This is a genomic window from Aurantimicrobium sp. INA4 (genome assembly GCF_027924525.1).
Taxonomy (GTDB): domain Bacteria; phylum Actinomycetota; class Actinomycetes; order Actinomycetales; family Microbacteriaceae; genus Aurantimicrobium.
Genome location: NZ_AP027040.1, coordinates 860,715 through 918,385 on the forward strand (window position 1 = coordinate 860,715; position 57,671 = coordinate 918,385).

A 57,671-nucleotide genomic window follows, 5' to 3' on the forward strand; every position below is an offset into this window, starting at 1 on the left:
AATTTCTACCTCAAGATTGGGAACGAACTCTGCATCAGCAGAGTCGTAGTCTATGTTCGCAGCCTGTAGTGCTTCACGCACCGCAACGAGATCTTGGGGCTCCGAGATGATTTCAAATGACCCGTTGTGGCTAGATACATCCTCGGCACCGGCATCGAGCACTGCAGCAAGGATTGTGTCTTCATCAACACCAGCCTGCGCTGAAACTCTGATCACGCCTTTGCGGCTGAAGTTATAGGCAACAGATCCGGGATCTGCCATGTTGCCGCCATTACGGCTCATGGCAGTGCGAACCTCTGCTGCGGCGCGGTTTTTGTTATCTGTCAAACATTCAATGAGGAGGGCGACCCCGTTGGGTCCGTAGCCTTCATACATGATGGTGGTGTACTCGACTGAGTCACCGGTCAGGCCTGCACCTCGCTTGATAGCGCGATCAATGTTGTCGTTAGGAACGCTAGTTTTTTTAGCTTTCTGAACTGCATCAACAAGGGTTGGGTTTCCAGAAAGATCAGCGCCACCAAGTTTTGCTGCAACTTCAATGTTTTTGATGAGCTTTGCAAACGACTTAGCGCGGCGCGCATCAATAACAGCTTTTTTGTGCTTGGTGGTGGCCCACTTGGAATGTCCAGACATGCCTTAAATCTTAGCTTTCTTCTTTTCAACGTATTGAGCTACGCGCCCAAGGAAATATTCATGAACACGTGGATCGCCATTGACTTCTGGATGGAAAGAAATTCCTAACAAATTATCCTGTTCGACGGCAACGATTCTCCCATCATGAAGTTGAGAAATGACTCGAACTCCCTCTCCAACTCGTTCAACAATTGGAGCTCGAATAAACGTGGCAGGAATGAGTTCTTCCGAAACCCCTGGCATGGGCAAATCAACCTCAAAGGAATCAATTTGGGTCCCAAAAGCATTCCGGCGCACATCAACATGAAGTCCACCCAAAGATTCTTGCTCAACGATGGCATCAACAACGTTGTCTGCCATCATGATCAATCCCGCACAGGTTCCAAAAACAGGCATTCCATCAGCAATGGCAGAACGAAGTGGCTGTTGCATCCCAAATTGTCGAACCAACTTGTCCATAACACTTGATTCCCCGCCAGGAATAACGAGGGCATCTACAGTTGCAAGTTCCTCCGGACGACGAACTTTGATGACCTGGGCTCCCAATGTAGAAAGCACCTGCATATGCTCACGAACATCGCCCTGGAAGGCTAGAACTCCTATTCGGAGATGTGAATATTTACCAGCCACGTTCAGCGAGGCGGTGTGGAGCAGGAATGTCTGCAACATTGATGCCGACCATAGCTTCACCCAGTCCGCGTGAGGTTTCCACGATCACCTTGGGGTCATCGAAGAAAGCCGCAGCCTTGACAATCGCCTTTGCGCGTGCAGCTGGGTCTCCAGACTTGAAAATGCCAGAGCCTACGAAAACACCATCAGCACCGAGCTGGAGCATCATTGCCGCATCTGCGGGAGTAGCGACACCGCCAGCAGTGAAAAGTGGAACTGGAAGCTTTCCAGTTGAAGCAACCTCAACGACGAGGTCATATGGAGCCTGAAGTTCCTTCGCAGCAACATAGAGTTCATCTTTAGCCAAAGATGAAAGCCAGCGGAGTTCAGCATTGATTTTGCGAATGTGCTTGGTTGCTTCGGAAACGTCACCGGTACCAGCTTCACCCTTGGACCGAATCATTGCAGCACCTTCGTTTACGCGACGAAGCGCTTCTCCTAAGTTGGTGGCACCACAAACAAAGGGAACTTCAAAGGCCCACTTGTCAATGTGATTGACATAGTCGGCTGGACTGAGTACCTCTGACTCGTCAATGAAGTCAACATTCAGTTCTGCAAGTACTTGCGCCTCAACAAAGTGGCCAATGCGAGCTTTAGCCATCACAGGGATGCTCACTGCTGCCTGGATGCCTTCGATCAAGTCGGGGTCGCTCATGCGAGCTACGCCACCCTGTGCGCGAATGTCTGCTGGAACTCGCTCGAGAGCCATTACAGCAATAGCTCCGGCATCTTCGGCGATGCGAGCCTGTTCAGCGGTGACAACGTCCATGATGACGCCACCCTTGAGCTGTTCTGCAAGACCACGCTTGACGCGGTTGCTACCAGTAAGTGGAGTGTTGTTCTTTTCAGTCATTTTTCGCTTCTCTTGAATTGAGGATCTGTTAGAAGTTTAGTTCTGTTCACGCCAAGCTTTTGCTACCGCTAATCGGACATCTCCGAGAAGTGCTGTGATTGCTTTGCTCTTGGCAATGATGGGGAAGAAATTTGAGTCTGTAGCCCATCGTGGCACTACGTGTTGGTGGAGATGATCTGCAATGCCGGCTCCAGCAACGCGGCCTTGGTTCATGCCGATGTTGTAACCGTCATTGCGAGCAACTTTTTTCAAAACTCGCATTGCTTCCTGAGTCAGACTAGCGATTTCTGCGGTTTCTTCAACAGAGGCTTCGTCATACATTGCAACGTGACGATAGGGGCAAACAAGCAGGTGTCCACTGTTATAAGGGTATAAATTCAGCAAAACAAAGGCGTGTTTGCCTCGATGAACAATAAGTGCCTCTTCATCAGACATTTCCGGTGCAAGGCAAAACGGACAGTCATCTCGAGAGGGCTGTTGACCGTTTTCGATATACGCCAAACGATGTGGCGTCCACAACCGTTGAAATTCGTCGGGTACAGCACCAAAAGTAGAAGCTGATCGAAGGTCCACTCCCTCAAACTCATCTGCTTCGTAGTGGTTCATAGGTCTTCGGAGCTCATTACCTGACGGTGGTCTCGAACTGCAGCTACAAGAAGATCGACTGCTTGAGCCACGGGGATTGCGTTGCGCTGGCTACCGTCACGGAAACGGAAACTCACTGCACCATTGGCCCTGTCTTCTTCGCCAGCAATGATCTGCACGGGAATTTTCTGAGCGGCAGCATTACGAATCTTCTTTTGCATGCGGTCATCGCTTGCATCAAGTTGGACGCGAAGCCCCTCTGCTTTGAGCTGGTCTAGAACACCAGAGAGGTACTCTTCATACTCTTCAGCTACAGCAATACCTATAGCTTGAACAGGCGCCAACCAAAGCGGGAAAGCGCCCGCATAGTGCTCAGTGAGTACGCCAAAGAACCGTTCAATTGATCCAAACAATGCTCGGTGAATCATGACTGGACGGTGACGGTTACCGTCTGAACCGGTGTATTCCAGATCAAAACGCTCAGGCAGGTTGAAGTCGAGTTGAATTGTTGACATTTGCCATGTGCGACCAATGGCATCACGGGCCTGAACAGAAATCTTAGGGCCATAGAAAGCAGCGCCCCCTGGATCAGGAACCAGCGTCAAACCGGAGTCTTCAGCAACCTGTCGCAGCGTCTCTGTCGCTTCTTCCCAGATAGCGTCGTCTCCAACGTACTTCTTGGGATCTTTGGTGGAAAGCTCGAGATAGAAATCATCCAACCCATAGTCACGCAACAGCGAAAGAACGAAGTTCAAAACGTTGGTGAGCTCTTCCTTCATGTTCTGACGGGTGGTGAAAATGTGAGCATCATCTTGCGTCATGCCACGAACACGTGTGAGACCGTGAACTACGCCTGACTTTTCGTAGCGGTAGACAGAACCGAACTCAAAAAGTCGAAGAGGGAGTTCTCGATAACTCTTCGAGCGTGACTTAAAGATCAGAATGTGGAATGGACAGTTCATTGGTTTGAGGTAGTAATCAACGCCTTGGCGTGTGATTTCACCTGCCTCATTGCGGATTTCGTCCAATTTCATCGGAGGAAACATTCCATCCGCATACCAATCCAAGTGCCCGCTGGTTTCGAACAGGTTCGACTTGGTGATGTGTGGTGAATAGACAAACTCGTAACCGCCCTCTTCGTGGCGACGACGGGAGTAGTCCTCCATAGTCCGGCGAATCACTCCACCCTTGGGGTGAAATACAGGTAACCCCGAACCAATCTCATCAGGGAAGCTAAACAAATCAAGTTCAGTTCCGAGGCGTCGGTGATCACGCTTTGCAGCTTCTTCGAGACGTTCTTGATATGCACGAAGGTCTGCTTTAGATGGCCATGCGGTGCCATAGATCCGCTGGAGTTGAGGGTTGTTTTCTGAACCGCGCCAATAAGCCGCTGCCAACCGGGTCAGAGCAAAACCATCACCAATCATGCGGGTGTTTGGAACGTGTGGCCCACGGCACAAATCCTTCCACACGGTCTCTCCCGTGGATGGATCAACGTTGTCGTAAATGGTTAGTTCATTCCCACCAACTTCAACGCTCTCGTTGTCGTCACCTGTATTGCCACCCTTGAGGCCAATAAGTTCGAGTTTGTATGGCTCTGTGGCAAGCTCTTCACGAGCTTCTTCTTCGGTGACAACACGACGCATAAATCGCTGTCCTGCGCGAACAATGCGTGACATGGCCTTTTCCAGGGCTTTCATGTCTTCAGGGGTGAACGCTTCTTCAACATCAAAGTCGTAATAGAAACCGTCTGTGACGGGAGGTCCAATACCGAGCTTGGCTTCTGGGTTGACGTTCTGAACAGCCTGCGCAAGGACGTGTGCGGCAGAGTGTCGAAGAATATTGAGGCCGTCGGCAGAATCAACAGCTATTGGTTCGACAACGTCTCCAGGTTGCAAAACATGAGCCAGGTCGCGCAGTTCCCCGTTGACGCGCATCGCGACAATACTTCGATCCGTGAAAAGCGCGAAGCCATCACTGGAAGCTTGAACGGTTAGTGAACCGGAAACGTCAGACACGAAGTGAACTCCTCAAAAAGCTATCTCTACTAACAGCCTAGCCAAAAGAAAAACCCCCGGAAATCCGAGGGTTTTCAGTGAGCGATACTGGGATCGAACCAGCGACCTCTTCCGTGTCAGGGAAGCGCGCTACCGCTGCGCCAATCGCTCAAAGCCATGTCCGAAAACGTGGTTTTGGAGGTGGATACCGGATTCGAACCGGTGTGGACGGCTTTGCAGGCCGCTGCCTATCCTCTCGGCCAATCCACCGTAGGTGGTTACCCACGCTAACAATGAGTCGGCCGTAGGACTGACCACACTCGAGCGGATGACGAGATTCGAACTCGCGACCCTAACCTTGGCAAGGTTATGCGCTACCACTGCGCCACATCCGCGTTGCACTCTAATGAGTACCTTGGAACTTTATCGAGAACTCAGCGTGAACGCAAAACCTGACACGCATTTTTTTAGTAGTCGTAACTCTCTTCTCCGTGCATGACAAGGTCAATACCTGCAAGCTCGTCCTCATTCTTGACTCGGAATCCCATTGTCTTATCAATAACCCAGCCGATTGCAAACGAGAGGGTAAAGGAATAGATCAGAACACTAAAAGCTGCGATGGCTTGCTTCCCCAGTTGGTCGAAAGAACCTGAGTAAATCAGCCCCACTTCAGTGGCAAAGAATCCAAGGAACAATGTTCCAATCAAGCCACCAACGAGGTGGATACCAACAACATCTAGCGAGTCATCGAAGCCAAAAGTGAATTTGAGCTCAACCGCAAGTGCACACAAGACACCAGTGAGTACTCCAAGAACGAGTGCCCAGCTTGGAGTGAGGTAGGCACACGAGGGAGTAATCGCAACGAGGCCCGCAACAGCGCCCGAGGCCGCACCGACAGAGGTAGCTTTGCCATCTTTAATGCGTTCGACAATAAGCCATCCGATAATGCCCGCGGCTCCTGCTGCCATGGTGTTAATCAACGCAATGGCAGCAACTCCATCTGCGGCAATTGCAGAGCCAGCATTGAAACCAAACCAGCCAAACCACAGCAAACCTGCACCTAGGAGGACAAAAGGTACGTTGTGCGGTTTATGAACGCCCTTTGCGAATCCAATTCGTTTCCCGAGCACTAGAGCAAGTGCCAGCGCAGCAGCACCGGAGTTGATTTCGACTGCTGTTCCACCAGCGAAGTCAAGTGCGCCAACGTTGTAGACCAACCATCCCCCACTGGTAATTTCTCCGTCTTCAACAGTGAAATTAAAGATCCAGGAGGCTACTGGGAAGTAGACAATGGTTGCCCACACGCCAGCAAAGACCATCCATGCACCAAACTTTGCACGGTCTGCGATAGCCCCAGAAATGAGCGCAACGGTAATCATGGCAAACGTGGCTTGGAAAGCGGCAAAGACGAGAGGAGGAACTGTTGCCCCGTCTGGAACTTCAATGAGATTTTCTAATCCCATGTGGGCTAAGTCGATGTTGAATACACCGGGGATTCCGTAGGTTGCAGGTCCACCTAGAGCGGGGAATGCGATGGCATAGCCATAGATAATCCACAAAACGCCAACAATAGCCATCGAGCCAAAACTGAGCATCATCATGCTGATGACGCTCTTGGCGCGAACAAGACCGCCATAGAAGAATGCCAATGCTGGTGTCATCATCAACACCAAAGCGGTGCAAACAATGAGAAAAGCGGTATTACCTGTATCCATGAGAACCTCCAGAGGAGATTCTTTGGCATACGCGTTTCAGAAATGAAGCGTTTATGTTTCGAACAGATTAATCGTGTCTAGGCCCTGTAGGAATCTACAGGGCCTAGCACTCAAGGTGATGGGACTAACTCAAGGTTTATGCTTCCTGGAGTGCGTATCCCTCTTCACCGTGGACAATAGTGTCGATACCGGCAAGCTCGTCCTCGTTCTTGATCCGGAAGCCCATGGTCTTCTCGATGATTGTTCCGATGATGTAGCTGAGAACAAACGAGAAGATCATTACGGTAAAGGCGGCAATGGCCTGCTTTCCGAGTTGTTCAAATGAACCAGAGAAGAAGAAACCAACTTCGGTTGCAAAGAATCCAAGGAACAAGGTTCCGATCAAGCCACCAACGAGGTGGATACCAACAACATCTAGCGAGTCATCGAATCCAAAGGTGAACTTGAGCTCAATCGCTAGGGCACAGACAGCGCCCGCGATGAGACCCAACAGAATTGCCCACATTGGTGTCAGGTTTGCACATGCAGGAGTAATCGCGACCAAACCTGCAACGGCACCAGAAGCAGCGCCAACTGAGGTGGCTTTGCCCTCCTTGATCCGCTCTATAAGCAACCATCCCAGTACAGCTGCGGCTGGTGCTGCAATGGTGTTGATGAACGCCAAGGAAGCGACTCCATCAGCTGCGAGTTCTGATCCTGCATTGAAACCAAACCAGCCAAACCAAAGCAATCCTGCACCGAGAAGAACAAGGGGAACGTTGTGCGGCTTGGCAACGCCCTTCGCGAAACCAATCCTCTTGCCTAAAACAAGAGCCAGTGCAAGAGCTGCTGCACCCGCGTTGATGTGAACAGCCGTGCCACCTGCAAAGTCAATAGCACCTAGGTTGTATGCGATCCAACCTCCGTCAACAATCTTTCCGTCCACGATGGTGAAGTTGAATACCCAGGAAGCTACTGGGAAGTAAACGATGGTTGCCCAAATGCCTGCGAATACAAGCCAAGCGCCAAACTTTGCTCGGTCAGCGATTGAACCGCTAATCAGCGCAACAGTAATAATTGCAAAAGTGGCTTGGAATGCAGCGAAGGCCAAGGGTGGGAATGCTGCGCCCTCGGGAGTTTCTAATAGGCCTTCAAGACCGATATATGCGGTATCGATACCAATGATTCCGTCTATGCCATAAAACGTAGATGAGCCTTCATTGGCGAATGCGATGGAGTATCCGTAGATAACCCATAAGACACCAATCAGCGCAAGAGAGCCAAAGCTCAACATCATCATGCTGACGACACTCTTTGCTTTGACGAGACCGCCATAGAAGAACGCCAGGGCGGGAGTCATTAGGAGCACCAGTGCTGCGCTGATGAGCACGAAGGCGGTGTTACCTTGATCCATTTCAACCTCTTTCACGAATGGTGACGGATAGTTCACCGTCTCTATTCATGAGTGTGTATGAGGTTCGTTACCGCTTGTGTTCTTCGAGGTGACGTAAGTGTTACAAATATCGAGGTTGTGTTTCAAACAGATTTCTGAGCTAGAAATTGGTCAAAGCAATCAGGCGTGAAACGCAACGGAGATACTTCTTTCGATATCCACCGTTGACCATGTCCCCACCAAAGACATTGGAAATGGGTGTGCCTGAAGCAATGATGGGGATTTGAGCGTCATACACGCGGTCGATAAATGCGACCAAACGAAGAGCATCGGTCTGCCCCATGATGACGTGAACATCTTCAAGGACTATGGCGTCTATGTTGTCCAGAAGGCGAACGTAGACGGAAGGGTGCACAGTTGCAAGGTGTGCCAACAGAGCATCAAAACGGTCGACAGTAACGGTGGCACCTGCTGCGCGTTGTTCCGAAACGTAAGTCGCTATGTCTTGAGGTGAGGTAACTCGCGAAACACCCTCAGCAGCACGTTGGCGATAGTCAGTACCGTCAATGCGAATAGTCCTGAAGTTCGAGGCTAGAGCTTGAATTTCTCTGAGAAAGTCTGCAGCGGCAAAACGACCCTCACCCAAGGCGGCAGGAGGAGTATTGCTTGTTGCGGCTACTCGAGTGCCTCCTGCTACGAGTTCACCCAGCATACGAGTCATCATCATGGTGTCGCCAGGATCATCGAGCTCGAACTCGTCTATACAAATCAAACTGGCACCCTTGAGTGCTTCAACCGCTTTGACATAGCCCAGTGCACCGACAAGCGAGGTGTATTGCAGAAAGGTTCCGAAATACTTCTTTCCAGAAGCAGCATTCCATGCCGCCGCGAGCAAGTGGGTTTTGCCGACACCAAAACCGCCATCAAGGTAAACCCCGGGAGGCTGTTCCTCTGTTTTCTTGTTTCGACTAAACAGTTTGGCCTGCTTGAGAACTGCAGTGTTTCTGCCTGCAAATTCTTCAAGAATGGTACGTGCTTCTTCTTGAGAGGGATACTCAGGGTTGGGAATGTAGTTGTCGAAACGAGCCTGAGTGAATTGTGGAGGAGGAACCAGGCTATTGACGATTGCACCTGCATCAAGTGTCGGGTGAAGTTCGACGAGGGACTGCACAGAAGTCATGTTCCTGAAATATTCCTCAACATAAGCACAATATTAGGGGTGTGGGGTTGGCACATAAGGAATCTCTACGTAGTCTCGAAGGTGCAGCACAAGCCTATTGCGTATCCAGAGCAATGCTTGGTGTCATGAAATCAAACCTAAGTGAAAAGTGGAGCCATGAGCGTACCTATTGATTCGTCTGAAAAGTTTGCAGAATACGCACATCCTGAGGCCATTGTGAGCACTCAATGGTTAGAGGAAAACCTCGACAACCCTCAACTTGTCGTCGTTGAATCCGATGAAGATGTTCTGCTGTACGAAATTGGTCATATTCCTGGTGCAGTAAAAATTGACTGGCACACTGACCTCAATGACCCCGTACTTCGTGACTATGTCCAGGGCCCACAATTCGCTGAATTACTCAGTTCTAAAGGAATCTCTCGAGACACAACCGTGGTGATCTATGGTGACAAAAGTAACTGGTGGGCTGCTTATGCCCTCTGGGTTTTCAAACTATTTGGACACGAAGACGTTCGCCTGCTTGACGGAGGTCGTGACAAGTGGATCGCCGAAGGTCGTGAACTAACAAAAGAACAGCCAACAATTACTCCGAGTTCATATCCGGTAGTCGAGCGCAACGATGCTCCAATCCGCGCCTATCTTGCAGACACCCTTGCCCACATTGGTAAGCCAATGATTGATGTGCGAAGCCCTGAAGAATACTCCGGCGAACGCACCCACATGCCTGCTTACCCCGAAGAAGGGGCACTTCGTGGCGGTCACATTCCTGGTGCGGCCAGTGTCCCATGGGCTAAGGCAGCTAATGAAGACGCTACGTTCAAATCTCGCAAGGAACTCGAACAGCTTTACCTGGTCGAGGCAGGGCTCAAGCCTGGAGACGACGTCATTGCATACTGCCGGATTGGCGAGCGTTCCAGTCACACATGGTTCGTGCTGAACTATCTCCTTGGCTTCACCGGAGTTCGCAATTACGACGGATCGTGGACTGAATGGGGCTCGGCCGTTCGCGTGCCCATCGTCAAGGGCACAGAACCCGGAGTTTTAGTCCGCTAATTACTCAAGTGCAGAGGGATTAACTCTGCATAACTGAGAAGATGGAAGCATCATGACTGAACTTCCACAGGTACTCGCCCAAACTCAAGAAGATTTCCTCGACCTTGGCGACAAGGACAAGATTCAACTGCTCATTGAGTTTGCAGAGGAACTCCCTGATTTACCTCCTGAATATCAGGATCATCCTGAGCTTCTTGAAAAAGTCGAGGAATGTCAGTCGCCTGTTTACATTTTCGTTGACGTTCAAGATGGGCGCGTTGCCGTGCACGCAACAGCGCCAGAACAAGCACCTACCACTCGAGGGTTTGCCAGCATTCTGGTGCAAGGTTTGACAGGCCTCACAGTACAAGAAGCTTTGGACATACCCGATGATTTCCCCAGCACACTGGGTCTCAACGCGCTCATTTCCCCACTTCGTGTGCGCGGGATGACAGGAATGTTGTGGCGCATGAAACGCCAAATTCGAGAGAAATCAATCTAAGTACATGGTCGAAAGTTCCTCACTGACAGACCCACAACTTGCAGAAATCTATGAGTGGCCCCCGACTCTGACTTTTCGTCTCAACATGCTTATCGGTTCTGACGGCACTACGGCAGGTGAAGATGGAACTTCATTCAGCCTGACTTCAGAAGAGGACCGGAGGATTCTGCGCATCATTCGCCACGATGCTGATGTAGTTGTTCTGGGCGCTGAATCTGTCCGAAAGGAGGGATGGTACTTTCCACCTCACGGTCGCCTGATTGTGCTGAGTAAATCAGGTGTTCTTCCTCTCGAGACTTGTCCACATCCTGACAGATTGTTTATTGCACCGAGTCTGAACTCTGCACTTCATAATCTTCGAGAGAACGAACACAAAATCCTTTGTGAGGGCGGCCTGACCACCGCAAAACTTGTGCAACAACACGTGAGCTTTGATGAGATCGCTTTGACATTCCAAGACAAAGAATCAACAGCTCCCGACTTCATTGATTTCACTGAGTATCAACTTCACTCGGAACTCACTGAGAAAACCTCAGAAATGACTTTCCGTTTTTGGCGGCGAGCCGCTAAGCCGCACTAATTCAGGAACTTTAGGGTCATATATGTGACCACAGACCAGAATGCTCCTGAAGAATTTCAACGCGCAGTAAAGAGCATTTCTGCCGTCGCATTTCGGCAAGAACTCACAGTTCGAGTCATTGATTCCCCATCGGGGGTTGCTCCTTACAGTTATGCTCTCGCAGCAGATGTTCTCATTGCCGAGCATGAACACGAATCCCAACATGGCACAGGACGATTTATCCTCCTTTATGACCCAGAGGAACCCGAATCTTGGGGCGGCGCTTTCCGCGTCGTTGCCTATGCCCAAGCTCCTCTAGAAGCCGACATCGGACTAGACCCATTCTTAGCAAACGTCGCATGGTCATGGTTGGTGGATGCCCTGGCAACGCGCAAAGCCGAATTCTTCAACCCATCTGGCACAGCTACTCGAATCCTTTCGACAGGGTTTGGCGAGCTGGAAGATGCCGGTGATGGAGCGCAAATAGAACTTCGAGCATCGTGGTCTCCTGCCTCTTCAGAAATGGGAGATCAAGCAGATGCCTGGGGTGAACTTCTCTGCATGCTTGCCGGCTTACCGCCCACAGCAGAAGCTGTCAGTTTGACTGCACGCCGCAGGGAGCGTGGTTAGGGTTCACGTCATCGCCTCACCTGAAGAATTTCTCGCCTCGTGCGATGTGATTTCTCAAGGAACTGGACCAATCGCCATCGATGCAGAACGTGCGTCAGGCTTCACCTATTCACAGCGTGCTTATCTCATCCAAGTTCATCGACGCGAAGCAGGAACTTTTTTATTTGACCCTCCAGCAATTGGTGACATGTCAGAGCTCTTTCGACAAAATCACAACGAAGAATGGGTTCTCCACGCAGCTAGTCAGGATCTAACGTGTTTGCGAGAAGTCGGAATTGCTCCGCAGCGTATTTTTGATACTGAACTTTCTGCACGCTTGTTGGGTTTAGAACGGGTGGGGCTCGGCTCCGTTGTAGAAGAATTGCTCGGTGTCCATTTAGCAAAAGAACACAGTGCAGCAGATTGGTCCACCAGGCCACTACCCGAGCCATGGTTAACGTATGCCGCTCAGGATGTTGAATTACTTGTCGATCTCAGAGATGAAATCGAAAAGCTATTGGTTGAGTCCAACAAACTCAGTTGGGCGCGCGAAGAGTTTCAAGCAACACTTGATAAACCTGAAAAAGTAATCAGCACTGAACCGTGGAGAAAAATTTCAGGTCTTCACACCCTGCGCTCCCCCAGGCAACTTGCTGTTGCACGGGCGCTGTGGAATGCGCGGGATGCGGTTGCTCAGACGAAAGACATCTCACCCGGTCGCCTCATTCCAGATAGCTCGATTGTGGCTGCAAGCAAGCGAACTTTTTCTACCAAGGGTGAACTTGCAGCGTGCAAAGAATTCAATGGGCGGGCAAGCCGCAGCATGATTGACGTGTGGTGGGAGGCAGTAAGCGCCGGCATTGCTGAAGAAAACCTTCCTGTAATGCGGATCCCTTCTGACACCATTCCCCCTCCACGCGCGTGGGCGGATAAACGTCCCGATGCTTTAGGACGACTAAATGCGGCAAAAGAAAAACTGAGCACCCGAGCTGTGGAACTCAGCATGCCCACTGAAAACCTCCTCACTCCAAGTATTTTGCGCGAACTAGCGTGGGCACCACCTTCCACAATTACTGTCGTCAGCGTGAGTGCTCAATTGAAAAAATTGGGCGCACGGCCCTGGCAGATTGCTGAAACCTGTGCACTGATTTCTAATGCTTTTGTGGAAGCTGACCAAAAACTTAACCTCGAACCCCAAGAATCTTCGTAGGGACTCACAGCAGGGTTTCACAGCTGAATCCCACGAATTAGCATCAAGATAGCAATGAGGCATCGAGAGGACATCATGACCGCCGGAAAACGTGTTGTATTTGTCGACGGAGTTCGCACTCCGTTTGGTCGCGCAGGCGAAAAAGGTATCTTTTGGCAGACTCGTGCCGATGATCTCATCGTGAAAGCAATGATGGGTCTGCTTGAGCGTAATCCGCTGCTTCCAACCGAAGAAATAGATGATGTTGCGATTGCCGCTACCACTCAGCAAGGCGACCAGGGTCTCACTCTCGGAAGAACTGCAGGAATCTTGGCAGGACTTCCTCGTCACGTTCCCGGGTTTGCCATTGACCGTATGTGTGCGGGTGCAATGACGGCAGTCACAACAACAGCAGGCGGAATCGCTATGGGTTCCTATGACGTAGTTCTTGCCGGTGGCGTCGAACACATGGGGCGGCATCCCATGGGATTCAATGCCGATCCGAATCCTCGCTTTTTGGCTGAAAAACTTGTCAGTGCTGACGCCTTGAACATGGGTGCAACTGCAGAACGCCTTCATGACAGATTCCCCCATCTCACTAAAGAACGTGCTGATGCTTACGCATTACGTTCTCAACAAAAAGTAGCGGCAGCCTATGCCGCTGGATTTATCCAACAAGATTTGATTCCCATCTCAGCAAAAACTGCAGAGGGATGGACACTGGCTACGGTAGACGAAGCTCCCCGTCCAGAAACAACAATGGAGGGACTTGCTGGCCTCAAGACACCATTTAGACCGCATGGTCGTGTCACTGCAGGAAATGCTAGTGGCCTCAACGATGGTGCAACTATCTGCCTTCTAGCAAGTGAGGAAGCAGCAGAACGCTATAACCTCGGCATCAAAATGTCGATGGTTTCTTTTGCATTTGCTGGTGTTGAACCAGAAGTAATGGGAATTGGCCCCGTTCCTTCCACAGAAAAAGCCCTACGCAAAGCAGGTCTTACAATTGACCAAATTGGCCTGTTTGAAGTGAATGAAGCCTTCGCAGTTCAAGTATTGGCGTTTCTTGATCATTTTGGCATCTCTGATGATGACCCTCGGGTCAACGAATATGGTGGCGCCATTGCGTTAGGTCACCCGTTGGCTAGCAGTGGTGTTCGCCTGATGATTCAATTGGCACATCAATTCGAACGCCACCCTGATGTCAGATATGGCATGACCACAATGTGTATTGGCCTTGGACAGGGTGGAACAGTTATTTGGGAAAACCCACACTGGAATGGTGCAAAGTAATGACGAACTACGACAGCATTGATTTTTCTGACCTGATTGCTCTGAGCACTGAAGAGGTTGTAACTCACAGCTTCTCTCGGGACATCACTCTTTCCAGCGGCAAAGTTATCGCATTGGTGACTCTTGATAATGGAATGGACTACAAGCGTCCGAACACTCTTGGCCCTCAGGGGCTACTCGAGCTAGATCGTCTTTTAGTTTCGCTTAGTGATCGCGCCGCTGCTGGAGAAATCAACGCTGTTGCTGTGACCGGCAAAGAATTCATCCTGGCAGCTGGGGCTGATCTCAGCAGAGTCAGTGATGTGCCCAGTAAAGAGATGGCCGTTAAGCTCGCGCAACTAGGCCACAGAGCCCTTGGTCGCTTAGGCGAACTAGGAGTGCCCTCTTTCGTCTTCATCAATGGCTTAGCTCTTGGTGGAGGCCTTGAAGTGGCACTCAACGCCACATACCGCACTGTCGATGCAACGGTGAGTGCAATTGCGTTGCCTGAAGTATTTCTCGGCTTAATTCCCGGGTGGGGCGGCGCTTATCTTCTGCCGAATTTGATCGGTATTGAGAATGCACTCAAAGTCATCATCGAAAACCCACTAAAGAACAACCGAATGCTCAAAGCTGCCGATGCTTTCGAGCTAGGAATTGCTGACGCCATGTTTGGTTCAGCACGATTTTTAGAAGAGTCCTTGCAGTGGGCAGATTCTGTGCTTAACGGTCATGAGGTTCACCGCCCACACCAACCTGGCAAAGTTGAACGTCTTGCTAAATGGAACTTGGCAGTTAACATCGCGCGAAAGAGTGTGGAAGAAAAGCTGGGGACCGTCGCCACAGCACCTTATGTTGCTCTTGACCTTCTTGAACAGGCACGAAAAGTTGACAAAGAAGCAGCCTTCGCCCGGGAAGACGAAGCAATTGCGTCACTTATTGTTGGTGACCAGTTCCAAGCATCAATGTACGCATTCGATTTGGTTCAAAAACGAGCGAAAAAGCCTGCGGGAGCACCCGACCCCAAGCTTGCTCGTCCGGTAGGTAAAGTTGGCGTCATCGGGGCTGGATTGATGGCACGACAGTTTGCGCTTCTATTCGTCCGCAAGCTCAAAGTGCCCGTGGTACTCACTGACATCAACCAAACCAAACTCGACGAAGCTCTTTCGTACATCCATGCGGAAATTCAGTCAATGCATGACAAAGGTCGCATCTCATCAGATGAGAACAAGCGACTGCAAGCGCTTGTGAGCGGAACGACTAGTCCTGCTGCTTTTTCTGACGCAGATTGGATCATTGAAGCAGTCTTTGAAGAGCTCACAGTCAAACAAGATGTTTTTGCGAATATCGAGCAGTACATAACTGAGGACGCCATTCTCGCTACCAATACATCAAGCTTGTCTGTCAACGAGATCGGTGCGAAATTGAAACACCCTGAACGGTTGGTAGGCTTCCACTTTTTCAACCCTGTTGCGGTAATGCCTTTGGTTGAGGTTGTGAATTCACCTCAGACCAACGAGGTATCACTGGCTACTGCCATGGAAACAGCGAAGAAACTGGGTAAGACAGCGGTCATCACAACAGACTCCCCCGGTTTCGTTGTTAATCGCTTACTTGCACGACTACTGGGTGAAGCCATGCATGCAGTGGATACGGGAACATCTTTCAAGACAGTCGATGATTCAGTCGCCTCCTTCGGTATGCCTATGGCACCATTTGAACTTCTTGACCTCGTTGGTCTCAAGGTAGGTGCACATGTTCTAGACACCCACCATGCAGCTTTCCCAGATCGCTTTTTCCGAAGCGACAACCTTCACAAGCTTGCCGAACATGGTTCCATCATTGTTCGAGGTCGCACGGGCAAAATCACGGGCTATGACCGTGGAGCTGAAGCTATTGTCAAGGGGGGAACTTCACCCATGACTGCGGATCAGATTCGACTACGTATCGAGGATGGTCTGGCTGACGAAATTCACCGCATGTTGGAAGAAAAGGTTGTTACTGCAGCCCAAGACATTGATTTGTGCATGATTATGGGCGCAGGATGGCCATTCCAGATGGGTGGAGCAACACCCTTCCTGGACCGTATTGGGGCTAGTCAGCGCGTCTTTGGTGGAACCTTCCACAATCCCTTGATTGCTGGACCAAAAAACTAAACGTTTTTGTTCTGGAAGGTTTCAGAAACAGCGCCCTCATCAGGTAACGGACGAGCAACAGGAATCTTACTGCCGAGAACCTGAGCGACAACATCTCGTGCGATGTCTTGTGCGGTGAGGCCTGCATCGGCCAAAATTTCATTCCTGCTCGCGTGATCGAGGAATTCATCTGGCAATCCCAGCTCGTCAACCGCGGTATCAACGCCTGCACTGCGTAAATCTTGCCTGATGCGCGTTCCGATTCCTCCGACACGGACACCATCTTCAAGGGAAATCACCAATCGGTGATCGCGAGCCATGTCGATGATGCTTTCTGGAACAGGAACGATCCAACGTGGGTCGACCACTGTTGCGCCAATACCTTGCTGCGCAAGACGATCAGCGACGTCAAGACCTAGTTGAGCAAAAGCACCAATGGCAACAATGAGGACATCTTTGTGAGCCGCCTCTCGCAGGACATCAACACCGTCAGGGCGGCGACGAACAGCTTCTATGTCGTGAGCAACAGATCCTTTAGGGAATCTGATGACAGTAGGACCATCATCAATAGAAATCGCTTCAGCGAGCTCTTCACGCAGGCGGGTGGCATCGCGAGGAGCAGCGAGGCGGATGTGAGGAACAACTTGAAGTATGGACAGATCCCATACTCCGTGGTGGCTGGGTCCATCAGGACCGGTGACACCGGCCCGGTCAAGAACAAATGTCACTCCTGCTTTATGCAAGGCAACATCCATCAACACCTGGTCGAATGCCCGATTAATGAAAGTTGCATAAACGGCAACGACTGGATGCATTCCACCAAAAGCTAGTCCCGCTGCTGAAGCAACAGCATGCTGTTCAGCAATGCCGACATCAATTACACGGTCGGGGAAACGCTCGAGGAGCTTGTGGAGGCCCGTGGGACGCAACATCGCTGCAGTGATGCCAACAATGCTTTCATTCTTTTCAGCAAGTGAAACGAGTTCATCACCGAAAACATCAGTCCACCCAACAGTCGTGGAGGTCGAAATGGATTTTCCAGTCGCAGGGTCAATTTGCCCTACTGCGTGGAATTGATCATCGACATCTTTTTGAGCAGGTTCGTAGCCCTTACCTTTTTGAGTAATTGCATGAACAATAACGGGTGCCCCGTAATTCTTAGCTTGTGTGAGAGCAGATTCCATTGCTTTGACATCATGGCCGTTCACAGGCCCAAGATACTTGATGTCGAGATTCGCGTAGAGGTCTTGATTGTTTGTAAACCGGGAAAGGAATCCGTGAACGCCACCGCGCACACCACGGTAGAACGCACGAGCGTACGGACCCATTCTGGCAAACATACGACTGCTGGTGAAATGAAGATTACGATAACTCTTTCTGGTTCGAACCTTGTCTAGGTATCGAGCCATTCCTCCAATAGTGGGGGCGTAACTGCGGCCATTATCGTTCACAATAATGACGAGATTGCGAGCATTGTCATGGCTGATGTTATTGAGTGCTTCCCAGGTCATTCCTCCTGTGAGGGCACCATCACCAACAACAGCGACAACATGACGATCATCTTGACCCGTCATACTAAACGCTCGTGAAATTCCGTCTGCCCAAGACAAAGAACTTGAAGCGTGTGAGCTTTCAACGATGTCATGAACAGATTCAGAGCGCTGGGGATATCCAGCAATACCGCCCTTTTCGCGCAACTTGGAAAAGTCCTGACGACCTGTCAGAAGTTTGTGTACGTATGATTGGTGACCCGTGTCGAAAACTATGGAGTCTCTGGGTGAGTCAAAGACACGGTGAATAGCAATGGTGAGCTCAACCACGCCAAGGTTAGGCCCGAGGTGCCCGCCTGAGCGGGCAACCTCTCGGACCAAAAACTCTCTAATTTCGGCGGAGAGTTGAACGAGTTCCTCTTGGCTCAGTCGGTCGAGGTCCCGGGGACCATGAACTGTTTCAAGAATTGCCATGACTCGAGTCTATGAGGAAACGAACCAGTTTGTGCTGAGAATTCGTCGACTAAGCGACGAGCGAACGCAACACGTACTGAAGGATTCCACCATTACGGTAGTAATCCGCTTCACCAGGGGTGTCGATGCGAACCACAGCGTCAAATTCGATGGTTTCCTTACCCGCAGGTGAGTTTTCCGAAGGAGCGGCAGTCACACGGACAGTCTTAGGAGTAACGCCCTTGTTGAGTTCCTCAACACCACTGATTGAAACAATTTCGGTTCCGTCAAGGCCCAAAGACTGCCAGCTTTGCCCGGCAGGGAACTGCAAGGGAAGTACACCCATACCGATGAGGTTTGAACGGTGAATACGCTCAAAACTCTCCGTAATGACGGCCTTCACTCCCAGAAGTGCGGTTCCCTTAGCTGCCCAGTCACGAGAAGAACCAGAACCGTATTCCTTGCCACCGAAGATGACCAGAGGGGTCCCAGCAGCTTGGTAGTTGGCGCTTGCGTCATAGATGAAGGACTGAGGGCCGCCCGCCTGTGTGAAGTCACGAGTGTAACCACCCTCAACACCATCAAGGAGCTGATTCTTTAGACGGATGTTCGCGAAGGTTCCACGAATCATCACTTCGTGGTTACCACGACGAGATCCGTAGGAGTTGTAGTCAGCACGAGACACACCGTGTTGGTCGAGGTAGACAGCAGCTGGAGTGCCAGCCTTAATGTTTCCAGCAGGCGAAATGTGGTCAGTGGTAACCGAGTCACCCAAGGTTGCCAAAACGCGTGCGCCAGCAATATCGGTAACTGGAGAAGTTTCCTTCTTCATGCCCTCGAAGTATGGGGGCTTACGAACGTAGGTTGACTTGGCATCCCACTCAAAGGTTGCACCCGTTGGTGTGGGCAGGTTGCGCCAGCGCTCATCACCATTGAATACGGAGGAATATTCGTGGTCAAACATGGCGGTGTCGATGGACTCGCCAATAACCTTCTCTACTTCAGCGGTGTCAGGCCAGATGTCCTTGAGGTAGACAGGATTGCCGTCAGAACCAGTTCCGAGAGCGTCCTTTTCGAAGTCAAAGTCCATTGATCCAGCAAGTGCATAAGCAATGACCAGAGGAGGGCTTGCCAGGTAGTTCATCTTTACGTCGGGGCTAATACGGCCCTCGAAGTTACGGTTACCCGAGAGAACAGCAGTCACAGCGAGGTCGTTGTGGTTGATAGCTGCAGAGATTTCATCCTTGAGGGGACCAGAGTTTCCGATACACGTCATGCAGCCGTAACCGACAGGGTAGAAACCGAGCTCGTCGAGATACGGAGTAACGCCGGCTTTTTCGTAGTAGTCGGTGACAACCTTGGACCCTGGAGACAAGGTGGTCTTCACCCAAGGCTTGGTCTTAAGGCCCTTCTTCACCGCGTTGCGTGCAAGAAGACCAGCAGCGAGCATGACAGAAGGGTTGGAGGTGTTAGTGCAGGAAGTGATAGCTGCGATGGTGACGGCACCATTCTTCAGCTCGAACTCTTCTCCCCCATCAACAGTGACTTTTACGGCGTCCCCGTGAGTGTAGTTCTTGACGTCCTCAGCGAACTGGCTCTGAGCCTTGGAGAGCTCAATGCGGTCCTGTGGGCGCTTGGGGCCAGAGATCGAAGGAACAACTGTTGAGAGGTCGAGTTCCATGTATTCAGAGAAGTTTGGCTCGTTGCTGGGGTCAAACCAGAGGCCCTGGGCCTTGGAGTACGCCTCAACGAGGGCAACCTGCTCTTCAGAGCGACCAGTTAGTCGCAGGTAGTCCAAAGTGACGTCGTCAACGGGGAACATTGCTGCGGTAGAACCGAACTCAGGACTCATGTTTCCGATGGTGGCTCGGTTGGCTAGAGGAACTGAGGAAACACCAGGTCCATAGAATTCAACAAATTTGCCAACAACACCTTTCTTGCGAAGCATTTCGGTGATGGTCAGCACCACGTCGGTAGCTGTTACGCCAGTGGGGATGGAACCTGAAAGCTTGAAACCTACAACCTTGGGAATGAGCATAGAGACGGGCTGACCAAGCATTGCCGCCTCGGCCTCAATACCACCGACACCCCAGCCAAGGACGCCCAAGCCATTGACCATGGTGGTGTGTGAGTCTGTACCCACGCAGGTGTCGGGGTATGCCTGGAGAACACCAGCAACTTCACGAGCCATGGTGACACGAGCTAAGTATTCGATGTTGACCTGGTGAACAATGCCTGTTCCTGGGGGGACAACTTTGAAGTCATCGAAAGCGGTCTGGCCCCAGCGCAGGAATTGATAACGTTCTCCGTTGCGTTCGTATTCGATTTCTACGTTCTTCTCGAGAGCATCAGCAGTGCCGTAGAGGTCTGCAATGACAGAGTGGTCAATGACCAATTCGGCAGGAGCTAGTGGGTTGATCTTGGTGGGGTCGCCACCGAGTTCGGTTACAGCCTCTCGCATGGTTGCAAGGTCAACGACACAAGGAACACCTGTAAAGTCCTGCATGATCACGCGTGCAGGGGTGAATTGAATTTCGGTGTCAGGCTCAGCGGAGGGAACCCAGCTCCCCAATGCCTTAATTTGCTCTGCAGTTACATTCGCACCATCTTCGGTGCGTAGAAGGTTTTCGAGCAGAACCTTGAGGCTGTAGGGCAACTTGTCATGACCCTGTACGGAGTCGAGGCGGAAAATCTCGTATGACTTTCCAGAGACCTCAAGTTTGCTCTTGGCTCCAAAACTGTTTACTGCCGACACGTGCTGCTCCTCCGTTGGGCGTTTGACGCAAGTGAAAATGATGTGTTGCTTGACCTGAAACAAAAGTCTCTTGATATCAAGATATATCTTATCCTGACATTTTGTCACTACGTTCTATGAACTTGAGGTTTATTCCTGGTAGAGCGATCGAACAATGAGCCATGTCAGGGCGAGAACAGGGACATAGAGCGGTAGCCCTAGAAGCAATTTTGCAGTCGCCAAACCTTCAACGTTGCCAGAAAGGTAGAGCGGATACTGAACGATAAGCCGAAGTGCGAACATGCCAAACCAAATGGCGGTAACTCCGCTGTAGACACGCAGATGATGTTTGTTCTTCCTCCAGGCAAATCCTTCGCCACGAATCAAACCAACTGCGACACCGATAATCGGCCATGTAGCAAGTATCGAAACCAAAAACACTACTGAATATGCCGCATTAGTGATGAGGCCGGGCACGAAATTATCTTCAGGTCTATTGGTTAGTAAAGCTAATGCAGCAGAAAGAACTACACCGGCCAAACCAACCAGAGCCTGTGTTGCTGCTTGTCTTCGAATCAAGCGATAAGCAGTGAATAGCACTGAGATTGCAACAGAGATTCCGATTGCAAGCCAAGGATCGCGAGTTATCGCTAAAACCACGACAAAGATGAGACCGGGAACAACTGTTTCAATAATTCCTAGCCATCCGCCCATAGCAGTCCACAGTGGATGTTTGCCCTCTCCAGCCCCTTCAGGATTCAGAGCAAGTGAAGATAGGCCTGATTTACTCGCCATAGTTAGGCGCCTGTAGGCGTAGCACCAGCGGCCTGCTCAGGAACACGAAGCGGCAATAGTTCACGAGGCGGAACAGGCTGTTGCCCTCGAACTACAACAATGTCCCGGAAGAGTTCAATCATTGTTGCCCGCTTGTCGGCTTCCACAGCAGCAGGGCCGGCAATAACTCCACGTAGGAACCAGCGAGGCCCGTCTACACCGATGAAACACACATCTTGGAAGACCTGTTTGCCCTCAACCATTGCAGGGACGCGTGTCAACAAATCTGGCCCAATTTCGGTAAGCCCCTCAGTCACCGAACCACCCTGAGCTGCAATCTGTTCAGAAAGTTGGTGACGTACTTCGTGCCACAAACCGCCAGAGCGTGTGGAGGCAAAAACCTGAACTTGAAGGGTTGAGCCTTGGAAATCCAAAGCAACCGCAATCACTCGACCAGTTCCTTCTTCAACTTCAAGACGGAGATTCAATCCCTCACGAGGGATGAGCTTGAGAGAACCAAGATCAACATATGGGCGAACGCCACTTACTTCAGATTCATCAAAAGGACCCAGCGTGCTTCGATCTGACGGAGCACTTTTTGCTTCAGAAATTGATTCACTCATTTGCCTTGTTCCGTTCTGTGGGCAATTCCAGTAGATCCAAAACCAGACTCGCCCCGTTCACTTGCAGGAAGTTTGTCGACTGGAATAAATCGCGCTTGAACCACTGGCATCACAATCATCTGGGCAATGCGATCACCCTTATTTATCGTAAATGGCTCGCGGAGGTCAGTGTTCAGCAACGTTACTTTGAGCTCGCCACGGTACCCGGCATCAACTGTTCCTGGTGAATTAACTACGGTAATGCCGTGTTTTGAAGCCAATCCTGAACGAGGAACTACGAACGCTACATAACCTGCTGGGAGTGCAATAGAGACTCCAGTTGCGACAGTTGCACGCTCACCAGGTTGCAGAACTACTTCTTCTGAAGAAGATAAATCAGCACCGGCATCTCCGGGATGTGAATAAGTGGGGATTGTCTCAGCCGTAATGAGAACTTCAATTGTTTGGTCCACGTGTCGAGGTTAGCCGAGATTTAGTGGTCGAATAGATGTATGACTACGTTTCGTGAAGTTTTACGACCATCTGCGTGGATGTATTTTGCTGCCACATTCATGATTCCCACCGTGATTTTGGTGTGCGCGCCATTCAACCTCACCCTGGGCGTCATCCTGTCGGTGGTCATCTATCTCGCCATTGTCATCCCAATGTTCGCTCTGTCTCCGGTTATCGAGTTGACCGATAAGGAGCTGAGAGTTGGTAAAGCTCACATTTCTCGCGAATTTATTGGCAGAGTGAGTGCATACTCCGGCAACTATGCCATTGCAGCGCGTGGCCCTGAACTTGATGCCCGTGCCTGGATTTTTTTGCGTGGATGGATCAATCCTGTAGTCCGTGTTGACATTAACGACCCCGCAGACCCAACACCGTATTGGCTGTTTTCTACGCGAAAGCCAGAAGAGCTAGTTGCGGCACTTCGTGCAGGTCGCCAATAGTTAAACACATAATGGCCGGCGTTAACACCGGCCATTATGTTGAAGTTTAGAAGGCGCATTCCTTGCAAACAGGGCCTAATTTTTCTTCGTGATCTACCTGTGATCGGTGCTTGACGAGGAAACAGCTCACGCAAGTGAATTCGTCGTCTTGTGGCGGCAAGACCACAACATCTAACTCGAGGTCTGAGAGGTCAGCGCCCGCGAGCTCAAAACCACCTGGGTTATCAGCATCTTCACCGTCAACAGCCCCCGAGAGTTTGTCGGGCACGCGCTCCTTGAGCGCTTCAATGGACTCGGTGTCGTCATTGTCTGTTTTGCGAGGTGCGTCGTAATCAGTAGCCATCTTTATGTTCCAAATCGTCACGTCACCGACTCAAAAATACGCCGGCGCGGACAGTTTGCCCGATTGTGGCCAGAAATACAAAATCTTCTTAGGCGTGTTGTCCCTTGCATGGCCAATTAGGTCGGCACGCGCGGAAGTTAAGGAGAAGAAATACATTTTCATGGAATTCTCTACACATACACTTTTGCCCTAGGAGCTTGCAAATATGCGTGAACTGAAAGTCATCGATGTCGATGGTGCAGATCTCATCCTTGCTGACCAGGAGGGTGAGGAGTTCCGGGCAAGTGTGGACGAAACTTCATTACGTCGCTTACGACACTCTCGAATCGTCGATGAAGGTCCCCGAGTCTCCCCCAAAGACATTCAGGCGCACCTTCGTGCGGGATTGTCCAATGAGGAAATTTCAGCCCTTACTGGAGCCAGCCTTGATTTGATTCAACGTTTTGAATCACCCGTGTTGGCTGAACGAGAATTCATTATTTCTTCTGCACTTGCCGTCCCTACCCAGGACACGGTTTCTACAGATACAGGCAATCTCAGCTCCGCTTTTGGATCCGTCATCACTCAACGTCTCCTCAGCCTGGGAGCGACGTCAGAGCGTTGGGCCACCTGGAAAGAAGAGTCTGGAAACTGGACTATCAAGCTGGAATTCGCCTCTAATGGCATCGAACACGATGCTCGGTGGTCTTTTGATTCCAAAAAACGGACACTTAGTCCCATCAACAGTGACGCATCGACCCTTTCTCAAAAAGGCGATCTCTCCAGCGGCTTAATTCCGAAACTCCGTGCAGTAGCAGTCGATACCGCTGCACTCGAGGCCACTCAACCATTGACTGAAACAGTCGAAGGACCAGTCTCAGAAATCGGAGCACCGACTACTCAAGATGACGCATCAACACAGTCACGCGAACACAGCCCCACTGCTGATCTCCTAGAAGCCCTTCGCAAGCGCCGCAACGAACGTGAATCAACACCTGCCTGGCTCAAAGACGAAGTCTCTGCAAGCACGGACTCTCATGAAAGCATTCCGCAAGAAGACACAATCATTTCCGGAGTTACCGTCGAATTGGATTCGACGTTGACCTTCACTGAACCTTTTGATGTTTCCACTCCTGAGGTGGAACCCACGCAGGCAAACGATTCAAAACCTGTCAACAAAACCGGCCGGCCAACAATGCCCTCCTGGGATGACATTGTTTTTGGCACGCGGTCTGACGACGACCCTGCCTAGTTTCGTGAAAAACCTGCAAGTTTGATGGCAGGAACGTGCATCTCGATGACCGAAACTCCCCCGTGTTGGCCAACCATAGACCTTCCCTTCAACGTGGTATCTCTGGCGTCATAAAACACAACATTTTTGTTTGACAAAAGAAAAACGTCTCCGGCTCGACCGGCAACTTCTGTATTCAGTTCAGGAAATAGCCCTGATTCGACAAGCTGTTCTTGTGTAAGCACCGAGGCAATCCCGTCAAAATCTTTCTGCCACTCAGCAATGAAGTCTTTTTTATCACTGGGTGATACCGAATCAAGGAAATAGAGCTGAGGACAACGAGGTTCACCGCCAATGGAAGCAATGCGCTCAAAAAACGAAGAACTATTTCCGAGAAGGAAATGTTTGGATTGGGGAATGTCAATCACTCCATGATCTGCTGTAACAAACAGACCAATATCGTCAGGTAGGTGTGCGGAAAGAGCTGCTATAGCTGCATCGACGTCTTCAAGAACAGTGGCCCACTCTGGAGAATCCACACCCTTTTTATGAGAAATCTCATCCAGCTCAGAAATGTAGACGACACCCAACTGGGGCGAAGTTGCACGAATCAGAGCTGACGACTGTGCCATACGATCATCAAGTGAATTTGCCCCCACATAACTGGCTCCTCGATAAATGACGCTCGTTAAGGTGGAATCAGCAAATCGTGAGTGCCCAACCACGAATGAAGTGCACCCCTGTTTGGCGACATCAACAAACAATGGTTCAGCTTTAAGCCAGTGTTGTGGATTCTCAATCGCTTTAAGGCCTGAGAGCTGATTAATCAGATCGCCTGTTTCGGGATCCCTGATTTGATAACCAAGCATCCCATGAACGCCGGGGAGCACTCCGGTAGTGAAAGACGTCAGAGCCGCGGCAGTTGTACTAGGAAAAACTGTTTCTAACGGATCCGATTCCAGCGTTGCCTGCGCAAGAAATCTTGCATGACCACGGGCATTACGAAGATTGTGAAAACCTAAACCGTCAATCACAACGACGATTGCTGAGCGAACAGAAGGTAAATCTAGTGCGTTCTCGTAACCACTAAGTCCCATGCTAGAAAAGCAACTTGGCAAAACTTCGGCAAGGCTCAGCAGGCCAGAATTGCGCGTCGGTAACATGTTTGACATCGAGGTCAGTCTGCCATAGTTCACCATCCCGACGCAGAAAATCCTCTCCAGAACAACGGAAGTATTGAGTATGGCACCCCACTCCCAACAGCACGATTCTGTTGAGCGCATTGAAGACATTGATGTCTCAACGGAGATGCGGGATTCCTTCCTTGAATATGCCTATTCCGTTATCTATTCGCGAGCATTGCCCGATGCTCGGGACGGGCTGAAACCAGTACAACGTCGAATCCTATTCATGATGAATGAGATGGGACTCCGACCTGACAAAGGTCACGTGAAATCAGCGCGTGTAGTTGGTGAAGTTATGGGGAAGCTTCACCCGCATGGTGACGCATCCATTTACGATGCCCTCGTGCGCTTGGCACAAGACTTTTCTTTACGTCTCCCGCTGATTGATGGTCATGGAAACTTTGGGTCTCTCGACGACGGTCCAGCAGCGGCGCGTTATACAGAGGCTCGACTGGCTCCCTCTGCTTTAGCAATGACCGCCAATATGGATGAAAACGTAGTGGATTTTGTCCCCAACTATGACAATCAATTTCAACAACCTGATGTCCTCCCCGCCGCGTATCCGAATCTTCTCGTTAACGGCGCCAGTGGTATTGCAGTGGGTATGGCCACCAATATGGCGCCCCATAACCTCATCGAGGTTATTGAAGCGTCAATTCACCTTCTGAGGAACCCCCAGGCAACTTTGGATGAATTGATGGCATTTGTTCCAGGGCCAGATCTTCCCTCCGGCGGAATCATCATGGGCCTGGACGGCATTCGTGAGGCTTACGAAACTGGTCGAGGAAGTTTCAAGACCCGCGCCAAAGTAACCATTGGGAGTGTTTCCGCACGAAAAATGGGTATCACCGTGACCGAATTGCCCTATTTGGTTGGGCCAGAAAAAGTCATCGACAAAATCAAAGATGGTGTGACGAGTAAGAAACTCAATGGAATTTCAAACGTCATTGACCTCACTGATCGTCACCACGGACTCAAACTTGTCATTGAAATAAAGACTGGCTTTGACCCCGAGGCTGTTCTGGAGCAGCTCTATCGCTACACCCCGCTTGAAGATTCGTTCAGCATCAACAACGTTGCCCTCGTGGACGGTGGACCCCAAACTTTGGGACTGCGGGAGATGCTGTCGGTCTATGTTTCCCATAGGAAATCCGTTGTCGAACGTCGTTCACAATTCCGTCTCGCCAAGCGTCAAGACAGGCTTCATCTTGTTGATGGTTTGCTCATTGCGATTATGGATATCGATGAGGTAATTCAACTTATTCGTCAAAGCGATGACACCGATCAGGCACGTCAGCGCCTCATTGAGGTATTCGAGCTGTCCGTGGCTCAAGCTGATTACATTCTTGAACTACGTCTGCGCCGTCTGACCAAATTCTCGCGCGTGGAGTTAGAAGCTGAAGCAGATGCGCTTCGTAAAGAGATTGCTGCCCTCGAAGAAATTCTTTCTTCTGAAAAACGACTAATTGACGTTGTTGTGACTGAGCTGTCAGAAACAGCCAAGACTTTGGGCACACCGCGTAGGACGGTGTTATCAACATCCACAATTGCACCTGCAACTACGAGTGCGCGTGCAGCTTCACGTGAGCCCGAGGCACTCCAGTTGGAAGACACCCCTTGTCGAGTATTACTTTCCAGCACAGGCAAGCTCGTTCGTGTAGACCTTTCAGATGCAGATGAGCGCATTACTCAAGGAACACATCGCACAGCTAACGATGGAATCCGATCTGATGTGATTTCTTCTCGTCGAGGAATAATTGGTGCGGTTACAAACACTGGTCGACTTCTCCAGTTCTCCCCTGTCTCTCTCCCTGGGGTTCCAGCATCCAGCGTTTCATTAGCTGCCGCTGTCAACAGCTCCGATTACATCGAGCTTGAATCCCAAGAACATATCGTCGGGTTAGTCCCCCTGGGGACAACAGACGTCTTCGCCCTCGGCACGAGCGAGGGTGTAGTCAAGCGCATTCAAGGTGAAGCATTCCCTGCAAAGTCGGGAAACTCCATCATTGCTTTGAAAGACTCTGATCAAGTTGTGGGAATTTGCACAGCCTCAGATTCTTCGGAACTAGTTTTTGTCACCTCTGACGCTCAACTCTTACGCTTTAGCGCTGAGAACGTTCGCCCGCAGGGAGCCACTGCAGGCGGTATGGCAGGTATTCGAGTATCTGACAATGCCCGAGTGATTTACTTCACAACAGTAGAAGCAGAGGATGCACGTGTGGTTACTGTCTCAACATCCTCCAACACTCTGTTAGGAACTGATGCAGGGCGAGCTAAAACCTCACTGTTGGCAGATTTTCCTGCAAAAGGTCGTGGCACCGGTGGTGTCCGGGCTCAAACATTCCTCAAGGGTGAAGATGCTCTTGCAATTGCGTGGGTTGGTATAGGAACTCCGCGAGCAAACTCTCTGGATGGAATGCCTCGTGAGTTGCCTGGAGATATTTCTAAGCGTGATGCTTCGGGTGCTCTGCTCGAAGCAGATATTGCATTTATTGGGTCAGCAGTCAGCGACTAACTAGACGTCTATTCGGTCACGAGAAAGGCCGGAAGATCCTTCGATAATGAAATCTCGTCGTGGGCCAACATCGTTTCCCATCAACAGTTCAAATACCGTATCTGCCATTGCCGCATCCTCAACACCCACTCTACGTAGTGTTCTGGCAGAACGATCCATGGTTGTTGTAGCAAGTTGATCTGCGTCCATTTCACCCAAGCCTTTATAGCGCTGGATGGGTTCCTGATAACGTTTCCCGGCCTTTGCCAGACCGGCCAAAACTGATTGCAACTCTGTTTCCGAGTATGTGTATATCGTCTCATTCGGCTTCGTTCCCGGGTTGATCACGACAACTCTGTGAAGTGGAGGAACAGCAGCGAAAACGCGACCGGCTTCGATCAGAGGCCTCATGTAACGGAAAAACAGGGTTAGTAGAAGAGTTCGAATATGAGCACCATCCACGTCAGCGTCAGACATCAAAATGATCTTGCCATAGCGTGCCGAATCTAAATCAAAGCTGCGGCCAGAACCGGCGCCAATAACCTGAATGATGGAGGCGCATTCAGTGTTGTTGAGCATGTCTGATACAGAAGCCTTTTGAACGTTCAGGATCTTTCCACGAATGGGCAATAAAGCTTGATACTCACTATTGCGTGCAAGTTTTGCAGTCCCCAAAGCAGAGTCACCCTCAACAATGAACAGCTCTGATTGCTCAACATCATTACTGCGGCAATCAACCAGCTTTGCAGGAAGGCTCGATGTTTCCAGCGCATTCTTACGTCGCTGAGTTTCCTTGTGAGTGCGAGCCGAAATGCGACTCTTCATCTCAGAAACAATCTTTTCTAATAAGAGCGCGGATTGAGTCTTGTCGTCACGTTTGGACGACGTAAGGCGTGCAGCAAGCTGTTTGTTTACAACAGAGGAAACAATGGCTTTGACGGCTGGTGTCCCCAAAACTTCCTTCGTTTGACCTTCAAACTGTGGTTCGGGAAGGCGAACGGTGACTACTGCTGTCAATCCAGCAAGGACATCATCTTTTTCAACCTTGTCATTACCTGCTTTGAGCTTGCGAGCGTTTGCTTCTACTTGGGAACGGATCACCTTCAGAAGTGCTTGCTCAAAACCTTGCTGATGAGTTCCGCCCTTAGGAGTGGAAATAATGTTTACAAAAGTCTGAAGTTCGGTTTCGTAACCTGTGCCCCAGCGAAGAGCAATATCAACACCACAGGTGCGCTCGACCTCTGAAAGAGCCATGTTTCCATCTGGTCCCAGTACCGGGACGGTTTCAGTGAACTGTCCTTCTCCAGTCAACCTCCAGATGTCGGTGACTGCACTATCTGGGGCGAGGTATTCAACAAATTCGCTGATACCACCGTTGTAAGAAAAACGAGACTCGAGTACTTCAGGGCCACGCTCATCAACGATGTGCATCTCGAGACCCGGCACCAAGAAGGCTGTTTGTCGAGCGCGGGCTTCCAAGTCTTCAGTTTGGAACGTGGCACCTGGAGTAAAGATTTGGCGATCAGCCCAGTATCGAACACGGGTACCTGTCACGCCCTTAGCCACCTTGCCCTTGACGGTGAGAGAACTACCCTCCTCAAAAGGTGTGAAGGGATTTGAGGGTGAGATTCCTGTGCTGTCATCAAAGATGCCCGGTTCTCCTCGGCGGAAAGACATGCTCCATGTCTTGCCATCGCGGTCAACTTCGACGTCCAATCGTTCGGAGAGTGCGTTGACAACTGAGGCTCCAACACCATGTAGACCACCAGATGCTGCATAGGACCCCGAACCAAATTTTCCACCTGCGTGGAGTTTGGTAAAGACAACTTCAACACCGGTGAGGCCTGTTTTCGGCTCAACATCGACAGGAATTCCACGCGCCTTGTCGCGAACCTCAACACTGGAATCAGGGTGAAGTTGAATTTCGATGGACTTACCAAAGCCGCCTAAAGCCTCGTCAACTGAGTTGTCGATAATTTCCCATAAACAGTGCATTAACCCACGAGAGTCGGTTGTACCGATGTACATTCCGGGACGCTTACGAACCGCTTCCAATCCTTCAAGCACGGATAAATGGCGAGCAGAATACTCAGATGAACTCACGCGACTCCTCAATAACAATGTGACGCATTTGAACAGTAGTTTGCAGTCTGCCAATTTTCTTGATGCCACGACGAGCATTGCTATACGCGGTCAGCGAAATGCCCTCTAATCCCAGCGATTTTTCCAGAACTTCATGGTTATATGTGCTTAGTACTTCAATAAGGAGGAGCCACCATGACCACAGCAACGACTGAACCCAGTGAAGTTGCTTCCGAGCTAACCAGTCTTGACCGCTGTGACAGCTGTGGCGCACAGGCATATGTTCGCGCAACCATGCCCGCTGGTGGAGTTCTCTTGTTTTGCGCACATCATGCAACCAAGCACCGTGAGAAGCTCACCGGTTTGGGAGCGCAATGGCACGATGAAACTGCCAAACTACACGCGTCCAATGACCGCTCAATCTAAGACAAATTAACAGCAAAATGGCCCGGATTTTCCGGGCCATTTTTGTCAAGCGATTTACTCGAGGTAGTCGCGAAGGGACTGCGAACGAGAAGGGTGGCGAAGTTTTGCCATCGTCTTTGATTCGATCTGGCGGATACGCTCACGAGTAACCCCAAAAGTGTCACCGATTTGATCGAGGGTTTTTGGAATACCATCACCGAGACCAAAGCGCATACGAATAACGCCTGCTTCACGCTCAGAGAGCGAATCAAGTAGAGATTCAAGCTGCTTTTGGAGCATGGTAAATCCAACAGCATCCGCCGGAACAACAGCTTCGGTGTCTTCAATTAGGTCACCGAACTCACTGTCTCCATCTTCACCCAGTGGTGTGTGAAGCGAGATGGGCTCACGGCCGTACTTCTGAACTTCGACAACCTTCTCAGGGGTCATATCTAATTCGCGCGAGAGTTCTTCAGGAGTTGGTTCGCGACCAAGATCTTGAAGCATCTGACGCTGAACACGAGCAAGCTTGTTGATGACTTCAACCATGTGGACAGGGATACGAATGGTTCGTGCCTGGTCCGCCATAGCGCGAGTAATTGCTTGACGAATCCACCACGTTGCATACGTGGAGAACTTGAAACCCTTGGTGTAGTCGAACTTTTCAACTGCACGAATCAGGCCCAGGTTTCCCTCTTGAATGAGGTCTAGGAATTGCATTCCGCGACCGGTGTAACGCTTTGCAAGGGAAACAACAAGACGGAGGTTCGCACCCAACAAGTGACTCTTTGCGCGCTGTCCGTCGCGTGCAACCCAGCGAAGTTCACGTTCCAGCTGCTTAGGCAAGTTCTTCTTCGTTGCGAGGCGGTCTTCAGCAAATAAGCCAGCTTCAATGCGCAAAGCAAGTTCTACCTCTTCGACGGCGTTAAGAAGAGGAACTTTACCGATTTGCTTGAGGTAGTCCTTGACTGGGTCAGCCGTAGCACCGGTGATGGCTGTTGAAATTACTGGAATGTCATCGTCATCGTCTGCCATGGACAAAACGATCGCACCAGTTGGCAGAGGTTCTTTGATTACTGCAGGACGGTTAGGCTTTTCTTCGTCGTCTTCGAGTGCGTCATCTTCCACGACTTCAACAACCACTGCTTCGATAACCACGTCGTCGTCAAGATCTTCAACGTCGACTTCGTCTTCAGCATCCTCGTCAGCAGCTTTAACTTTACCGCGGCCCTTCTTGGGTGCGATTACAGCTGGAGCTGCTTCCTCGGAAAGAAGAGCGTTTGCCATTTTCTCAAGCTCAGCTTTGGTCGGCTTCTTTGCTTTTGCGGCAGTCTTGGAATCTTCTACCGACTGAGCCTTTGCAGACTTGGTTGCGATTTTCGGGGCAGAATCCTGAGGTGCTGATTTCGCTACCGGGGGTTTGGCTACCGTTTTCTTTGCAGGAGTTTTGGCTACTGCAGTAGCGGTCTTTGCGGTTGACTTTGAAGCAGCTTTGGGTTCTGCCTTGGCAACGGGCTTTGCAGCAGCCTTAGCGGCTGGTGCTTTAGCAGGAGTTTTAGCTGAAGTTGCTTTGGGGGCATCTTTCGCGGGTGCTTTAGCAGGAGCTTTAGCAGGCGCTTTAGCAGCGGTTTCCTTTGCGGTAGCTTTCACTGGTGCTTTAGGAGTGGAAGCTTTAGCAGCGGGTGCTTTCGCAGTGGGTGCTTTTACAGATGCCTTAGCAGGAGTCTTGGTCGGTGTTGCAGGAGCTGTTTTCTTTGCGGCAGGAGCCTTCACTGATGCAGTACTTTCTGGGGCAGGCTCGACAACAGCGTTCTTGGACTTTCCAAATAACGACGCAATCAGCGACTTTGGTTTGGGGTTTGTCTTATCTGTTGCCATGAGCAGTGCTCTCCTGTTCGGGGGCATAACTTGGACCCTTGTCAAGTCCCTCGGAGAGGGGATGACTGGGTCCTGTATTTATTATCGCATGTCTCCAGGCTCTTCCGAACCACGTCGATAAGCCAAGAATTCCTCAAGTTCTGCAGCAATCTCATCCGCAGTCGGTAATTCACCCTCAACGTCTGTCAGTGGAGAGCGAACACCATTTTCTTTCATGTAGGAGTCGTACCGTTGTTCCAGAGTGTGAACTAGTTTGCTCAGTTCTTCATTGGTCTCAACTTGTTCATCAATCTTTGAGATGAATTCGCGGCCTTCTTCTCGCAATTGGTCTGTGGGAAAAATGAGTCCCGTTGACGAACTCACGCTCTCTAGTGCGGTCAAAGCGGCAGAAGGAAACTCTGTGTCGGCGAGGTAATGAGGAATAAGTAACACAAAGCCGACAACCTCTTGGTCAGACTCTTGGAGTCTGTATTCGACTAAATGCATTGCATTTGCTGGAACTTGGGTGTGTGGCTTCCAAACTGAATATTGATCAATCAGGTCTCCGCGGTTACCACTCACAGTTGTTCCAATTGGTCGGGTGTGAGGAACAGGCATAGGAATCGCGTGCACCCATGTGGTGTGGGAGATGTTAAATCGTTCGACAAAAGCCAAAACCTGGCGGCTAAACGCTTCCCATTTAAAGTCCGGTTCATAACCAGCAAGCAAGATAAATGGACGATTGATTTCATCATTTACTAGATAGAAGGCAAGTCGTGGCGGTTCGAAGCCAGTGAGATGGTCTTGGTCAAAGTAAATTGTGGGGCGCCTGGCGCGATAATCCAACAGTTCATCTGCATCAAACTCTGCAATAAGTTGAGAATCCATTGTGTCGACTATGTAATCGGTGAATGCAGTGACGGCAGACCCAGAATCAGCAAAACCAGTTAGACCCGCTACCAGAGGAAGACCGTGCGGAATGAGCGCTTCATCCATTTTGAAGTGAAGAAGTTGAGAATGCTCAGGCATGTTTCCATTCTACGTTTGCACCAAGTCTTCCCAGTTCACGCGTGGGACAAACACTTCGGCTCAACAACTCCATAGTCTGATTTTGTGAATATCCCTTCTTGCGCGCTCGTAAACAAACCTTCTTCAGGATCAATAGTTGTCGTGGGAGCATCAGTTTCCAAGAAAAAAATCACACTCTCAGGTTCGTATTCATCAAGTTCGCTTGCTTCCTTGAGTGCACCGCTAGGAATTAATGGCGAAGCCGATACATTTACGCGTGTCGTTGACCCCACCAATCCCAAGCGCGTTCTTGCCATTGTGGGCTTAGGCCCCACTCCCCTGACACAACAGGCATTGCGCAACGCAGCTGCCGTTGCTTCACGGCGCTTGACCGATAGCTCCAACATCACTTTTGACTTTGGAGCAGAATCAGAGGAGGACATTGAGGCAATAGCCGAAGGAGCTCTGTTAGGTTCCTACAGCTTCCAGAAATACAAGAGTTCCTCTTCAAGCTCTTACAAGCTGGAAGGTATAGAGATCATTGCGCCCAAGAAATTAGCTCCAGCGCTCTCGCGAAGTGAAATAACTGCTTCTTCGGTCGCTTTAGTCAAAGATCTTGTGAACACCCCCGCGAATGATCTCTATCCCGCTAGCTTCACTACAGCTGCCCAAGAGGCAATCAAGGGTTTACCAATTAAGGCCACAGTCTGGGATGAAAAGGCCCTCGCAAAAGATGGATTTGGGGGAATTCTTGGAGTTGGTCAGGGTTCATCACGTCCACCTCGATTGATGAAACTGGAGTACTCACCTCGCCAAGCACGGCACAAAATAGCTCTGGTCGGTAAGGGTATAACTTTCGACACTGGTGGACTATCACTCAAATCCGGTGCCGGCATGATTGGCATGAAATATGACATGACAGGTGCCGCATCTGTTCTTGCAGTCATACGTGCTGCAGCTCAGCTCAAACTCAAAGTAAAAATCACTGCGTGGTTGTGTCTTGCAGAAAACATGCCTTCAGGGACTGCTACCCGCCCGAATGATGTCCTGACAATTCGTGGCGGAAAAACTGTTGAGGTACTTAACACTGATGCTGAGGGAAGGCTTGTTCTAGCTGACGGTCTTGCTGCGGCCAGTGAAGAAAAGCCCGACCTCATCGTTGACGTGGCCACCCTGACCGGAGCTGCAACAACAGCCCTGGGGACAAGGTATACAGGCGCAATGGGAGATGAAAAATCAATTTCCCACCTCGTGGAACTCGGCAAGGCAGTAGGTGAAACCTTCTGGCACATGCCATTACCTCAAGAAATCCGCGGATACCTCAATTCAGACATTGCAGACCTTGCAAACATCAAACAGGGAAACACCGCTGCAGGAATGCTCGTGGGTGCAACATTCCTCCAGCAATTTATTGGTAAAACTTCCGACAAAGATGATGCTCCACTCATCCCTTGGATTCACCTCGATATCGCAAACACAGCTAACAACGCCGGAGCCCCATTTGGTGTTGTTGCATCAGGTCCCACCGGTGTTGCCGTGCGCACGCTCATCAAGCTCTCTGAGAGTTTTGCTTCGGCGTAGTAGTCTCTATGAGGTTAACTTCCTCGAAGTTCCACAGTTTTATCGTTCCTCATCGAACACAAAAATCACCTCTCTAAAGGAAAAGAATCTTGGCTGAACTCAACTTTGATCTCGTAGTCCTCGGTGGCGGTAGCGGTGGTTACTCCGCCGCGATTCGCGCAGCTGAACTCGGAATGTCTGTTGCTTTGATTGAAAAGAACAAGCTTGGTGGCACCTGCCTTCACGTTGGCTGTATTCCCACCAAGGCCATGCTGCACGCAGCAGAGGTTGCTGATAACGCCCGTGAAGCACACGAATGTGGCATCAACGCAACATTCACTGGTGTAGATATGGACCGCGTCAACGCTTTCCGTGAGGACATTATCACCAAGAAGTTCAAGGGACTCGGAGGCCTCATCAAGGCCCGCGGTATTACTGTCATCGAGGGCGAAGGTCGCCTCGTCTCCCCCAACAGCATCGCTGTTGGCGCTGACACCATCGTTGGAAAGAACATTGTGCTAGCCACTGGTTCTTACTCCAAATCACTTCCTGGACTTGAAATCGGTGGCCGCGTTATCACCAGCGAGCACGCCCTCCAGATGAACTATGTGCCCAACAAGGTTGCCATTCTTGGTGGCGGTGTTATTGGCGTGGAGTTCGCATCTGTGTGGAAGAGCTTTGGTTCTGAGGTAGTGATCATTGAAGGTCTTCCCCACCTTGTTCCTAACGAAGAAGAGAGCATTTCCAAGGCTCTTGAGCGCGCCTACCGTAAGCGCGGAATCGACTACAAGCTCGGAGTTCGCTTCCAGGGTGTGACTCAAAATGATTCTGGTGTTGTCGTCACCCTTGAAAGTGGCGAAACCGTCGAAGCTGATCTTCTCCTTGTCGCTGTTGGTCGTGGACCTGCAACTGCCGGCTGTGGTTTCGAAGAAGTCGGCATCACCATGGACCGTGGTTACGTCATCACCAATGAACGACTTGCCACCAACATCCCTGGCGTTTACGCAGTGGGTGACATCGTCCCAGGCCTTCAGCTTGCACACCGTGGTTACCAGCAAGGCTTCTTCGTTGCAGAAGAAATCGCTGGACTTAACCCTGTTGTCATCAGTGACACCAACATTCCCAAGGTCACCTATTGCGAGCCTGAAATTGCATCCGTTGGACTCACTGAGGCAAAGGCTGCGGAACAGTATGGTGCGGACAAGATTGCTGCCTACGACTACAACCTTGCTGGTAACGGCAAGAGCGAAATCTTGGGAACTGCAGGTTCAGTGAAGGTAGTTCGCCTGGTAGATGGCCCCGTAGTCGGGGTTCACATGATTGGTGCTCGCGTCGGCGAACTCATCGGTGAAGCACAGCTGGTTGTCAATTGGGAAGCACACCCAGAAGACATCGCACCACTTCTTCACGCTCACCCAACTCAGAACGAGTCTTTGGGTGAAGCATTCTTGTACCTAGCAGGCAAGCCACTACACACCCTGTAGACCACCTACCAAGCATTAGTAAGCTAAAAGCAACAGCTAACGAGGAGATTCATTCCATGAGCGAGTCAGTAAGCCTTCCCGCACTCGGCGAAAGCGTCACCGAAGGTACCGTTACGCGGTGGCTCAAGAACGTCGGAGACCGCGTAGAGGTCGACGAACCATTACTTGAAGTATCTACTGACAAGGTAGACACTGAGATTCCTTCACCTATCTCAGGTGTTGTAGAGGCCATTCTTGTCCAGGAAGATGAGACAGTTGCCGTTGGTACTGTCTTGGCCCACATTGGCGATGGTTCTGGTTCAGCAGCTCCTGCAGCTCCTGCGGCAGAGGCACCTGCAGCTGAACCAGTAGCTGTTCCTGTTGAAGCTCCCGCCCCAGCTGCAGCTCCAGTTGTTGAAGCACCTGTTGTAGCTGCCCCTCCAGTTGTTGAAGCACCTGTTGTAGCTGCCCCAGTTGTTGCACCTCCGGTTGTTGCACCTCCAGTTGTGAGCGCCCCTGTGGCTGCACCTGCAGCACCAGCTGCACCTGCAGGTGGACACGCCAGCAACGCTGGTTATGTAACACCTATCGTTCGCAAGCTTGCTAATGAAAACGGTGTTGACCTGAACAACATTGTTGGTACGGGAATCGGCGGCCGCATCCGCAAGGAAGATGTTCTTTCTGCCAGAGGTGGCTCTGCACCAGCTGCAAAGACCCGCACCCCACTTGAAGTTTCTCCACTTCGTGGAACTACGGTTCCCATGTCACGCCTTCGCAAGGTTGTTGCTGAGCGTGCCGTTATCTCGATGCAAAGCACCGCTCAACTCACAAGTGTTGTTGAGGTGGATGTGACTCGCATCGCCGAGCTTCGTCAGCGCGTTCAGTCGCAGTTTGTTGCTGCCACCGGTGGCAAGCTCAGCTTCATGCCGTTCTTTGCTCTCGCAGCCACAGAAGCATTGAAGGCATTCCCCATCATCAACGCAACCGTTGAGGGCGACAACATCGTCTACCCCGGTTATGAGAACGTTTCAATCGCCGTTGACACCGAGCGTGGCTTGTTGACTCCTGTTGTAAAGAATGCAGGCGAGCTCAACATTGCTCAGTACTCGATGGCCATTGCAGATGTAGCTCTCCGTACACGTGAGAACAAATTGCAGCCAGATGAGCTTGCAGGTGGAACTTTCACCCTGACTAACACTGGTTCACGCGGCGCTCTGTTCGACACTCCCGTTGTCTTCTTACCTCAACTCGCAATTCTGGGAACTGGTGTCGTCACCAAGCGTCCAGTGGTGATCCAAGCTGATGGCCAGGAAGTTATCGCGATTCGTTCAATGGTCTACTTGGCGCTGTCTTACGACCACCGCATCATCGATGGTGCAGACGCTGCACGCTTCCTTGGCGCAATCAAGGAACGCCTCGAAGAGGGCGCGTTCGAAGCGGATCTCGGTATCTAGTTTCACTGAGGATCAAACACCTCACGAATTCGCCACGTTGCTCCTGTCTTTTGCAGAAGCAACGTGGCGAATGTCGTTAACTCTTCATTTGTTCGAAGTGACACTTCAACTAAAACAACTTCCCCACTCTGACTCACCACAGTTGCTTGTAGCTCTTCAGCGGTGACATCTGTAGGAATTTTCAGTTGTGTCAAACTCCCGCCAAGAACAAAGTCGACGGCTGCTTGTGTTGGTTCCTGGATAAGTACGTCCGCTGATGGAGTGTTGGTCACATTCGATGAAATGTTTTCAATAGTGGCCTGCTTTCCAGGAATGAGAAATAGGCCGAAAACCACCAACAATGAGACAAGTCCAAGGGAGAACAAGACACGTTTGTGAATTACTCGAGCTGTGAATTTCGCAGTGAGCTTCGCTTCCCTGAGGGGTACGTGCTCATTGTCCGATGCATCTACTTCGATAGCAACGGGTTCAAAGTTTCGAGGAAGCAAGAACAATTCCTTTTCCAAAGTTTGGCCTAGCAGAGTTGGTGAAATATGTTCACTTGTTTCTCTGATGGAGATCCAGACAAGCTCTCCATCAGAGTTTCGACCAACATCTGTCGCCGTTTTTCCCTGGACACAAATAGATAAGTTGTGCTCTACCTGTAACCCATTGATTTCTGCTTTACCAGCAATTGAATTTTCAGACACGTCAGCCCTCGTGACCTGATAACCGACAAGGTAGGTACGTTCTATGTGTGCAGACATTTCTTCAGCATTGAACACCTGATCAATAGGATCATCCAGCACGTCCGTATTGGTGGAAAGCTTGGTTGGCACGAGTTTGTGGAGGATTGGCCAGAATTCAACACGGTAAGATTTAAGCCATGTTGGAAGTTGATGTACTGGGTTTAGGCGACCACGCGGTGCCGTATCGCGAAGCCTGGGAAAAGCAACGTGAAGTGCATCAACAAGTTGTCTCAGGTGAACGACCAAACACCCTATTGCTTCTTGAACACCAGTCTGTTTATACAGCTGGAAAACGGACAGAAGATTCAGAACGTCCAACTGATGGAACAGAAGTCATCGATGTTGACCGTGGTGGAAAAATAACCTGGCACGGTCCCGGACAGCTCGTGGGATACCCCATCACTCGCCTTCAGGAACCCATGGATGTGGTTGCCTACGTGCGGACTATTGAATCTTTGCTCATCGATGTTTGCGCACGATTCGGAGTCACCGGAGAGAGAGTGGAAGGACGTTCCGGAGTGTGGGTGAAACGTGGCTTGTCGTATGACAAGGTTGCTGCGATAGGCATCCGCATTAGCGAAGGCGTGTCTATGCACGGCTTTGCAATCAATTGCAACAACTCACTTCAGGCATACGAGAACATCGTGGCTTGTGGCATTCGTGATGCTGGTGCAACAACACTGAGTCAGATTTCGGGGAACGATATTTCGCCTTCGGATGTTGTCCCTGTTGTAACAGAACTATTTACCCACTATTTTGAGGACACTCATGTCAGCTGACGGCCGCAAACTGCTGCGCCTAGAGGTTCGTAACAGCGCAACCCCGATTGAAAAAAAGCCCGAATGGATTCGGACGAAGGCCAAGATGGGGCCGGAGTATCAGGCCCTGCAGAAACTCGTCAAAAGTGAAGACCTGCACACGGTGTGCCAAGAAGCAGGTTGTCCCAACATCTACGAATGCTGGGAAGACCGCGAAGCTACCTTCCTCATTGGTGGATCTCAGTGCACCCGTCGTTGTGATTTCTGTCAGATTGATACTGGCAAGCCTGATGCTTTTGACCGCGATGAGCCTCGTCGTGTTGGTGAATCTGTCGCGCAAATGAATCTGCGCTACGCCACAGTAACGGGAGTGGCGCGAGATGATCTTGAAGATGAAGGTGCCTGGCTCTACGCCGAAACCATTCGCCAAATTCACGCTCAAAACCCCAGTACAGGTGTAGAGATTTTGGTTCCTGATTTCTCCGGAAATCCTGAACATCTAGGTAAGGTTTTCGAAGCGGCACCCGAAGTTTTCGCGCACAATGTGGAAACGGTTCCTCGCATTTTCAAGCGTGTACGTCCAGCTTTTACTTATGAGCGTTCTTTGGACGTACTTACTCAAGGCCGTAACGCCGGGATGATTACCAAATCCAACCTCATCCTTGGAATGGGTGAAACTCGAGAAGAAGTCAGCCAAGCCTTGCAGGATCTCTATGATGCCGGAACTGACATCATCACGATCACCCAATATTTGCGCCCTAGTGCACGTCACATGCCGGTAGACCGTTGGGTTCACCCTGAAGAGTTTGTGGAGCTCAAAGAAGAAGCAGAGGCAATTGGTTACCTCGGCGTTCTTTCTGGGCCACTTGTTCGCTCTTCTTACCGTGCAGGTCGACTCTATGCTCAGTCCATGCGCGCAAAGGGTCGGGAGATTCCTGATAGCCTCAGTCACTTGGCAGACGCTGAATTAGGTTTTTCTCAAGCCGTCTAAATCACATCTACCCCGTGGCTAGTCCACCAACCTCAGCAAGATAGGTATTCTTTTCTCCATGGCACGCACAAAAAAGCCCAAAGGTCCTTCGCGTATAAAGCAAATGTGGCAGGTCTTCCAAATGACCCGTCGCTACGACAAGAGCGTCGTTGCATTGATATTGCTCGCCTTCCTTGGCCCCACTGCGATTGGCGCAGGTGCCGGTATTGCTTTGAGCAACGGAAACATCTTCATTTTGGTGTTGTGGATCCTCATCGGCGTGATGACTGGTGTGCTCGTAGGAATGATTGTTCTGGGCCGTCGCGCAGAGCGTGCCGCATACTCCCAAATTGAAGGCCAGCCAGGAGCTGTTGGCGCGGTATTGAAGTCTGCATTGCGACGCAGTTGGATAGGCGAAGAGACACCAGTAGCAATTAACCCCAAGACCAAGGATGCGATCTATCGTGCAGTTGGTCGCGGTGGCGTGGTTCTCATTGCAGAAGGCCCCATAGCTCGAACACAGCGACTCGTTGATGATGAGCGCCGTAAGACCGCGAAGGTTCTGCCTAACGTTCCGATTACGGTTCTCACGGTCGGGCCCGACGAAAGTTCAGTCAAGCTGTACAAACTTGGTTGGCAGATGACAAAAATCAAGCATGCTTTGACCAAGAGTGAAGTTCGTATTGTGGCAAACCGCTTGTCGTCACTTGGAACAAATGTTCCTATCCCCAAGGGAATCGACCCTTTCAAAGTGCGACCATCTCGCGCACGCTAAGAAAAGTATTCCTGTGAGGCCCGCGTTGCGGGCCTCAGAGCGTTATCTGGACTTCAGAAGAATGGTTCCGGCAATTTTGTCGTGGAAGCCTCGTTGATCTGAATCCCACACCAACGCAGGAAGTACCAGAGCTAACAGGACACTGCGAACGATGGGTCGCCACCAGTCGAGAATCCCGCCAGAAATATTGACTAGGTAAAGGCGAAAAATTCGATGTCCAATGCTTCCACCAATAAACCAGATGCCAAGTATCTGGAGCACGACAAAAACACCCAACAGCTGCAATTGGCCCGCAGCTGATGATGAGAGTGTTGGATAATCTTTTCCGGTCACTAGCATCAATACGAGTGCTGAAAGAAACCAGTCCAGAGTAATTGCAAATAGACGGCGGCCCACACGTGCAACCGATTGAGGACCAGTTTTAGGTAAACCCAACCTTTCCCCCGGATAGGAACTTAGAGGCGAATTGTTGTCTTTGTTTCCAGGGCCGGTGGCAGAAGTCATACGCCAAAGTTTACGGTCGTTTTGCTTGTAACATGAATGAAACAAATGCGATACAGCACTGCAACGCCAGACTCGTACATTGGTCATATCGCTACACACTTGTAGCAACGCTAAATCCATCAAATTTGGAGCTAACAAAGCATGTTCAAAGATTCCTCCGAGGTTCTCAAATTCATCAAGGACACAGACGTCAAGTTCCTTGATATCCGCTTCACCGATCTCCCCGGTGTACAGCAGCACTTCAACATTCCTGCATCTACCGTGGACGAAGAATTCTTCACTGTAGGACAGATGTTTGATGGCTCTTCTATTCGTGGCTTCGCCTCGATTCACGAGTCTGACATGCAGCTCATTCCAGACCCCACCACCTGCTACATCGATGAGTTCCGCACAGAGCGCACTCTCGTGATGCTCTTTGACATCTACAACCCTCGCACCGGTGAGATTTACCACCGTGACCCCCGTCAGGTTGCAAAAAAGGCTGAGAAGTACCTCGCATCGACTGGAATTGCTGACACGGCATATTTTGCCCCTGAAGCAGAATTCTTCATCTTTGATGACGTGCGTTACGAAGTAAACCAGCAAACCTCTTTCTACAAAATTGACTCTTCCGAGGCACCATGGAACTCCGGTAAGAAGATCGAGGGCGGAAACCTCGCAAACACCACACCATACAAGGGTGGCTACTTCCCCGTCTCCCCCGTTGACCAGCATGCAGACATGCGCGATGACATCTGCCTCAAGCTCATCAACGCAGGCCTCATCCTCGAGCGAAGCCACCACGAGGTTGGAACAGCAGGTCAGGGTGAAATCAACTACCGCTTTGACACCATGGTCAAGGCTGCAGATGACATCCTGAAGTTCAAGTACATCGTCAAGAACACCGCAAACGAGTGGGGCAAGACCGCAACCTTCATGCCTAAGCCCCTCTTCGGTGACAACGGTTCAGGTATGCACACCCACCAGTCGCTATGGAACGACGGCAAGCCACTGTTCTATGACGAGAACGGCTATGGCGGTCTTTCCGACATCGCACGTTGGTACATCGGAGGTTTGCTCAAGCACGCAGGTGCTGTTCTTGCATTCACCAACCCAACCGTGAACTCCTACCACCGTCTGGTTCCCGGATTTGAAGCTCCTGTGAACCTGGTTTACTCGGCAGGTAACCGTTCAGCTGCGATTCGTATCCCCTTGACTGGTAACAACCCCAAGGCAAAGCGCATCGAGTTCCGTGCACCAGATGCCTCTGGTAACCCCTACCTCGCTTTCGCCGCTCAGATGATGGCTGGACTTGATGGAATCAAGAACCGCATCGAACCTCATGAGCCTGTTGACAAGGACCTCTACGAGCTGCCACCAGAGGAAGCAAAGAACATTCCTCAGGTCCCCGGCTCTCTCGAAGACGCTCTTGTTGCTCTCGAGAACGACCACGAGTTCTTGCTCGCAGGAAACGTGTTCACCAAGGACCTCATTGAGACTTGGATTTCGTACAAGCGTGACAACGAAATCAAGCCTCTGTCGCTTCGTCCTCACCCATTCGAGTTCGAGCTCTACTACGGCGTTTAGTCCAAATAGAGGTAACTCACAGAATGCCGCTCCTTTGGGGGCGGCATTCTGAGTTTCTAAATGAAATCAAAAAACACGCGCTCAACAACCTGACGAGAGCGCCTGGTAATCGATAGGTAATCCTCTTCAAGGCGACTTGCCGACCCAGGCGGATAATTCAATAGTCGAGCAATACCTTCCAGGTCACGGGTGTCCAGAGGCAGAACGTCCGTAGCTTTATCGGCCCAGATAGTGATGCCAGAACGTACCCGTGAAGCAAAAATCCACGCCTCAATGAGCTTTGATGCATCTTCTTGTGAAATGAGTTTTTCTTGCGCAGCAACCCGGAGTGCTGTGATCGAAGATGTGGTCTGCAATTGAGGATAAAGATGCGCAAATTGAAGCTGGAGTAATTGAACCGTCCACTCAACATCGCTGAGTGATCCTCGACCTAATTTCACGTGGCGTGCAGGATCAGCACCTTGAGGTAAACGTTCTGCCTCGACGCGCGCTTTAATCCGCCTGATTTCGCGGACATCATCAATGCTGATTTCCTTGGGATACCGAACATTATTGATGAGTTCCATCATGTCTGATTGAAGTTGTTCAGGGCCGAGAACGGCGCGCGCGCGCAATAAAGCCTGTGCTTCCCACATCAACGACCACCGAGCGTAATATGCGGCATAGGAGTCCAGAGATCTGGCAATGGCCCCATTCTTGCCCTCTGGGCGGAGATCCGTATCTATATCGAATGGGAGTCTTGGGTCTTCTGCCAGTTCCTTGATTCTGAGAATGATGCGCTCAGCACGTTTCTGGGCCACTTCGCCGTCACACTCAGATGTTCCGCGATAGACATAAATCACGTCTGCATCGCTATCGAAACCGAGTTCTTGTCCTCCGTAACGTCCCATAGCAATGACGGCGAATTCTGGATTGTGCTCAGTCTCACGGAGTGCAATGCCTAGGTACCCACTCAACGCAGCGGTAGTGACGTCACTGAGCCCTTGACTGATCTGGTCGATCGTGAGCACGTTGAGAATTCCACCAATAGCCAAACGCAATACTTCACGCCGGCGCATTGATCTCACAGCTTTGCGGGCAGCCTCATCGTCCTCGTGGTGGCGGGCCAAAATAGAAAGAACTTCCGCGCTGAGCACCTCTGCGGGAGTCGGTTGTAATTCTTCATCGCCATCAAACCACGCAGCAGATTCAGGAATAAGTTCCATGAGATCAGAGACATAGCGCGATCCACTAAGAACTTGTGTGAGGCGTTGTGCCGCACCTGCAGAATCTCGCAGCATCCGCAGGAACCAATGTGACTCCCCTAATTGCTCACTCAGCAATCGGAAACTCAACAGGCCATGATCTGGATTTGCGCCTTCGGAAAGCCATTGCAACATGACCGGAAGTAATGCACGTTGAATCGCTGCACGTCTGGAAACACCTGATGTGAGTGCGGCTATGTGTTTCAGCGATCCCTTCGGATCTCTGAAACCAATAGCAGCAAGACGAGCTTCAGCTTGGTCACTCGTGAGCTGGTGAGTTTCTTCAGGCAGTTTTGCTACCGCTGCAAGCAAAGGTCGATAAAACAGACGCTCATGGAGCTCTCGCACTTCAAGTTTGGTTTGTTGCCACCTGGCAACAACCTCAGCGGCAGTGTTCCACAATCCTGTTGCACGAGCTAAAACTCTCTGTTCTGCCTCGCCTCTAGGCATCAGGTGTGTGCGCGTCAAATCTCGTAATTGCATGCGATGTTCTAACAAACGCAAGAAGCGATAATCATCAGCAAAGCTTTGTGCTTCGTCACGACCAACATATCCAGCCTGCGACAAGCGCTGAAGTGACTCTAGGGTGCCACGGGTGTGAACAGTGTCATCAACAAGGCCGTGAACAAGTTGCAGTAACTGAACAGTAAATTCGATATCCCGAAGGCCACCTGGACCTAGTTTGATTTGATATTCCACATCGTCACCGGGAATATTCTCAGTGACTCTTTCGCGCATGCGCTGTACTTGTTCCACAAAGTTTGACCGGCTGGCACTTGACCAAACTTTAGGTGCCACGCTGGCAACGTATTGCTCCCCCAGCTCCATACTTCCTGCAAGTGGTCGCGCCTTGAGAAGTGCCTGGAATTCCCAGTCTTTAGCCCAACGATCGTAATAGGCCATGTGAGACTCGAGGGTTCGAACAAGAGCACCGTCCTTGCCCTCTGGACGCAGATTGGCATCTACTTCCCATAACCCAGGTTCTTTAGAAACTTCATAGATGCTTCGTGCCGTGTGCTGAGCCAGACGTGTTGCGATAGTCAATGCCTGGTCAGTTGACAGAACTGCCTCGTCACGCGAGCGGGCAACATAAATGACATCGACATCGCTGAGATAGTTCAGTTCACGAGCACCGCACTTACCCATGCCGATAATCGCTAGGTCGACAAGTGCCACCTGTTCGGCACTGAACTGCTCGGCTACTTCAGCCCGCGCTACAGCGAGGCCTGCTTCCAAGGCAGCTCCTGCGACATCTGATAGCGCGCCAGTAACGACCTCAATTTGAGAGAGCGGGTCTTCATGGTTAAGGTCCCAGAGCGCAATACTCAGCAAGTGTTCCCGGTAACGAATGCGCAGTGCATCGTGTGCTTGGTCTGCCTTGAGCTTTGCAATTGATTTGGTGGCTTGAACGCTATCTAACAGAGAATCCCGCAGCTTTACTTGATCTCTTGGTAGCTGGGGTTCATTCAAAAAAACATTGAGGGTGTGCGGATGTCTCTCGATAAACTCTGCAAGCCCACGGGAACCACCCAGGATTTTGAGCAACCGAGTGGTGGCTTCTTCTTTCCTAAGAATCTTCTTCAACACAGCCAATTCAGGCTGAGTTTGTCCAAGCCGAACAAGCCACAATAATGCTCTATCGGGATCAGCACTTGAAGAAACTGCAGTAAGAATAAGTTCGGGTTGCGCACCTGTGACGGCAACCACAGAGTCAACGCACTCCAACGCTTCACTGAGTTCAGTGAAACCAGCCTTTGCGAGCTGAGTGCGCGACAGTGCCACGGGAAGTGAAGAGTCTAGAGAGTTTCGAGGTTGGAACGTAGCTCGAAATTGGTGACCTGGTTTCGGTAGTCTGCCCATTCCTGGCGCTTGTTGCGCAACACATAATCAAAGACTTTGGATCCCAGCGTCTCGGCTACAAGCTCAGACTCCTCCATCAAGCTGATGGCATTGTTCAAACTAGAAGGAAGTGGCTTGTAACCCAGTGCTTTACGCTCAGTGTCTGTGAGCTCCCAGGCATTCTCTTCAGCTTCCGCTGGAAGATCCATGCTCTGTTCAATACCCTTCAGACCCGCTGCGAGCAGCACCGAGTATGCGAGATAAGGGTTTGCAGCTGAGTCGATAGCGCGATATTCAATACGAGCGCTTTGACCTTTGCCTGGTTTATATACAGGAACACGAACCAGTGCAGAACGGTTGTTGTGACCCCAGTTAGCAAAAGCAGGAGCTTCACCACCGCCCCAGAGACGCTTGTACGAGTTGACGTACTGGTTTGTGACTGCCGTAATTTCAGGCGCGTAGTGGAGTAAGCCGGCAATAAACTGGCGGCCAACCTTTGAAAGTTGGTACTTAGCTCCTGCTTCGTAGAAGGCGTTGTTGTCGCCTTCAAACAAGGACATGTGGGTGTGCATACCGCTACCTGGGTGCTCTGCAAAAGGCTTAGGCATGAAGGTTGCATACACGCCCTGCTCCATGGCAACTTCCTTGATAACAGTTCTGAAAGTCATGATGTTATCTGCAGTTGTCAGTGCGTCTGCGTAACGCAGGTCAATTTCGTTCTGTCCAGGCCCTGCTTCATGGTGACTGAACTCAACCGAAATGCCGATGTCTTCGAGCATGCGTACAGACCTGCGACGGAAATCATGTGCTGTTCCGCCAGGAACGTTGTCAAAGTAACCGGCGTGATCAATAGGTTGAGCACCACCATTTGCCCAGTCAGAATCTTTCAGAAGGTAAAACTCAATTTCAGGGTGGGTGTAGAACGTAAAGCCACGTTCTGCCGCCTTTGCAAGCGTGCGCTTAAGAACATTTCGTGGGTCTGAGACTGCAGGCTGACCATCAGGGGTGTTGATGTCACAGAACATACGGGCAGTGGGGTCGATTTCCCCACGCCAGGGCAAGATCTGGAAGGTGGAGGGATCGGGGTGTGCGAGGACATCTGCTTCATATGCGCGTGTAAGTCCTTCGATGGCAGAACCATCAATTCCGACCCCTTCGGCAAAGGCACCTTCTACTTCAGCAGGCGCAACAGCAACAGACTTGAGAGTACCGTTCACGTCAGTGAACCACAGTCGAACGAACTTTACGCCGCGCTCTTCAATAGTGCGCAATACGAAGTCTTGTTGCTTGTCCATAAGAACCCTTTCCTATCGCTACTAGGCTACTTGTTATGCCGATTCTTCGCTTGGCTCTTGCCCAGACAAACCCACGTTTAGGGGATTTTTCGCACAATTCTTTACACATTGTTAACACAGTGAGACAGGCCTACGATCAGGGTGCTGATCTCGTCGCATTTGGAGAAATGGTCCTGACCGGGTACCCCATCGAAGATCTTGCTACCCGGCCAGATTTTTTGAAGGAATCATGGGCTGTATTGCAACGAGTTGCCAACAACATCGCAGATTCTGGAGCAGGCAGTATTCCTGTTCTCGTGGGCTTCCCGCACGGCCCCATAGATGAACACGAGAATTCAGCGCACTCCCCCTCAGCTATCGCATACAACTCGGTCGCAGTGTTGCAAGACGGCAGAGTTATCGGAATTTATAACAAGCACCACTTACCCAACTACTCCGTATTTGATGAATACAGAATCTTCCGTCCGGGCCACGATGCCGTGGTTGTGCACGTGGCCGGAGCAGATATCGCTTTGGCTATTTGTGAAGATATCTGGCGCGAAGGCGGACCTGTAGCTGCCATTGCAGAAGTTAAACCGAGCCTGCTGCTGGTTATGAACGGTTCACCCTTTGAACGAGAAAAGGACGAGGTTCGTCTTCCTCTGGTTCAACGCCGCGCAGAACAGGTCAATGCTCCGGTTGTCTACCTCAACATCGTGGGGGGGCAAGATGATCTGGTCTTCGATGGTGGAAGCTTTGTAACAAACTCTTCGGGAAAACTCCTGGCGCGTGCCCACCAATTCGTTGAACAAACCCTATTGATGGACATCGACCTCAAGGAATCTTCCAGCCATGGCGCTCAGCTCGGTCCAGGCGTTGTGATTATTGATGCCGGTAATGGTCACCCACAACGTTCGTCGCGAACACCTGTTCAGTCAGAAATAGCTCCACAGCTTGAAATCAACGAACAAATCTGGGACGCACTTGTTCTAGGGATGCGCGATTATGTGGAAAAGAATGGCTTCCGATCTGTCATCTTGGGCCTTTCTGGCGGAATTGATTCTGCGGTGTGTGCAGCACTTGCTGTGGATGCAATCGGACCAGATCGGGTCTTTGGCGTATCGATGCCTAGTCGATATTCCAGTGACCATTCCCGCTCTGATGCAGATGACTTAGCGGAGCGTTTAGGGATCAAAATTCGCACTGAAGCAATTGCCGATCTTGTTGCCCCTGTTGAAAACCAACTTCACCTAGAAGGGATTTCCGCCGAAAACCTCCAGGCACGTATTCGCGGAATCATTTTGATGGGTTTGAGTAATGCCGAAGGTCACCTGGTCCTCACCACAGGAAATAAAACTGAGATTGCCGTTGGATACAGCACCATTTACGGCGACAGTGTGGGAGGTTTTGCTCCCATCCGCGACGTGCCCAAAACTTTGGTCTGGGAGTTAGCAAAATGGCGAAATGAGCACGCCCGTCAACAAGGACTCACTCCGCCAATCCCAGAGAATTCGATTACAAAACCACCGTCGGCAGAATTGCGCCCAGGGCAGGTCGATCAGGACACCTTGCCCCAATATGACGTTCTTGATGCCATCCTTGATTCGTACATCACCGAACGCGTAGGTCGCGATGTCATCATTGCTCGTGGCTTTGAACCAAGTTTGGTTGACCGCGTAATTAATCTGGTTGACCGTGCAGAGTGGAAAAGACGCCAAGGCGCCATTGGTCCCAAGATTTCTGAGATGGCCTTTGGTAGAGACCGTAGGCTCCCCGTCACATTTTCGCGTAACTAGACTGGTTTCATGAGCGTTCACCCAGATCCCACCTCAGATGCCGTCCTGAAACGAGTTCGCACACGTCATTTTGCCCAGGCAAAAGCTAACGGCATCAAAATTACAGGGTTGACTAGCTATGACACTTTGACTGCACAAATCTTCGATGAAGCAGGTATTGATTTCCTCCTTGTCGGTGACTCTGCCGGAAACACTGTCTTGGGATATGACTCGACCCTTCCTGTAACGGTGGATGAACTCATTCCATTGACCCGTGCTGTTGCCTTGTCAGCTAAGCGTGCATTCGTGATTGCCGATATGCCTTTTGGGTCCTATGAGGAAGGTCCAGAACACGCACTTCGGACAGCAATGCGGTTCATGAAAGAAACGCATGCTCACGCGGTCAAACTCGAAGGTGGAATTCGCAGCGCTGATCAAATTCGTCGCATCGTGGAATCTGGCATCCCCGTCATGGGCCACGTTGGATTTACTCCGCAAAGTGAGCACGGTTTGGGCGGCCACATGATTCAAGGACGCGGTGAGGCAGCTGACCGTGTATTCGCAGACGCCAAAGCTGTTGAAGCAGCAGGTGCATTTGCTGTTGTCCTTGAAATGATTCCTGCAGAGCTTGCAGCGCGCATCACAGCCGAGCTAAGTATTCCCACCATCAGCGTGGGGGCAGGCGCTCATACAGACGGACAGCTTTTAGTTTGGACAGACTTTGCCGGCTTGAACCCGGGACGCGTTCCCAAGTTTGTTAAGCAATACGCTCAACTTGGTGCTGTCCTTAGCGAGGCAGCAACATCTTTCAAAGCTGATGTGGAATCAGGAGCCTACCCAGGCCCTGAGCACAGCTACCAGGACGACTAACTAGTTACCTTCGCGTTCGGCGCGCTCTTCAGCTTCCCAACGCTCACTGTTTTCTCGCAGTTTTTCCATAGCGTGCTCTGCTTCATGAGCTGTCTCGAAAGGGCCTACGCGCTCGGACGAGGGTGACAGGTAGCCTTTTTCAACAGACTTGGTGTGCAGGTTGTACCAGAACATTTCACTTGGCTTCTCAGACATAAACTTAACCTTATGCCTAGAGATGCCACAGGGGTTCTTATTCCCGGAGTTTTGAGTTCAGAACGTCACGTTCCCTCAAACATTATTCGGCCTCCCTATGTAGGAAAATCCACGCCACCAGCCCACACAACAGGTGATGTGTATGACGCTGAGACGATTGAGAAAATTCGTCGCGCTGGAAAAATTTCTTCCCAAGCTTTAGATCTGATTGGTTCTGTTATCAAGCCCGGCATGACGACAGATGAGATAGACCAAATTGGTCATGATTTTGTGATCAGCCACGGCGCATATCCTTCAACCCTGGGATATCGCGGATATCCCAAATCGTTGTGTACCAGCGTGAACGAAGTCATTTGTCATGGCATCCCTGACGACACCGTTATCCAAGAAGGCGATCTCGTCAATGTGGACATCACGAGTTATCTCGATGGCGTTCATGGCGACACAAACAGAACATTTATCGTGGGAGAAACCTCACCTGAGGTTCGTGACTTAGTCGAAAGAACCCACGAAGCACTCAATCGCGGAATCAAGGCTGTTGCTCCGGGGCGCGAGGTCAATGTCATTGGAAGAGCAATCGAGTCATATGCCAAACGCTTTGGCTACGGAGTTGTTCGTGATTTCACCGGTCATGGTGTGGGCACTAGCTTCCATTCCGGCTTAATCATCCCCCACTATGACTCAGCTCCGCTGTATAACGACATCATGGAAGTGGGCATGGTTTTCACCATTGAACCCATGCTTACCCTCGGAACCCATGAGTGGGATATGTGGGCAGATGACTGGACGGTCACAACCAAAGACAAGTCATGGACTGCCCAGTTTGAACACACTCTCGTTGTCACCGAAACAGGTGCAGATATCTTGACCCTGTCCTAACCACGACAAAAAAGGAACACATGAACGCGCGCGCAATCGGCATCGATATTGGTGGAACTGGCATCAAGGGTGGACTGGTTGATGTTGATTCCGGAGAAATCATCGGAGAACGCATCCGGGTCGCAACACCTGCCGGTGGTGAGCCTGAAGATATAGCTCGCGTCGTCAAGGACGTCATTGAACAACTGGATGTGGGAGAGGATGTTCCGGTTGGAATCTGTTTCCCCAGCTCCATTCGTCACGGTGTCACCACACTTGCAGCCAATATTTCCAAGCGATGGATTGGTTTTGAAGCAGAAGAGTTCTTTGAAGAACAACTTGGACGCAACATTCACTTTGTGAACGACGCTGACGCTGCGGGATATGCTGAAGTTGTCTATGGAGCAGCTAAAGACCAAGAAGGGTTAGTCATCATGACGACCTTAGGCACTGGTATCGGTGGGGCAATGATCTATAACGGCGTCTTAATCCCCAATGCTGAACTGGGACATCTCGAAATTGATGGCGTAGACGCTGAGAAGCGTGCTGCGGGTGTTATTCGCGAACGTGAGGGACTGACCTACGAAGAATGGGCAGAGCGCCTTCAGCGCTACTACAGCCACGTTGAGATGCTGTTCTCCCCTGAGCTCTTCATTGTTGGCGGTGGCATCTCAAAAAGCCACGAGCAGTTCTTACCCTTACTCAAGCTACGCACACACCATTGTTCCGGCAAAGCTTCTCAATAAAGCAGGCATCATGGGTGCAGCAAAGTTGGCCTACGACCTGGCTGAATAGGAATGGGCCGGCTGATACGCCGGGTTCTGTCGGTTTCCCGTGACGGCCATCTATCTCGGAATTACGTTGCCGCAATTCTCTAGCGGTCTACCCGAGAACTCAGCGAGTAGCTTCACCGTTCTCTGTCTGACCTTGCTCCGGGCGAGGTTTACCTAGCCAGTCTGGTCACCCAGGCTGCTGGTGGTCTCTTACACCACCGTTTCATCCTTACCGCCGGCGAACCGGAGGCGGTTTACTTTCTGTTGCACTGTTCTCGCGGGTTACCCCGGGTGGGTGTTACCCACCGCCCTACTCTGTGGAGCCCGGACGTTCCTCGGTGATGAAGCGAACTTCACCAACGCGACCGTCTTGCCGACCCATTCTTATTCTGTTTTCAGTCTAGGACAGTACTTCAGGCCTGAAAAGATTCGCGCAGATCCATTGATTTATTCGCTGCAGCATCGGCCAGAGCGTTTTGAAGGCGTGGAACCCACTCATAGGTCACAGCCTTGTTCCCAATAACCTCACGGGCCTGTGATGCCAAGTGAGCCATATCGGGATGTTTGATTTTCCATCGGCCCGACATTTGTTCAACAACGAGCTTAGAGTCCATTCGAACGTGGACGAGAGCACCAGGGTCAATTTCGTAGGCACGAATCAGGCCGGCAAGCAATCCGTTGTATTCCGCGACATTGTTGGTAGCAACTCCGACGTACACCCCTACTGTGGCGAGTACTTGCTGACTTTCACCATCAATAACAACTGCTCCACCAGCAGCAATTCCGGGATTACCCCGAGAACCGCCATCTGCCTCAATAATGAGTTGACGTGGCATGTTACAGACCTGACTCGTTGGTGCGCACGAGGATGCAGGAGCTGTCAGGGCAGATCACAACGTCATCAGGTGCGGCAGCGCGAATAGCATCGAGATCTGTTGAGGTGAGTTCAACCCCGCTACCACCGGTGACGCGTCGGGTGAGTAATGCTGCTCCGATGCCATAACGAGCGCGTTGGCGCTCATAAAGCTCAATCAAATCTGCAGGAAGTGACTGCGCCAACGCTGCTCTTTCGCCAGAAACTTGGGCAATTTCGCGGTCATATTCTGCTTCTTTGCTGGCAATAGCTGCGGCCAGCTCGCTTCGCTGAGCATCGAGTGCATCACGCTGGGCAAGGACGGAAGCAACTTCTGCCTCGGCATCTTCAACATTTTGCATCACTACAAGCTCAGCATCTTCAAGGTTTGATTTGCGAGTTGCTAATGAAGCGAGCTCTGCTTCGAGCGCTTGAACTTCCTTGGCTGACGCGGCACCGCTCTCACGTTGCTTGTCTTTTGCGATGCGTTCATCCACAACGCGTACGTCGTCTTCAATACGAGCTAGTTCAATTTTTGCGTCATCGAGCACGCCCTGTGCAGCAATGAGTTCTTGTGAAAAATCACGCAACCGTGTCTGAAGTTCCGCTAACTCTTTCTGCTCGGCAATGTTTGCACGAGCATGTGTTAGTTGGGCAATGCGGTTGTCCTGCTCCTGCAGTGTGAGCAGAGCTAACTGATTTACGGGGCTAGCTTTCACTGAAACTTCTCTCTTGAACTGTGGGTGAAGCGTTACTTCTACTGTACGACGAGGAAATCCCAGGGGTCTGTTCTCACATCCGAGACTTCTATGTGAATATCCGGGAAGGCCTTCTTCAATTGCGCACCGGCGACATCAAGCCATAACCATTCAGCAGCCCAATGTGAAATATCTATCAACGCAGGGCCTGAACCAAGTAGTGCTTGTTCCCGGAATTCCTGTGCTGGGTGGTGACGTAAATCTGAGGTGACGTACACATCAGAACTGAGCACAAAGGGGTTAGAAAGCAATGAATCTCCCGCACCACCACACAGTGAAACGGTGGAAACTTCCTGATTGAAATCTCCCGAAACCTTCACACCACCAGCAGTGTGAGGAAGTACAGATGCAAGGTGTTGAGCTAGTGCACCTAACGTCATGGGAGAAGATAGCTCTCCGATGCGACCAATGCCGGTTCCTTCCACGCTGGAGGGAACTAAAGGTTTGAGGTTACTGAGCCCTACTCGCTGGGCTAAGACATCTGAGACACCGTCAGTGACCACGTCTGCATTTGTATGAGCTGCGAGCAATGCAACACCAGATCGAATGAGCTTCGAAACCAAATGACCTTTATAGCGATCCTCAGCTACGGAGGTTACCGAGCGCATCAACAAGGGGTGGTGGGTCAGTAACAGGTCGGCATTGATGTCACAGGCTTGAGTAACAGTTTCGGATACAGCATCAACTGCGAGAAGAATTCGTGTGACGTCGTGATCGAGGGAGCCAACCACAAGTCCCGGCGCATCCCACTCCTCTGCGCCAGATAGCGGCCACAGTGTGTGGGCGTAGTCAACAACTTCTCGAAGGGTGGTCACGATTCGAGCCTAGTCGTCAGAATTCGCTCCGAAAACGAGTTCATCAAATGTTGGGCGTGGTGCAAATGAACTCAGAGGGTTGTTGGAGCGAACGCGAGGAACCTCAGTTTCCGCGACAACATCCACCTCAACAGCTTCTTCAATTACCTCTTCCACAACAGGGACGGAGTACTCAACAGGTGGCGCTTCTTGCATAGGAGAAATAAGCACCGGTGGAGTAAGAACAGGGAGGGGCTGACTCACCTGGGCTTCACCAAACATCTGTGGGATGGGTTCTGGACCGGCAGTTTCTGCAATGGTGGTGGCAACGACTACCCCGTCGATACTGATCTCAGAGAGTATACGTTCGGCAATCACCTGAGCATCTTCAACGACGTCTTCTACGAGGACATCTTCCACCACGACATGATCATCAATCACAGCCGCCGAGACAGTTTCCTCAGCAATGTAGGTGATGGGCTGAGTGTGTTCCAGTGTTGATTCGTCAACCACGGGCTGAAATTGCTCAACAAGTGTTTCTTGAACGACGACAACTTCAGACGTGTCCTCCAGAAGAGCACCAAAAAGCTCATCGATGCCGGTATCTTCGGCCTCTTCTGTCACGTCAAATTCAGTGCCAGGGCTCTCCACAATGGAGGTAGGGGAAACTTGTACCTCCTCAGCGGGAGGAGCTGGTGTTTGGGCTGCTGGCGCAGCGCCTCGCATGAGGCGCATTTGCTCTTCTAGCAAGCGAGCGAGCTCCTCGTCAGAGTGGGGCTGGAATGATGGCTGTTGTTCTTCAGACACGATCGCACCTCCTCAGACGATAGGGGGAAATCCCCTCAAAGCACCCTACTTGAACTCTGGAGGTTTTCCTAAAACCTGCAACCCGGGTGTTGAAACAAATAGAAAGAGCGCCACTTTTCAGTGACGCTCTTTCGCACGAGTGGGCCCTACCGGGCTCGAACCGATGACATCCACGGTGTAAACGTGGCGCTCTACCAACTGAGCTAAAGGCCCGTGCTCGAAATATATTACAGGTTTTCTACGAGCTCTTTGTACGAGGCGAAATCACGAGGCTGTCCAGGAGCAGTGACAAACTGTCCAGCGAGGTTTCCGTCTTTGTCGATAACGAAGGTTCCTCGGTTCGCAAAGCCCTTGTCCTCAAGGAAAACTCCGTATTTCATGGCAACTTCACCATGAGGCCACATATCTGAAAGAAGCGAGAAATCGTAGTTTTCTTTCTCAGAGAAAACGCGAAGAGTGTCCTTCGAATCAACTGAAATAGCAAGAAGTTCAACGCCGTTGGTCTTAAACACAGAGATGTTGTCACGCAGTTCACAGAGTTCGCCGGTGCAGATGCCCGTGAACGCAAGTGGGTAGAACACTAAAACGACGGGTTTCACCCCACGGAACTGTGAGAGGGAAATTTCCTCACCAAATTGATTCTTCAGTGTGAAATCGGGTGCGGGTGCTCCTACGGTAAGTGCCATCTCAATACTCCTGCTGTTTGTGGGCTGTAGATAGAACAATCCTAAATGTGTTGTGGCTTATCTCATCAACGAAGTTAATGTCTAGGGCTTGCTCTCGATAGAGTGTTACACAGCATTCTGTTTGTAATCCAGGCAGTGCACTCCCTCCCCTACATGCACAGGCATGATCTGCCTGAAGAAAGAGGTTGTTGTGACGGTTAACGACCAAGATCCATATTCGGTCACTAACTATGACGCAGATCCCCAAGAAACTGCCGAATGGAAAGAATCTCTTGATGCGGTAGTCGAGGCTCAGGGACACGAACGTGGTCGCGAGATCATGCTCAGCCTCTTGCGTCGCTCCAAGGAACTTCACCTGGGCGTGCCCATGGTTCCAACAACGGATTACCTCAACACCATTGCCCCTGAGAATGAACCTGCATTCCCCGGCGATGAAGAAACAGAACGTCGTTACCGCGCCTGGATTCGCTGGAACGCCGCCATGATTGTGCACCGTGCACAGCGTCCAGGTATTGGTGTGGGCGGCCACATCTCTAGCTACGCCTCCTCTTCTTCTCTCTACGAAGTTGGTTTCAACCACTTCTTCCGCGGTCAAGATCACCCCGGCGGTGGAGACCAAATCTTTGTGCAGGGGCACGCATCCCCCGGTGTGTACGCCCGTGCATTCCTTGAGGGACGCCTGAACGAAAACCAACTTGATGGTTTCCGCCAGGAAAAGTCTCACGCCGGCGGAGGACTATCCTCGTACCCACACCCTCGCCTGATGCCTGATTTCTGGCAATTCCCCACCGTGTCGATGGGTCTTGGCCCTATCAACGCGATTTACCAGGCACAGCTCAACCGCTACCTCACCAACCGTGGCATCAAGGATGCTTCTGACCAGCAGGTCTGGGCATTCCTCGGTGATGGTGAAATGGACGAGGTCGAATCACGCGGCCAGCTCCAGGTGGCCGCCAACGAGGGACTCGACAACCTCAACTTCGTGATCAACTGCAACTTGCAGCGTCTCGATGGCCCTGTGCGCGGTAACGGAAAGATCATTCAGGAACTCGAAAGCTTCTTCTGTGGTGCTGGATGGAACGTCATTAAGGTCATCTGGGGTCGTGAATGGGATTCACTCCTGGCAAATGACCATGACGGTGCCTTGCGCACACTGATGAACGTCACCCCCGATGGTGACTTCCAGACTTATAAGACTGAAGATGGCGCATTCGTTCGCGAGAACTTCTTCGCTCGTGACCCTCGTGCACTCAAGCTCGTAGAACACATGAGCGAT

Annotated in this window: 50 protein-coding genes, 4 tRNA genes, 1 other RNA gene and 1 pseudogene (2 of these 56 cut by a window edge); 23 read left to right on the top strand and 33 right to left on the bottom strand. The window is 51.0% G+C overall.

Features of this window, described 5'->3' with window-relative positions; translation table 11 throughout:
* The 11 genes from AINA4_RS04270 to zapE all read right to left on the bottom strand — a co-directional run.
* A protein-coding gene (locus AINA4_RS04270) for a YebC/PmpR family DNA-binding transcriptional regulator (protein WP_281786285.1) crosses the window boundary here: on the bottom strand, nucleotides 1-633 show its 5' portion. It extends 126 nt beyond the left edge of the window; only the first 633 of its 759 coding nucleotides appear in the window; it begins with the start codon at nucleotides 631-633; its stop codon lies off the left edge, out of view.
* 3 nt (nucleotides 634-636) lie between these two features.
* The gene (pdxT, locus tag AINA4_RS04275) at nucleotides 637-1,263 is read right to left on the bottom strand and encodes a pyridoxal 5'-phosphate synthase glutaminase subunit PdxT (protein WP_348773296.1); all 627 of its coding nucleotides are present in this window, start codon (nucleotides 1,261-1,263) and stop codon (nucleotides 637-639) included.
* Nucleotides 1,253-2,155, bottom strand: a complete 903-nt coding sequence (pdxS, locus tag AINA4_RS04280; RefSeq protein WP_281786287.1) for a pyridoxal 5'-phosphate synthase lyase subunit PdxS — start codon at nucleotides 2,153-2,155, stop codon at nucleotides 1,253-1,255. The genes pdxT and pdxS overlap by 11 nt, the downstream gene beginning before the upstream one ends.
* Nucleotides 2,156-2,191: 36 nt before the next feature.
* Nucleotides 2,192-2,761 carry an HIT domain-containing protein gene (locus tag AINA4_RS04285; protein ID WP_281786288.1) on the bottom strand — a complete coding sequence of 190 codons (570 nt, stop codon included), beginning with the start codon at nucleotides 2,759-2,761 and terminating at the stop codon, nucleotides 2,192-2,194.
* Entirely contained in the window at nucleotides 2,758-4,677 is a 1,920-nt protein-coding gene (gene thrS, locus AINA4_RS04290; RefSeq protein WP_281787640.1) for a threonine--tRNA ligase, read from the bottom strand. Before thrS ends, AINA4_RS04285 begins: the two co-directional genes overlap by 4 nt.
* A 159-nt stretch (nucleotides 4,678-4,836) precedes the next feature.
* Nucleotides 4,837-4,908, bottom strand: a tRNA-Val gene (locus tag AINA4_RS04295).
* Between the two features lie 25 nt (nucleotides 4,909-4,933).
* A tRNA-Cys gene (locus tag AINA4_RS04300) sits at nucleotides 4,934-5,007 on the bottom strand.
* A 53-nt stretch (nucleotides 5,008-5,060) separates the two neighbouring features.
* Nucleotides 5,061-5,132, bottom strand: a tRNA-Gly gene (locus tag AINA4_RS04305).
* A gap of 72 nt (nucleotides 5,133-5,204) precedes the next feature.
* The gene (locus tag AINA4_RS04310; protein ID WP_281786289.1) at nucleotides 5,205-6,452 is read right to left on the bottom strand and encodes an ammonium transporter; all 1,248 of its coding nucleotides are present in this window, start codon (nucleotides 6,450-6,452) and stop codon (nucleotides 5,205-5,207) included.
* Between the two features lie 136 nt (nucleotides 6,453-6,588).
* Nucleotides 6,589-7,845, bottom strand: coding sequence for an ammonium transporter (locus AINA4_RS04315; protein ID WP_281786290.1), 1,257 nt, complete (start codon nucleotides 7,843-7,845; stop codon nucleotides 6,589-6,591).
* Nucleotides 7,846-7,984: 139 nt separating this feature from the next.
* Nucleotides 7,985-9,004, bottom strand: coding sequence for a cell division protein ZapE (zapE, locus tag AINA4_RS04320; RefSeq protein WP_281786291.1), 1,020 nt, complete (start codon nucleotides 9,002-9,004; stop codon nucleotides 7,985-7,987).
* Between the two features lie 156 nt (nucleotides 9,005-9,160).
* Here zapE and AINA4_RS04325 point away from each other — a divergent pair, with 156 nt between their 5' ends.
* From AINA4_RS04325 to AINA4_RS04355, 7 genes are all read left to right on the top strand, one after another.
* A complete protein-coding gene (locus tag AINA4_RS04325; protein ID WP_281786292.1) occupies nucleotides 9,161-10,057 on the top strand; it encodes a sulfurtransferase in 897 nt (298 codons plus the stop codon).
* Nucleotides 10,058-10,109: 52 nt separating this feature from the next.
* On the top strand, nucleotides 10,110-10,538 hold the full coding sequence (locus tag AINA4_RS04330) for a SufE family protein (RefSeq protein WP_281786293.1): 429 nt from the start codon (nucleotides 10,110-10,112) through the stop codon (nucleotides 10,536-10,538).
* 4 nt (nucleotides 10,539-10,542) lie between these two features.
* Nucleotides 10,543-11,118: a dihydrofolate reductase family protein gene (locus AINA4_RS04335; protein WP_281786294.1), complete on the top strand. Its 576-nt coding sequence runs from the start codon at nucleotides 10,543-10,545 to the stop codon at nucleotides 11,116-11,118.
* 24 nt (nucleotides 11,119-11,142) lie between these two features.
* Nucleotides 11,143-11,727: a DUF3000 domain-containing protein gene (locus tag AINA4_RS04340; RefSeq protein ID WP_281786295.1), complete on the top strand. Its 585-nt coding sequence runs from the start codon at nucleotides 11,143-11,145 to the stop codon at nucleotides 11,725-11,727.
* Nucleotides 11,720-12,916: an HRDC domain-containing protein gene (locus AINA4_RS04345; protein WP_281786296.1), complete on the top strand. Its 1,197-nt coding sequence runs from the start codon at nucleotides 11,720-11,722 to the stop codon at nucleotides 12,914-12,916. The genes AINA4_RS04340 and AINA4_RS04345 overlap by 8 nt, the downstream gene beginning before the upstream one ends.
* Before the next feature lie 75 nt (nucleotides 12,917-12,991).
* Nucleotides 12,992-14,188 (top strand): thiolase family protein, encoded by a 1,197-nt coding sequence (locus tag AINA4_RS04350; RefSeq protein ID WP_281786297.1) that lies wholly within the window; start codon nucleotides 12,992-12,994, stop codon nucleotides 14,186-14,188.
* A complete protein-coding gene (locus AINA4_RS04355; protein WP_281786298.1) occupies nucleotides 14,188-16,323 on the top strand; it encodes a 3-hydroxyacyl-CoA dehydrogenase NAD-binding domain-containing protein in 2,136 nt (711 codons plus the stop codon). The genes AINA4_RS04350 and AINA4_RS04355 overlap by 1 nt, the downstream gene beginning before the upstream one ends.
* Here the strand turns inward: AINA4_RS04355 and dxs are convergent.
* From dxs to dut, 5 genes are all read right to left on the bottom strand, one after another.
* The gene (gene dxs, locus AINA4_RS04360) at nucleotides 16,320-18,266 is read right to left on the bottom strand and encodes a 1-deoxy-D-xylulose-5-phosphate synthase (protein WP_281786299.1); all 1,947 of its coding nucleotides are present in this window, start codon (nucleotides 18,264-18,266) and stop codon (nucleotides 16,320-16,322) included. The genes AINA4_RS04355 and dxs overlap by 4 nt on opposite strands.
* A 49-nt stretch (nucleotides 18,267-18,315) precedes the next feature.
* The gene (gene acnA, locus AINA4_RS04365; protein WP_281786300.1) at nucleotides 18,316-21,000 is read right to left on the bottom strand and encodes an aconitate hydratase AcnA; all 2,685 of its coding nucleotides are present in this window, start codon (nucleotides 20,998-21,000) and stop codon (nucleotides 18,316-18,318) included.
* 129 nt (nucleotides 21,001-21,129) lie between these two features.
* Nucleotides 21,130-21,774, bottom strand: coding sequence for a DUF3159 domain-containing protein (locus tag AINA4_RS04370; RefSeq protein ID WP_281786301.1), 645 nt, complete (start codon nucleotides 21,772-21,774; stop codon nucleotides 21,130-21,132).
* A 2-nt stretch (nucleotides 21,775-21,776) separates the two neighbouring features.
* Nucleotides 21,777-22,376, bottom strand: a complete 600-nt coding sequence (locus AINA4_RS04375) for a DUF3710 domain-containing protein (RefSeq protein WP_281786302.1) — start codon at nucleotides 22,374-22,376, stop codon at nucleotides 21,777-21,779.
* On the bottom strand, nucleotides 22,373-22,828 hold the full coding sequence (gene dut, locus AINA4_RS04380; RefSeq protein WP_281786303.1) for a dUTP diphosphatase: 456 nt from the start codon (nucleotides 22,826-22,828) through the stop codon (nucleotides 22,373-22,375). The genes AINA4_RS04375 and dut overlap by 4 nt, the downstream gene beginning before the upstream one ends.
* A 39-nt stretch (nucleotides 22,829-22,867) precedes the next feature.
* Between dut and AINA4_RS04385 the strand changes: the two genes are divergently transcribed.
* Nucleotides 22,868-23,308, top strand: a complete 441-nt coding sequence (locus AINA4_RS04385; RefSeq protein WP_281786304.1) for a DUF3093 domain-containing protein — start codon at nucleotides 22,868-22,870, stop codon at nucleotides 23,306-23,308.
* A 46-nt stretch (nucleotides 23,309-23,354) separates the two neighbouring features.
* On the opposite strand, the gene AINA4_RS04390 is transcribed toward AINA4_RS04385, so the two are convergent.
* Entirely contained in the window at nucleotides 23,355-23,651 is a 297-nt protein-coding gene (locus tag AINA4_RS04390; protein WP_096380944.1) for a DUF4193 domain-containing protein, read from the bottom strand.
* A 205-nt stretch (nucleotides 23,652-23,856) separates the two neighbouring features.
* Here AINA4_RS04390 and sepH point away from each other — a divergent pair, with 205 nt between their 5' ends.
* Entirely contained in the window at nucleotides 23,857-24,882 is a 1,026-nt protein-coding gene (gene sepH / locus AINA4_RS04395; protein WP_281786305.1) for a septation protein SepH, read from the top strand.
* Here sepH and AINA4_RS04400 read toward each other — a convergent pair.
* Nucleotides 24,879-26,033, bottom strand: coding sequence for a nucleotide pyrophosphatase/phosphodiesterase family protein (locus AINA4_RS04400; protein WP_281786306.1), 1,155 nt, complete (start codon nucleotides 26,031-26,033; stop codon nucleotides 24,879-24,881). The genes sepH and AINA4_RS04400 overlap by 4 nt on opposite strands.
* Before the next feature lie 70 nt (nucleotides 26,034-26,103).
* On the opposite strand from AINA4_RS04400, the gene AINA4_RS04405 reads away from it, so the two are divergent.
* A complete protein-coding gene (locus AINA4_RS04405) occupies nucleotides 26,104-28,560 on the top strand; it encodes a DNA topoisomerase IV subunit A (RefSeq protein ID WP_281786307.1) in 2,457 nt (818 codons plus the stop codon).
* Here the strand turns inward: AINA4_RS04405 and AINA4_RS04410 are convergent, their stop codons facing one another.
* Nucleotides 28,561-30,642 (bottom strand): DNA topoisomerase IV subunit B, encoded by a 2,082-nt coding sequence (locus tag AINA4_RS04410; RefSeq protein WP_281786308.1) that lies wholly within the window; start codon nucleotides 30,640-30,642, stop codon nucleotides 28,561-28,563.
* Nucleotides 30,643-30,816: 174 nt separating this feature from the next.
* Between AINA4_RS04410 and AINA4_RS04415 the strand changes: the two genes are divergently transcribed.
* A complete protein-coding gene (locus AINA4_RS04415; protein WP_096380928.1) occupies nucleotides 30,817-31,047 on the top strand; it encodes a hypothetical protein in 231 nt (76 codons plus the stop codon).
* A 54-nt stretch (nucleotides 31,048-31,101) separates the two neighbouring features.
* On the opposite strand, the gene AINA4_RS04420 is transcribed toward AINA4_RS04415, so the two are convergent.
* Together AINA4_RS04420 and AINA4_RS04425 are read right to left on the bottom strand one after the other, a co-directional pair.
* Nucleotides 31,102-32,931, bottom strand: coding sequence for an RNA polymerase sigma factor (locus AINA4_RS04420; protein ID WP_348773297.1), 1,830 nt, complete (start codon nucleotides 32,929-32,931; stop codon nucleotides 31,102-31,104).
* A gap of 54 nt (nucleotides 32,932-32,985) precedes the next feature.
* Nucleotides 32,986-33,912 (bottom strand): PAC2 family protein, encoded by a 927-nt coding sequence (locus AINA4_RS04425; protein ID WP_281786310.1) that lies wholly within the window; start codon nucleotides 33,910-33,912, stop codon nucleotides 32,986-32,988.
* Nucleotides 33,913-33,996: 84 nt separating this feature from the next.
* On the opposite strand from AINA4_RS04425, the gene AINA4_RS04430 reads away from it, so the two are divergent.
* The 3 genes from AINA4_RS04430 (at nucleotide 33,997) to AINA4_RS04440 (ending at nucleotide 38,368) form a co-directional block, all read left to right on the top strand.
* Nucleotides 33,997-35,472 carry a leucyl aminopeptidase gene (locus AINA4_RS04430; protein WP_281786311.1) on the top strand — a complete coding sequence of 492 codons (1,476 nt, stop codon included), beginning with the start codon at nucleotides 33,997-33,999 and terminating at the stop codon, nucleotides 35,470-35,472.
* A gap of 89 nt (nucleotides 35,473-35,561) precedes the next feature.
* Nucleotides 35,562-36,935 (top strand): dihydrolipoyl dehydrogenase, encoded by a 1,374-nt coding sequence (gene lpdA, locus AINA4_RS04435; RefSeq protein WP_281786312.1) that lies wholly within the window; start codon nucleotides 35,562-35,564, stop codon nucleotides 36,933-36,935.
* Between the two features lie 56 nt (nucleotides 36,936-36,991).
* Nucleotides 36,992-38,368, top strand: coding sequence for a 2-oxo acid dehydrogenase subunit E2 (locus AINA4_RS04440; RefSeq protein ID WP_281786313.1), 1,377 nt, complete (start codon nucleotides 36,992-36,994; stop codon nucleotides 38,366-38,368).
* Between the two features lie 2 nt (nucleotides 38,369-38,370).
* Here the strand turns inward: AINA4_RS04440 and AINA4_RS04445 are convergent, their stop codons facing one another.
* Nucleotides 38,371-39,186, bottom strand: a complete 816-nt coding sequence (locus tag AINA4_RS04445; RefSeq protein WP_281786314.1) for a hypothetical protein — start codon at nucleotides 39,184-39,186, stop codon at nucleotides 38,371-38,373.
* A gap of 47 nt (nucleotides 39,187-39,233) precedes the next feature.
* Here AINA4_RS04445 and lipB point away from each other — a divergent pair, with 47 nt between their 5' ends.
* Genes lipB through AINA4_RS04460 form a run of 3 tightly spaced genes read left to right on the top strand, consistent with a single transcriptional unit; the run spans nucleotide 39,234 to nucleotide 41,599 of the window.
* On the top strand, nucleotides 39,234-39,875 hold the full coding sequence (gene lipB, locus AINA4_RS04450; RefSeq protein ID WP_281786315.1) for a lipoyl(octanoyl) transferase LipB: 642 nt from the start codon (nucleotides 39,234-39,236) through the stop codon (nucleotides 39,873-39,875).
* A complete protein-coding gene (gene lipA, locus AINA4_RS04455) occupies nucleotides 39,865-40,845 on the top strand; it encodes a lipoyl synthase (RefSeq protein ID WP_281786316.1) in 981 nt (326 codons plus the stop codon). Before lipB ends, lipA begins: the two co-directional genes overlap by 11 nt.
* A 58-nt stretch (nucleotides 40,846-40,903) precedes the next feature.
* Nucleotides 40,904-41,599, top strand: coding sequence for a DUF4191 domain-containing protein (locus AINA4_RS04460; RefSeq protein ID WP_281786317.1), 696 nt, complete (start codon nucleotides 40,904-40,906; stop codon nucleotides 41,597-41,599).
* A gap of 42 nt (nucleotides 41,600-41,641) precedes the next feature.
* Here AINA4_RS04460 and AINA4_RS04465 read toward each other — a convergent pair whose 3' ends face one another.
* Nucleotides 41,642-42,103, bottom strand: a complete 462-nt coding sequence (locus tag AINA4_RS04465; protein ID WP_281786318.1) for an RDD family protein — start codon at nucleotides 42,101-42,103, stop codon at nucleotides 41,642-41,644.
* 141 nt (nucleotides 42,104-42,244) lie between these two features.
* Between AINA4_RS04465 and glnA the strand changes: the two genes are divergently transcribed.
* Nucleotides 42,245-43,669, top strand: a complete 1,425-nt coding sequence (gene glnA, locus AINA4_RS04470; RefSeq protein ID WP_281786319.1) for a type I glutamate--ammonia ligase — start codon at nucleotides 42,245-42,247, stop codon at nucleotides 43,667-43,669.
* 56 nt (nucleotides 43,670-43,725) lie between these two features.
* Here the strand turns inward: glnA and AINA4_RS04475 are convergent, their stop codons facing one another.
* Both AINA4_RS04475 and AINA4_RS04480 read right to left on the bottom strand, forming a co-directional pair.
* Nucleotides 43,726-46,695: a bifunctional [glutamine synthetase] adenylyltransferase/[glutamine synthetase]-adenylyl-L-tyrosine phosphorylase gene (locus AINA4_RS04475; RefSeq protein ID WP_281786320.1), complete on the bottom strand. Its 2,970-nt coding sequence runs from the start codon at nucleotides 46,693-46,695 to the stop codon at nucleotides 43,726-43,728.
* A gap of 14 nt (nucleotides 46,696-46,709) precedes the next feature.
* Nucleotides 46,710-48,047 (bottom strand): glutamine synthetase family protein, encoded by a 1,338-nt coding sequence (locus AINA4_RS04480; protein WP_281786321.1) that lies wholly within the window; start codon nucleotides 48,045-48,047, stop codon nucleotides 46,710-46,712.
* 35 nt (nucleotides 48,048-48,082) lie between these two features.
* Here AINA4_RS04480 and AINA4_RS04485 point away from each other — a divergent pair, with 35 nt between their 5' ends.
* The gene (locus AINA4_RS04485) at nucleotides 48,083-49,822 is read left to right on the top strand and encodes an NAD+ synthase (RefSeq protein ID WP_281786322.1); all 1,740 of its coding nucleotides are present in this window, start codon (nucleotides 48,083-48,085) and stop codon (nucleotides 49,820-49,822) included.
* Between the two features lie 9 nt (nucleotides 49,823-49,831).
* Complete coding sequence (gene panB, locus AINA4_RS04490; RefSeq protein ID WP_281786323.1) at nucleotides 49,832-50,671, top strand: 3-methyl-2-oxobutanoate hydroxymethyltransferase; 840 nt, start codon at nucleotides 49,832-49,834, stop codon at nucleotides 50,669-50,671.
* Here panB and AINA4_RS04495 read toward each other — a convergent pair whose 3' ends face one another.
* The gene (locus AINA4_RS04495) at nucleotides 50,672-50,866 is read right to left on the bottom strand and encodes a hypothetical protein (protein ID WP_096380896.1); all 195 of its coding nucleotides are present in this window, start codon (nucleotides 50,864-50,866) and stop codon (nucleotides 50,672-50,674) included.
* A gap of 12 nt (nucleotides 50,867-50,878) precedes the next feature.
* Here AINA4_RS04495 and map point away from each other — a divergent pair, with 12 nt between their 5' ends.
* Both map and ppgK read left to right on the top strand, forming a co-directional pair.
* Complete coding sequence (map, locus tag AINA4_RS04500; RefSeq protein WP_281786324.1) at nucleotides 50,879-51,745, top strand: type I methionyl aminopeptidase; 867 nt, start codon at nucleotides 50,879-50,881, stop codon at nucleotides 51,743-51,745.
* A gap of 20 nt (nucleotides 51,746-51,765) precedes the next feature.
* Nucleotides 51,766-52,519: pseudogene (ppgK, locus tag AINA4_RS04505) on the top strand (polyphosphate--glucose phosphotransferase).
* On the opposite strand, the gene rnpB reads toward ppgK, so the two are convergent.
* The 7 genes from rnpB to AINA4_RS04540 all read right to left on the bottom strand — a co-directional run bounded on the left by rnpB (nucleotide 52,519) and on the right by AINA4_RS04540 (nucleotide 56,395).
* An RNA gene (gene rnpB / locus AINA4_RS04510) (RNase P RNA component class A) lies at nucleotides 52,519-52,878 on the bottom strand. The pseudogene ppgK and the gene rnpB sit on opposite strands and share 1 nt — an antisense overlap.
* Nucleotides 52,879-52,910: 32 nt before the next feature.
* Nucleotides 52,911-53,333 carry a reverse transcriptase-like protein gene (locus AINA4_RS04515; protein WP_281786325.1) on the bottom strand — a complete coding sequence of 141 codons (423 nt, stop codon included), beginning with the start codon at nucleotides 53,331-53,333 and terminating at the stop codon, nucleotides 52,911-52,913.
* A 1-nt stretch (nucleotide 53,334) separates the two neighbouring features.
* Complete coding sequence (locus tag AINA4_RS04520) at nucleotides 53,335-54,069, bottom strand: hypothetical protein (protein WP_281786326.1); 735 nt, start codon at nucleotides 54,067-54,069, stop codon at nucleotides 53,335-53,337.
* 38 nt (nucleotides 54,070-54,107) lie between these two features.
* Nucleotides 54,108-54,926, bottom strand: coding sequence for a Nif3-like dinuclear metal center hexameric protein (locus AINA4_RS04525; protein WP_281787641.1), 819 nt, complete (start codon nucleotides 54,924-54,926; stop codon nucleotides 54,108-54,110).
* A gap of 6 nt (nucleotides 54,927-54,932) precedes the next feature.
* Nucleotides 54,933-55,709, bottom strand: a complete 777-nt coding sequence (locus AINA4_RS04530) for a hypothetical protein (RefSeq protein WP_281786327.1) — start codon at nucleotides 55,707-55,709, stop codon at nucleotides 54,933-54,935.
* Between the two features lie 140 nt (nucleotides 55,710-55,849).
* A tRNA-Val gene (locus AINA4_RS04535) sits at nucleotides 55,850-55,922 on the bottom strand.
* Between the two features lie 14 nt (nucleotides 55,923-55,936).
* Nucleotides 55,937-56,395, bottom strand: coding sequence for a peroxiredoxin (locus AINA4_RS04540; protein WP_281786328.1), 459 nt, complete (start codon nucleotides 56,393-56,395; stop codon nucleotides 55,937-55,939).
* A gap of 190 nt (nucleotides 56,396-56,585) precedes the next feature.
* Here AINA4_RS04540 and aceE point away from each other — a divergent pair, with 190 nt between their 5' ends.
* Nucleotides 56,586-57,671: the 5' portion of a pyruvate dehydrogenase (acetyl-transferring), homodimeric type gene (gene aceE, locus AINA4_RS04545; RefSeq protein WP_281786329.1), read on the top strand. The gene runs 1,641 nt beyond the window's last position; 1,086 of the gene's 2,727 nt are visible here — the first part of the coding sequence; the start codon lies at nucleotides 56,586-56,588; its stop codon lies beyond the right edge, outside the window.

Bases quoted from the DNA above. Each gene is read 5' to 3' on its own strand.
- pdxS (WP_281786287.1), bottom strand. From the start codon at position 2,155: ATGACTGAAAAGAACAACACTCCACTTACTGGTAGCAACCGCGTCAAG.
- AINA4_RS04285 (WP_281786288.1), bottom strand. From the start codon at position 2,761: ATGAACCACTACGAAGCAGATGAGTTTGAGGGAGTGGACCTTCGATCA.
- thrS (WP_281787640.1), bottom strand. From the start codon at position 4,677: ATGCGCGTCAACGGGGAACTGCGCGACCTGGCTCATGTTTTGCAACCT.
- AINA4_RS04310 (WP_281786289.1), bottom strand. From the start codon at position 6,452: ATGGATACAGGTAATACCGCTTTTCTCATTGTTTGCACCGCTTTGGTG.
- AINA4_RS04315 (WP_281786290.1), bottom strand. From the start codon at position 7,845: ATGGATCAAGGTAACACCGCCTTCGTGCTCATCAGCGCAGCACTGGTG.
- zapE (WP_281786291.1), bottom strand. From the start codon at position 9,004: ATGACTTCTGTGCAGTCCCTCGTCGAACTTCACCCGACACTTGATGCA.
- AINA4_RS04325 (WP_281786292.1), top strand. From the start codon at position 9,161: ATGAGCGTACCTATTGATTCGTCTGAAAAGTTTGCAGAATACGCACAT.
- AINA4_RS04330 (WP_281786293.1), top strand. From the start codon at position 10,110: ATGACTGAACTTCCACAGGTACTCGCCCAAACTCAAGAAGATTTCCTC.
- AINA4_RS04335 (WP_281786294.1), top strand. From the start codon at position 10,543: ATGGTCGAAAGTTCCTCACTGACAGACCCACAACTTGCAGAAATCTAT.
- AINA4_RS04350 (WP_281786297.1), top strand. From the start codon at position 12,992: ATGACCGCCGGAAAACGTGTTGTATTTGTCGACGGAGTTCGCACTCCG.
- AINA4_RS04355 (WP_281786298.1), top strand. From the start codon at position 14,188: ATGACGAACTACGACAGCATTGATTTTTCTGACCTGATTGCTCTGAGC.
- dxs (WP_281786299.1), bottom strand. From the start codon at position 18,266: ATGGCAATTCTTGAAACAGTTCATGGTCCCCGGGACCTCGACCGACTG.
- AINA4_RS04370 (WP_281786301.1), bottom strand. From the start codon at position 21,774: ATGGCGAGTAAATCAGGCCTATCTTCACTTGCTCTGAATCCTGAAGGG.
- AINA4_RS04375 (WP_281786302.1), bottom strand. From the start codon at position 22,376: ATGAGTGAATCAATTTCTGAAGCAAAAAGTGCTCCGTCAGATCGAAGC.
- AINA4_RS04385 (WP_281786304.1), top strand. From the start codon at position 22,868: ATGACTACGTTTCGTGAAGTTTTACGACCATCTGCGTGGATGTATTTT.
- AINA4_RS04390 (WP_096380944.1), bottom strand. From the start codon at position 23,651: ATGGCTACTGATTACGACGCACCTCGCAAAACAGACAATGACGACACC.
- sepH (WP_281786305.1), top strand. From the start codon at position 23,857: ATGCGTGAACTGAAAGTCATCGATGTCGATGGTGCAGATCTCATCCTT.
- AINA4_RS04400 (WP_281786306.1), bottom strand. From the start codon at position 26,033: ATGTCAAACATGTTACCGACGCGCAATTCTGGCCTGCTGAGCCTTGCC.
- AINA4_RS04405 (WP_281786307.1), top strand. From the start codon at position 26,104: ATGGCACCCCACTCCCAACAGCACGATTCTGTTGAGCGCATTGAAGAC.
- AINA4_RS04415 (WP_096380928.1), top strand. From the start codon at position 30,817: ATGACCACAGCAACGACTGAACCCAGTGAAGTTGCTTCCGAGCTAACC.
- AINA4_RS04420 (WP_348773297.1), bottom strand. From the start codon at position 32,931: ATGCCCCCGAACAGGAGAGCACTGCTCATGGCAACAGATAAGACAAAC.
- AINA4_RS04425 (WP_281786310.1), bottom strand. From the start codon at position 33,912: ATGCCTGAGCATTCTCAACTTCTTCACTTCAAAATGGATGAAGCGCTC.
- AINA4_RS04440 (WP_281786313.1), top strand. From the start codon at position 36,992: ATGAGCGAGTCAGTAAGCCTTCCCGCACTCGGCGAAAGCGTCACCGAA.
- lipB (WP_281786315.1), top strand. From the start codon at position 39,234: ATGTTGGAAGTTGATGTACTGGGTTTAGGCGACCACGCGGTGCCGTAT.
- lipA (WP_281786316.1), top strand. From the start codon at position 39,865: ATGTCAGCTGACGGCCGCAAACTGCTGCGCCTAGAGGTTCGTAACAGC.
- AINA4_RS04460 (WP_281786317.1), top strand. From the start codon at position 40,904: ATGGCACGCACAAAAAAGCCCAAAGGTCCTTCGCGTATAAAGCAAATG.
- AINA4_RS04465 (WP_281786318.1), bottom strand. From the start codon at position 42,103: ATGACTTCTGCCACCGGCCCTGGAAACAAAGACAACAATTCGCCTCTA.
- glnA (WP_281786319.1), top strand. From the start codon at position 42,245: ATGTTCAAAGATTCCTCCGAGGTTCTCAAATTCATCAAGGACACAGAC.
- AINA4_RS04480 (WP_281786321.1), bottom strand. From the start codon at position 48,047: ATGGACAAGCAACAAGACTTCGTATTGCGCACTATTGAAGAGCGCGGC.
- AINA4_RS04485 (WP_281786322.1), top strand. From the start codon at position 48,083: ATGCCGATTCTTCGCTTGGCTCTTGCCCAGACAAACCCACGTTTAGGG.
- panB (WP_281786323.1), top strand. From the start codon at position 49,832: ATGAGCGTTCACCCAGATCCCACCTCAGATGCCGTCCTGAAACGAGTT.
- AINA4_RS04495 (WP_096380896.1), bottom strand. From the start codon at position 50,866: ATGTCTGAGAAGCCAAGTGAAATGTTCTGGTACAACCTGCACACCAAG.
- map (WP_281786324.1), top strand. From the start codon at position 50,879: ATGCCTAGAGATGCCACAGGGGTTCTTATTCCCGGAGTTTTGAGTTCA.
- AINA4_RS04515 (WP_281786325.1), bottom strand. From the start codon at position 53,333: ATGCCACGTCAACTCATTATTGAGGCAGATGGCGGTTCTCGGGGTAAT.
- AINA4_RS04540 (WP_281786328.1), bottom strand. From the start codon at position 56,395: ATGGCACTTACCGTAGGAGCACCCGCACCCGATTTCACACTGAAGAAT.